The sequence below is a fragment of the Shinella yambaruensis genome (assembly GCF_022899355.1).
Classification (GTDB): Bacteria; Pseudomonadota; Alphaproteobacteria; order Rhizobiales; family Rhizobiaceae; genus Shinella; species Shinella yambaruensis.
On record NZ_JALJCK010000008.1, the window covers coordinates 56,656 to 114,326 of the forward strand.

The window sequence follows — 57,671 nt, forward strand, 5'->3', positions numbered from 1 at the left end:
GATTGCCCTCCGGCCCGAGCGGTGGAAAGGTGAGTTCCACCTCCGTGCCCCGTCCCGGTGCCGAGAGGATGCGGGCGTCGCCGCCGCTCTGGCGCACGAAGCCGTAGACCACGGCAAGGCCGAGGCCGGCGCCGCCTTCCTCGTCGCGTGTGGTGAAGTAAGGCTCGAAGGCTTTGTCGGCGGCTTCCGGCGACATGCCGATTCCCTCGTCGGCCACCGACACCACGACGCCGGCCCCGCCGCCGAGGCAGCGGATGAGGATCGTCCCGCCCGACGGCATGGCGGCTGCGGCATTGAGGCAGAGGTTGAGGATGGATTGCTCGAACAGCGCTGCATCGAGCAGCACCGCCGGCAGGCCTTCGGCAATGTCGAAGACGAGCCGGCACTTCTCGCCGACGGCGATTTCCAGCACGTCCGCCATGCCGCGCAGCAGCGCGCCGATTTCCACCGCGCCCGGATGGATCGGCTGCTGGCTGCCGATGGAGAGCATGCTGCCGGCCAGCGACCGGCCCCGGTCGGCCGCCTTGCGGATGCGGGCGAGATGCCGCTTCTGCCGGTCGTTGAAGCCGGTCTCGCGCTCCAGGAGACCGAGGCTGCCGGTGATGATGCCGATCATGTTGCCGACTTCGTGGCTCACCTGGTGCGTCATGCGCATGATGCCGTCGAGGCGCTGGATCTTGGCCGCCTCCGCCTCCTGCCGGTCGATATCGGTGACGTCGCGCGCAAGCAGCACGATGCCGCCGTCCGGCTGGCGCGACAGCGAGACCTCCGTCACCCGCCCCGCCGCGGAGCGATGGCGCAGCACGGAGCGATCCTCGAGCGCGCCCGCCTCGCTTTCGGCCGGCAGCAACATCGGGTCGATCTCGGGGATCGGGGCGACGAATTTGCGCACCGGCAGTTTGCGCGCCGAGCCCGACCAGCCGACGAGCTCGATGACGCGGCGGTTCATGGTGATCGGCTTGCCGCGCGGATCGAACAGCGCGATGCCCTCGTTCATGGTGCGGAAGGTGGAGCGGATGGTGCGCGCGGCGGCCTCGGCGGTGCGCCGCAGCCGCGAGACGCGCTCGACGCTCTCGCGGAAGGCGCGGAAGGCCTCCAGCAGCCGCACCAGCTCGGTTTCCGTGCCGTCATAGCGCGGGGCATCGACGTCCTTGCGCCCTTCCGCCAGCGCGTTCATGCCGTTCGACAGCGCGACGATGCCGCGCGAGACGCGCATGACGGAGCGGATGGAGAAGATCGCCATGACGAGCACGAGCAGCGCGGCGAAGGCGACGATGACGAGCAGGCGGCTCAGCGCATCGGAGGTCGAGACGAGATCGTCGTTGAGGCCGCGGGCGACCGCCTCGCTCTGGGTCTCCGTGGCGTGCGAGAGATCGCGCGAGACGGAATGCAGCCGCGAGACGGCGGCGCGGATGGCGAACATTTCGAGGAGGTAGCGGGTCTGCGCCTCGAAGACGCGCTCATAGGGGGCGAACTCGGCGGCGGAAAACCCGTTTGGGGCGGCGCGCACAAGGCGCGGCGCGGTTTCGGCAACATAGCGGCGGCGCAGTTCCCCGAGCTGGAACAGGCTGTCGGAATTGGAGGCCGACTGCACGATGGCGTTCAGCCGCCGGCGGAAATCGGTGTCGGCGATGCCGCTGCCCGTGGCGATCTCGCCGAGCGCGGCGGCGGCCTCGGCCTTGTGCTGCTGGGCGCTGTCCGCATCGCCCGCAAGCATCATGGTCTGCGTGCGGATCGTCTCCAGCAGCTCGACGATGCGGGTGCTGGCAAGACCCTTCACGGCCGCCGCCCCGCTTTCCGGCGCCATGGTGCGCAGCAGCGTATCGACCTGCGCGACCACCGAGCGGCTTTCGCTGGAGACCCGGTAGGGCGAGGTGGCGTTCATCAGGAAGGGGGCGCTGGAGACGAGGTCGGAAACCTGGCGCGAGACGAGCGAGGCCTTGGCGAGGCTCGAAAAGGCCTGCAGGCCGTAGCTCGCCATCTCCTCGCGTGCCCGCTGCAGGCCGTAGATGGCGATGGTCGACAGGCTGAAGACGAGCACGCAGATGAAGACGATCGCAAACGGCAGGCGGAAGGCGATCGAGGAGAGGAAGGGGCGGCTGATCACGGTGAAAGCTCGCCATCGTCTGTGTCGAGCACGTAGCCCTTGCCGCGCCGCGTCTTGATATGGCGCGGCAGGTCCGGGTTGCGCTCGATCTTGCGGCGCAGGCGCAGCACCAGCACGTCGACGTTGCGGTCGATGTAGCGGTCGCTCTCCGCGCCGAGCCGGTCGAGGATATGCGCGCGGCTGACCGGGATGTTCGGCGTCTCGGCGAGGATTTCGAGCAGGGCGAATTCGGCGCCGGTCAGCGACTTTGCGGGATCGGTGCGGCAGACGGCGCGGCGGTTCGCAAGGTCCACCGACCAGTCGCCGAGCTTCAGGGACGCCGGTTCGTGCTCGCGCTCGCTGTCCCGCTCGGGCTTCAGCGAGGGAATCGTGCGGCGCAGCACGGCCTTGATGCGCGCCGTCAGCTCGATCGGTTCGAAGGGCTTGACGACATAGTCGTCCGCCGCCGTCTCCAGCCCCAGCACGCGGTCGGCGGCGCTGCCCGCCGCCGTCACCATGACGATGCCGATATTGGTCTGCGCGCGCAGGCGCTGGGCGAACACCCTGCCGGAAATGCCGGGCAGGTTATGGTCGACGAGCACGAGATGCACGCTCTCGCGCGCCAGCACGCCCGCGGCGGCCTCCGCCGACGGCGCGGTCACCGGTATCCAGCCCTCCGCCTCCACCAGGTCGGAGATGAGCTCCGCCATGTCCGGATCGTCCTCGACGATCAGAATCCGTATCCTCTCGTTCAACACATACCTTCCTCCCGCGCCCATCATAGTGAGGCCGGGATGATTGTTCAAAGCGGCTCGCATTATGCGGCCTTGTCACATTTGTAACCTTTGTCATCTTTGGGAGGGCGGGCAGGCCGGCGCTGTAAGAACGGTAACCATTCTTCGATTGCGGTGCGCGGCGGATGTGCCATCCTGAACGTGGAGATTGGGATGCCCGCCGTTGCAGGCGGTGCGTTCCGAATGGGAGGAACATCGTGAGAGGCATCAGCGCTTTCGGCGCGGGCGCGGCCCTTTGGCTGTGTGCCGCCACGGCCGGCATGACGGCCCCCTCGCTCACCGTCCTGTGCGGTGTGGACGAGGCGTGGTGCGCCGTCATGCAGAAGGCCTACGAGGCGAAGACGGGCCTCGAGATCGCGATGACGCGCCGGAGCACCGGCGACATCCTCAACCAGATCCGCGCGGAAAAGGCAGCGCCCACCGTCGACGTCTGGTGGGGCGGCACGGGCGACACGCATCTGCAAGCCGGTTCGGAGAACCTGCTGGAACCCTACCAGCCGGCGCATGAGCGCGACATGCTGCCCTGGGCGCAGAACTTCTTCGCCATGTCCGGCGGCCGCTCGGCCGGCATCTATGCCGGGGCGCTGGGCTTCGCCTACAATGCCGACCTGCTGCGCGCGGCAAAGCTGCCGGCGCCGACCTGCTGGAAGGACCTGACGGACATCGCCTATCGCGGCCGCATCCAGAGCGGCAATCCGAACTCCTCCGGCACCGCGTTCACGACACTGGCGACGCTGGTGCAGCTTTTCGGCGAGGAGGAGGCCTTCCGCTATCTGGCCGCGCTCAACCGCAACATCGAGCGCTACACGTCATCGGGCTCCGCGCCGGTCAAGGCCGCGGCGCGCGGCGAGGTGCTGATCGGCATTTCCTTCATGCACGACGCCGTCACGCAGAAGGAGGCCGGCTCCCCGCTCGTCATCGTCGCGCCCTGCGAGGGCACGGGCTACGAGATCGGCGCCGTCAGCATCGTCAAGGGCGCGCGGCACGTGGAGGAGGCGAAGCGCTTCGTCGATTTCGCGCTGAGCCCGGAGGGTCAGGCGACGGGTGCGGCCGCCGGCCAGAACCAGGTGCCTTCGAACGCCATGGCGGGCCTGCCGCTCGCCGCCCCCGATATCTCGCTGATCAAGATGGTGGATTACGACTTCGCCACCTTCGGCTCGCCGGAAGAACGAAGTCGGCTGCTCGAGCGGTTCGACGCGGTGGTCTCCGCGACGAACTGATCGAGGCCCGGAAATAACCCCTATTCGACAATCGCGACCGAGCCGCCCGCGGGCAGCCCGAAGGCCCCGCCATGCGCGTCCGCGCCAGCATTCAAACCAAGGCAACAGGAGGATGCCCCATGAAGACCACAACCCTTTCCCTCATGCTTTTCGCCGGGACGGCGCTTGCCGCCCTGCCGGCGCAGGCGGCCGGCGAACTCAACCTCATCTGCTCGGCCGACGTCGTCATCTGCGAGCAGATGAAGGGCGATTTCGAGAAGGCGCATAGCGACATCAAGGTGAACATGGTGCGCCTGTCCTCGGGCGAGACCTATGCCAAGGTACGCGCCGAGGCCCGCAACCCGAAGACCGACATCTGGTGGGCCGGCACGGGCGACCCGCATCTCCAGGCCGCTTCGGAGAACCTGACGCTGGAATACAAGTCGCCCAAGCTCGACGAACTGAACGACTGGGCGAAGAAGCAGGCCGAAAGCGCGGGCTACAAGACGGTCGGCGTCTATGCCGGCGCGCTCGGCTGGGGCTACAACACCGAGATCTTCAAGTCGAAGGGCTTCAAGGAGCCGCTCTGCTGGGCCGATCTGCTGGCGCCGGAACTGAAGGGCGAGATCCAGATCGCCAATCCGAACTCGTCCGGCACCGCCTATACGGCGCTCGCCTCCCTCGTGCAGATCATGGGCGAGGACCCGGCCTTCGACTACCTGAAGAAGCTCAACGACAACATCTCGCAATACACCAAGTCCGGCTCGGCGCCCGTCAAGGCGGCGGCGCGCGGCGAGACGGCGCTCGGCATCGTCTTCGTGCATGACGCGGTGGCGCAGACGGCCGAAGGCTTCCCGGTCAAGTCGATCACGCCCTGCGAGGGCACCGGCTACGAGATCGGCTCCATGTCGATCATCAAGGGCGCGCGCAACCTCGACAATGCCAAGATCTGGTACGACTGGGCGCTGACCGCGGAGGTCCAGTCGCGCATGAAGGATGCGAAGTCCTTCCAGCTGCCGTCGAACAAGAACGCGGAAATCCCGAAGGAAGCGCCGCGCTTCGAGGACATCAAGCTGATCGACTACGATTTCGCGACCTATGGCGAGCCGGCCAAGCGCAAGGCGCTGCTGGAGCGCTGGGACCGCGAAGTCGGCGCGGCCGCCAACTGACGGCCCGATGGACGGCGCCCGTCTCCTCCGGGCGCCGTCTTCCCGAAACGACACACCATAGCGAGGTCGGCCATGAGACATGGCAATCGCAGGCTGGACGTGGTCCTGATCCTGGGCGCGGTCGCTTTGACCCTTCTGCCCTGGTACCGGATCGACGGCGGCTTCTACGGGTTCGGTTGGCTGGCCGGTTTCCCTCTTTCGACCGAGGTCGCGCCCGGCCTCGTGCAGATCGCCGCGCATGGCCGATGGTGGCTAGCCGGCGTCGTTCTGCTGCTTCTTCTCGCCGGCGCGGCGCGCGGCATGGCGGACCCGATGCGCCGCGGCGCCGCGCTGGCCTGGCTGGGCGCGCTCGGCGTCCTCTTCCTGTCGCTGCAGGGCCTTGCCATCGGCTTTTCCGGCTGGACGTGGACGATCAGCGAAAGCCTGTTCGGCGCGCTTTCGGACGGCCAGCCCTCGATGGGCGCCGGCGCCGTGCTGTCGGCCGTCGTCTTCGTGCTGCTCTTTTCCTTCGGCCTTGCGGAGCGCGGCGTCATGAAGGGCGATGCCTTCGTCGTCAGCGCCATCTCGCTGCTCGTCTTCCTCGTCGCCGTCTTCGTCTTCTATCCGATCGGCAGCATGTTCGCCGGCTCGGTGCAGGATTTCGACGGCTCGTTCAATCCGGACGGCTTCATCCGCAACATGCAGGATCCCGGCATCTGGAGCCTTGGCTGCGTCATCGGCGGCGGGCGCTGCGGCGTTGCCTGGCGCACCCTGTGGCTCGCCATCATGACCGGTCTCGGCTCGACGCTGCTCGGCCTCGCCTTCGCGCTGGTCGCCACCCGCACGCGTTTTCCCTACAAGAAGGGCCTGCGCCTCCTCACCATCCTGCCGATCATCACGCCGCCCTTCGTCATCGGCCTCGCGCTGACGCTGCTCTTCGGCCGCGCGGGCGTCATCACGCAGGGACTTTCCGAGCTTTTCGGCATCGAGCCCGGCCGCTGGCTCTACGGCCTCACCGGCATCTGGATCGCGCAGGTCCTGTCCTTCACGCCGATCGCCTTCCTCGTCCTGATCGGCGTCGTCGAGGGCGTCAGCCCGTCGATGGAGGAGGCCTCCACGACGCTGCGCGCCGACCGCTGGCGCACCTTCCGGCGCGTCTCGCTGCCGCTGATGAAGCCGGGCCTCGCCAATGCCTTCCTCATCGGCTTCATCGAGAGCATGGCCGATTTCGGCAATCCGCTGGTGCTCGGCGGCAGCCACGGCGTGCTCTCGACGGAGATCTTCTTCGCCGTCGTCGGCTCGCAGAACGATCCCTCGCGCGCCGCCGTGCTCGCCATGGTTCTGCTCGTCTTCACGCTCTCGGCCTTCCTTGCCCAGCGCTTCTGGCTGTCGGGCAAGAACTTCGCCACCGTCACGGGCAAGGGCGACAGCGGGGCGCATATCGCGCTGCCGCGCGGCCTGTCGATCGGCGTGCATGCCATCGTCATCCCCTGGGGCCTCTTCACGCTCGTCGTCTACGGCATGATCCTCGTCGGCGGCTTCGTGAAGACCTGGGGCCTCGACAATTCGCTGACGCTCGACCACTACGCCAAGGCCTTCTCCATCAGCTTCGACGGCAGCATCGCCTGGACGGGCGTCGCCTGGAACTCGTTCTGGACGACGATGGAGATCGCGCTGATCTCCGCGCCGCTGACGGCCATCGTCGGCCTTTTGACGGCCTATATCATCGTGCGCCAGAAGTTTACCGGCAAGAACGTGTTCGAGTTCGCGCTGATGATGAGCTTCGCCATTCCCGGCACGGTCATCGGCGTCAGCTACATCATGGCCTTCAACCTGCCGCCGCTGGAAATGACCGGCTCGGCGCTGATCCTGATCGCCTGCTTCGTGTTCCGCAACATGCCGGTTGGCGTGCGCGGCGGGATCGCGGCGATGAGCCAGCTCGACAAGAGCCTGGACGAGGCCTCGCTGACGCTGCGCGCCGGCAGCTTCCGCACCATCCGCAAGGTCATCCTGCCGCTCCTGCGGCCCGCCATCACCGCCGCGCTCGTCTATTCCTTCGTGCGCGCCATCACCTCGATCAGCGCCGTCATCTTCCTCGTCAGCGCCGAATACAACATGGCGACCTCCTATATCGTCGGCCTCGTCGAGAACGGCGAATACGGCGTGGCGATCGCCTATTCCTCCATGCTGATCGTCGTGATGATCACCGTCATCACCGGCTTCCAGCTTCTCGTGGGCGACCGGCGCCTGCGCCGTGAGAACCGCGTCGCCGGCCTTGCCCCCTCTCGTCAGGAGAAAACCGCATGATCAACCAGAAAGCCGGCTCCGTCACGTTCGAGAACGTGAAGAAGACCTTCGGCGCCTTCACCGCCATCCCCGACCTTTCGCTCACCATCGAGCCCGGCACGCTCGTCACCCTGCTCGGCCCCTCCGGCTGCGGCAAGACGACGACGCTGCGCATGCTGGCCGGGCTGGAACACCCGACGGCCGGGCGCATCCTCATCGGCGGCAAGGACGTCACCATGCTGCCGGCCAACGAGCGCGACGTCTCGATGGTCTTCCAGTCCTATGCGCTCTTTCCGCATATGAGCTCGCTCGACAATGTCGCCTACGGTCTGGAATCCTCCGGCCTCTCGCGCAGGGAGGCGCGGGAGAAGGCGGAGGAGGGGCTTTCGCTCGTCGGCCTTGCCGGCATGGGCGGGCGCCTGCCGGCCGAGCTTTCCGGCGGCCAGCAGCAGCGCGTCGCCGTCGCCCGCGCGCTGGTGCTGGAGCCGCAGGTGCTGCTGCTCGACGAGCCGCTCTCCAACCTCGACGCCCGCCTTCGCCGCCGGGTGCGCACGGAGATCCGCGAGCTCCAGCAGCGCCTCGGCTTCACCGCCGTCTATGTCACGCACGACCAGGACGAGGCGCTCGCCGTCTCCGACCGCATCATCGTCATGAAGGACGGCGAGATCGCCCAGTCGGGCGCCCCGCGCGACCTCTACGAGTTCCCGGCCTCCTCCTTCATCGCCGACTTCATGGGCGAGGCGAATGTCATCGCCTGCGAGGTCGTCGGCATCGACGGCGCCGAGGCCGATATCCGCATCGGCAGCCTTACGCACCGCGTGCCCGCCGGCCGGGCGAAACCCGGCGCCGCCAGCCTTGCCGTGCGCCCCGGCGCGGTGACGCTCGCCGAGGGCCGCGGCGAGGGGCTGGCCGGCCGCATCCTGCATTCGGCCTATCTCGGCGACCATGTCGAATACGAGGTGGAGACCGATGTCGGCACGCTCTTCATCGTCGACCATGCCGTCGACCGCATCCTGCCCGCCGCCTCTAACGCCACGCTCGGCTTCAAGAACCGCGGCATCGCCCTCATCAGCAACTAGAGCGATTCCGCTTTTCCTCGAATCGCGGAACCGCTCTATCTTTTTGTTTTTACGCAATTCCCGACGCAAAACCGCTTCGCACTTTTGCTGGAATTGCTTACCCAAGGAAATCAGTATGACGTCGCAAGAGACGGACCTCGACAGGCGCTTCGTCCTCGCCAAGGCCATCGCCCAGGAGGCGGGGGCCATGGCGCTCGATTACTTCAACCGCCGCGACAGCCTGGTGATCGAGACCAAGCGCGACCCGCAGGACGTCGTCTCCATCGCCGACCGCACCGTGGAGAAGCTGATCCGCGAGCGGGTCGCGGCGACGTTTCCCGGCGACGGCTTCCTCGGCGAGGAGTTCGGCCACACGGCGGGCAGCTCCGGCTACACCTGGGTCGTCGATCCCATCGACGGCACCGCGCCCTTCGTCAGCGGCATGCCGAACTGGTGCGTCTCTGTCGCCGTGCTGCACGGCGACGAGCCCGTCATCGGCGTCATCGGCGCGCCCTGCCACAACGAGCTCTATGCCGCCGCCGCCGGCAGGGGCGCCAAGCTCAACGGCAAGGTCCTGACGCTCGACCCCACCCGCAACGTGCGCAACGCCATGACCGGCATCGGCGCCAACAGCCATGTGACGCCGGAGGCCATGGCCGACATCGTCAGCCGGCTGCTGCAGGCCGGCGGCACCTTCATCCGCAACGGCTCCGGCGCGCTGATGCTCGCCTATGTCGCGGCCGGCCGGCTCGTCGGTTACTACGAGCCCTACATGCACGCCTGGGATTGCCTTGCCGGCTATTGCCTCGTGAAGGAGGCCGGCGGCTGGCACCACCCCTTCCCGGTGGAGGGCGAACGGCTGACCAAAGGATCGCCGGTCGTCGCCGCAGGCCCGGGCGCCCGCGCCGACCTCGAAAAGCTGGCCGGGCTTGCCTAGCCGGCCAGTTTCACACATCAATGCACGGCTGTGCAATATTGTGTTGACAAGTGCCGACCCTCAATGATTGACTGCACCCACTGACCAGCCGGGATGGGAGGAAACATTCCCGGTTTGGTCGAATTCGGTGCGGTGGCCGGCGGAAGCCGGCAGGGGAGGAAACATTGCACGGCTTTGCGAAGACGGTTGGAAAAATGTGCCGCAGCGCACAAGGCGGGCTCCATGGCCACGTCTGATGCGGCTGTAGCGCCAGCGCCCGTTGGCGGCGCGCGCTGGCGCTACCGGTTGCGGCTGGCGCTGCGCGAGCCGACGACGGTGATCGCCGTCCTGATGGCGGCGCTGTTTGCCTATCTCATCGTGGTGCCGATCCTGTCGATCCTTTCGGATGCGGCCACCGTGCAGTTCGGCGACGAGCGGCGCACGGCGGGCGAAACGGGCAGCTTCACCGCCTACTATCTCTACCGCGCCTTCGCCTCGCCCGTCGCGCACGATCTCTTCTGGGAGCCGCTCCTCAACACGCTGAAGGTGGCCTTCGGCGCCATCGCCATCTCGCTGTCGGTCGGCGGCGTGCTCGCCTGGCTGATCGCGCGCACCGACATGTTCGGCCGCCGATGGTTCGCCACCGCCCTCATCGTGCCCTACATGCTGCCGGCCTGGACCTTCGCGCTCGCCTGGACCACGCTGTTCAAGAACCGCACCGTCGGCGGCCAGCCGGGCTGGTTCGAGGCGATCGGCCTGTCGCCGCCGGACTGGCTCGCCTATGGCCAGGTGCCGATCACCATCATCCTCGCGCTGCACTATACCCCTTTCGTCATCCTGCTGTTCGGCTCGGCTCTGCGCCGCTTCGACAGCCAGCTGGAGGACAGCGCGCGCATTCTCGGCGCGCCGGGCCGGGTGGTCGCCTTGCAGATCATCCTGCCGCTGATGCGCCCCGCGCTGCTGTCGGCCGTGCTGCTCATCTTCGCCAAGTGCCTCGGCGAGTTCGGCGTGCCCTATGTGCTCGGCCTGCCGGTGAAGTTCGACGTGCTGGCGACCTCGCTCTACCGCTCCATCGGCTCGCGCCAGACCGGCGTTGCGGGCGTGCTCGCCGGCGCCATCATGCTGATCGGCGTTCTGGCCATCATGATCGACGCGCATCTCGCCCGCGAGGCGCGGCGCTTCGTCACCGTCGGCTCCAAGGGCGCGATGAACCGGCTGTCGCGGCTGAAATCCTGGCGCTGGCCGGCCAGCGGCTTTGCCGCCGCCGTCTTCATCGTCTCCGTCGGCATGCCGCTCCTGACGCTGGCCCTCTCGACGGTCATGCACCAGCCCGGCAGCTTCGCCTGGTCGAATTTCACGCTCGACTACTGGATCGGCCGGGACCTGCCGACGGTCGCCATGCGCACCGGCATCCTGCTCAGCCCCGATCTCTGGCAGGCGGCGCTGAACACGCTCTCCATCGTCGGCATCGCCTCCGTCTGCTCGGGCATCCTCGGCGTGCTCACCGGCTATGTCGTGGTGCGCACGACCATCCGGCCGCTGGCGATCTTCCTGCGGCAGGTCACCTTCATGCCTTATCTGGTGCCCGGCATCGCCTTCGCCGCCGCCTATCTCTCGCTCTTCGCCGTGCAGCGCGGGCCGATCCCCGGCCTCTACGGCACGACGCTGATCCTCATCCTCGCTTTGATGGCGGACCAGATGCCCTATGCGTCCCGCGCCGGCATCTCGGCCATGATGCAGCTCGGCAAGGACCCGGAGGAGGCGGCGCAGATCGTCGGCGCCGGCTGGTTCCGCCGCATGACGTCCATCGTCATCCCCATCCAGAAAGGCTCGCTCGTCACCGGCATCCTCCTGCCCTTCATCTCGGGCATCAAGGGGCTCAGCCTCTTCGTCATCCTCGCCGTGCCCGCCACGGACGTGCTGACGACCTTCTCGCTGCGCCTCGTCGACTACAACTACACCCAGGCCGCCAATGCCGTGGTGCTGATCATCGCCGGCCTTGCCTATGGCGGCACGGTGCTCGCCCAGCGGCTCACCCGCACCAACCTTGCCGAGGGACTTGGAAACTGATGCCCGATATCGTTCTCAGCAATGTGCAGAAATCCTACGGCGCCGGCTCGCCCAACGCGGTAAGCGACCTCGACCTCCACATCAGGGACGGCGAGTTCATGTGCCTGCTCGGCCCCTCCGGTTGCGGCAAGACGACGACGCTGCGTATGATCGCCGGGCTGGAGAACCTGACGGACGGCGAGATCCGCGTCGGCGAGAAGATCGTCGACAGCCCGGCGCGCGGCGCCTTCATCGGCCCGGAAAAGCGCGGCATGGGCCTCGTCTTCCAGTCCTATGCGCTCTGGCCGCATCTCACCATCGAGCGCAATACGGATTTCGGCCTGCGCCTGCGCAAGGTGCCGAAGGCCGAGCGCGAGGCGCGCGTGACCGAGGTCATGAAGGCGCTGGACATCGAGAAGTACCGGCACCGCTATCCCTCCCAGCTTTCCGGCGGCCAGCAGCAGCGCGTGGCGCTCGCCCGCATGCTGGCGGTCAATCCCGGCGTGCTGCTGCTCGACGAGCCGCTGTCCAACCTCGACGCGCGCCTCAGGCTCGAAATGCGCGCCGAGCTGAAGCGCATCCACGCCGCCTTCGGCACCACCATCGTCTTCGTCACGCACGACCAGTGGGAGGCGATGACGCTCGCCACCTCCATCGCCGTCATGAACGAGGGCCGGCTGCAGCAGCTCGGCACGCCCAACGACATCTACGACCGGCCGGCGAACCGCTTCGTCGCCGAATTCGTCGGCAGCCCGCCGATCAACATTCTCGAAACCGCGACCGGCCATGCGCTGGATCGCGCCGCATCGCATTGGCTCGCCGGTCGGCTCGGCGAGAGCGCGGGGGTCGGCTCGGTGGGCTTTCGGCCCGAGGCCCTGCAGATCGCGCGCTCGGAGGCTGCCGTTCCCGGCGACAGCTTCCGCCATGCGGCCGAGGTCACCGGCATCCTGCCGACCGGCGGAAGCTGGATCATCGAACTGAAGGTCGACGGCCGCGCCCTCTTCGCCACCACCACCGAATGCCCGGTGCTGAAGGGCGGCGAGCGGGTCTTCGTCCATGCCCGGCCGACGGCCATGCATGTCTTCGACGCGGCGGGCCTGAGGCTTGCCGGCGCCGACGACACGCTGGCGCGCGCCGCCTGAACCGAAACGGAAACTGAAACCCGCGCCATCCGATGGGAAGAGACGGACGGGGCGAAGCTGGAGGAGGAGAGCATGCGGAAATACGGTTTACTGGCAGGCGCTGCGCTGGCGCTATGCATGGCCGGCGGGGCGCTGGCGGAAGACTTCAACCTCGACGCGCTGATCGAGGCGGCGAAGAAGGAGCCGCCGCTGTCGGTCTATGACAGCACCGGCAAGATCGTCGACATGGTCGAGGCGTTCAACGCCAAATACGGGCTGAAGGCGGAGGGCTCGAAATCCAAGGCCACCGCGCAGCTCGAAACGATCATCCGCGAATCCCAGTCGGGCAACATCCAGACGGACGTATCCTTCATCTCCGACCCCTCGGCGGTGGTCGGCCAGCTGATGCCCGCCGGCTTCGTGGAGAACTGGGTGCCGCCGGATCTTGCCAAGGACATCTCGCCCGAGGCGCACAACCCGCTGCTCGTCGTGTCGAGCCCCAATTTCCTCGCCTACAACACCAAGCTCTACGACAAGTGCCCGATCACCAATATCTGGCAGCTCACGGAGGCGGAGTGGAAGGGCAAGTTCGCCATGCAGGACCCGCTTGGCAAGCCGTCCTACACCGACTGGTTCAACCAGATGCGCAGCCGCATCGACGACAAGATCGCCGCCGCCTACGAGAAGCAGTACGGCAAGAAGCTGGAGAGCGACCTCGGCAGCGCGACCGAGGCCTTCGTGGCGGCGCTCGCGGCCAACGGCCCGCTGCTGACGGATTCGGATTCCGCCGCCGCCGAGGCCGTCGCCGCACCCGGCCAGAGCGAGCCCTTCGTCGGCCTCGTCGCCTCGGCCAAGTTCCGCGACAATGCGGGCAAGGGCTTCTCGCTGGGTCTTTGCGCCGGGGTGGATCCGATCATCGGCTTCTCAAACCCGACGGTCGGCGTCATCGTCAAGGGCTCGGACAGCCCGAACACGGCAAAGCTCTTCGTCCACTATGCCATGACGGCCGAGGGCATCGCGCCGCAGGCCGAGGACGGCAAGCTGTCCAGCAACCGCACCGTCGGCCTGCCGGACGACGAGCCGTCGGGCATCGGCAAGCATCTCGATGCCCTGCTGAACTACGACCCGGCGACGGGCCTCGAAGACTGGGACAGCCGGCAGGACTGGCAGGATTTCTGGCGCGTCCACTACAAGCGCTGAGCGAAAGACGGGCGGGCCGTTTCCCGGCCCGCCTGCCGCCCTTGCGGCGGCAATGATGAACCGGAAACGAACAGGGCAGGAAAGACAGGGCACATGAGCATTGACGAGGGGGCGATCGATCGCCGGGAGGCCTTCCTGCACGCGCTTGTCCGCGAGGCGGCGGAGCTTGCCCGCGCCGGCTTTGCCCGGCAGACGGGCCAGGCGGTCAGCATGAAGGGCCCGCAGGACTACCTGACGGAGACCGACGGGCAGGTGGAAGACCATCTGCGCGCCCGGATCTCGGAGGCTTTCCCCGAGGACGGCTTCCTCGGCGAGGAGAGCGGCGGCGAGCCCGGCCGGCAGGCCTGGGTGGTCGATCCCATCGACGGCACGGCCAATTTCGCCCGCGCGATCCCGCATTTCTGCGTCGCAATCGCCTTCATCGCCAGGGGCGAGGTGCAGCTCGGCGCCATCGTCAACCCGGTGCTGGACGAGGTCTATTTCGCCCGCCTCGGCCGCGGGGCGCACCGCAACGGCAAGCCGATCCGCGTTTCCGCCACGAGCGACATTACCGCCACCTCCTTCGAGATGGGCTGGTCGAACCGCCGGCCGCTCGCCCGCTATATCGGCGCGCTCAACGCGCTCTTCGAGGCGGGCAGCAATGTGCGGCGCGGCGCCTGCGGGGCGCTGGGGCTCGCCTATGTTGCGGACGGGCGCAGCGACGGCTATGCGGAGCTGCACATGAATTCCTGGGATTGCCTTGCCGGCCTCCTGCTCGTGCGCGAGGCGGGCGGGGTGACGGGGCCGTTCCTGTCGCTCGGCGGGCTGACCGACGGCGCGGCGGTGCTGGCCGCCGCGCCCGGCGTCGCCGCCATCCTGTCGGAGGCGACGGGCATTCCCCTTCTGACCGGGCCGGACCTTCTGGCCGTGGCGGAAGAAGAGCATCGGAGAACCGCATGACCGACAAACCCACCCGCCACTACGATCGCCCGCCGATCAGCCGCGTCTACGAGAACCTGCCGGGCTTCGGCGTCGATCTCTTCGTCGGCGGCCGCGAGGGGGCGTCGGACGTGCCGCTACTGCGCGAGAACGGCATTTCCACCGTGCTCAACTGCGCGGTCAACCTCGACTTCAACTATGTCGCGGCGCCCGACGAGGTCTCGCATGACAGCCGCGTCGGCTACGGCCCGGCGCCCATCCGCTACTACAAGCTCGGCATCGTCGACGGCCCCGGCAATCCCGACACGATGTTCCTCGCCGGCTACTACCAGCTGCTCGGCGCCTTGCAGCAGGTCCTGCCGGAAAAGCCGAGCTATCCCATGCGCGAGCGCGGCAACGTGCTGGTCAACTGCCGGGCGGGGCGCTCCCGCTCGGTGATCCTCGCCGCGCTCTTGCTGCATTTGCAGATCCCCGGCGAATTCCCGACGCTTGGCTCCGCGGTCGACCATGTGCGGGTGAAGCGCGAGCTGCGCCCCGACGAATGGCACGAGACGCCGAAGCCCATGCTTGTCGCCGCCGCCGAGAGCGCCGCCGGCTGGGTGCGCCTCGTCGAGGCCGACCGCGTCCGCGCCGCCGCCCCCGCAAGAGCCACCGCATGATCCGCATCGCCGTCATCGCCGATCCGCATGTGCATGATTGCGCCTGGATACCGGATGGTTCCGGCCTGCCCGGCGCCATCCGCAGCTTTACTGAAACCGCCGCCTCGACGCGCGTCTTCAACGAAAGCATCCCCGCCTTCCGCGCCGCGCTGGACCGCGTCGCCGAGGCCGGCGTGAAGATCGTGCTCCTCGTCGGCGACCTCACCGACGACGGCCAGCGACCGAACATCCGCGCCGCGCTCGCCCTTGTTGAGGAGTACCGCCGGCGCCACGGCCTCCGCGTGCTGATGACCCCCGGCAACCACGATTTCTACGCCCTTGCGGGCCGGCCGCAGGACAAGAGCTTCCTCATGGCCGACGGCCGGTCGCTGCTCCTCAGAAGCGCCGATTGCCCGGAGGCGGCGACGCTCGGCACGGCGGAGGCGCTCGCCATGCTCTCCGGCCTCGGCTTCATGCCCGAGGCGGGCGACCTGCACTGGGAAAGCCCCTTCGGCACCGATCCGGCCTGGGAGGCCCGCAGCTACGAGGCGGTGAGCCCGGACGGCGGCACGCACTGCCGGATGATCGATTCCTCCTATCTCGTCGAACCGGTGGAAGGCCTCTGGGTGCTCGCCGTCGACGCCAATGTCTGCGTGCCGCGCGACGGGGCGGGCGACCTTGCCGATCCCGGAGAGTTCCACGATCCGACCGACGGCGGCTGGCGGGCCGTGCTCGCGCATCGCGCTCATCTCTTTTCCTGGATGGCGGACGTGGCGACGCGGGCGAAGGCGAAGGGCAAGCGGCTCGTCGCCTTCTCGCACTATCCGGCGCTCGATCCGCTCGGCGGCGTGTCGAGCGAGGAGGTCGCGCTGTTCGGCCCCACCGGCCTTGCCCGCCGCGCGCCGACGGCCGCGGTGGCCGACGCCTTCGCCGCGACCGGCGTTTCCCTGCATTTCTCCGGCCATCTCCATGTCAACGACACGGCGCGGCACGAGACGGGCGCGGGACGCTTCGTCAACATCGCGGTTCCCTCGCCGGTCGGCTACGGGCCGGGCCTGAAGATCGTCGACCTCTACGCTGATCGCAGCGAGATCCGCACGCTCTCTCTCCGGCAGGTGCCCGGCCACGACGCGGCCTTCGCAGCCTACCGCACCGAGGCGGCGCGGGAAGGGGCGGCGGAGCTCGCCGCGAGTTCCGCGCCCGACCACGGCACCTTCCTCAGCCGCCATCTCGTCAACCTCGTGCACGGGCGTTACCTCGCGCGCGAATGGCCGCGCGACATGGTGGAGTTCGTGCGCACGGCGACGGTCGCCGACCTTCTCGAAGCGCTCGGGCTCGCCGCCGCCGGCGCGCCGGCCTTCGGCCTCAACGAGCTCGTCGAGGACTGGTACCGGCTGCGCAAGGCGGGCGAGCTCAGCCACGCGGACATCGCATCCGACCGCCTCGCCTTCTACCGGGACCTTTGCGCAAGGGCGCCGCATATCGAGGGCGACGGCCTGCCGGCCCGCTTTTCCACGCTGCTGCGCATGATGCGCGCCTATCTCGAGCGCCCGCCGAATCGGGATTTCTCCCTCAGCCTGCCCGACCTCGTCGTCCGGGCGCTTTAGAGTTTGTCAGGAAAAGTGGGAGCCGGTTTTCCCGAAGAGACAAACGAAAACAAAGAAACCGAGAATCTGTCTGGTTCAGAATGAACCTGAAAGATTCTAGGGCCGCACGCTCTTGCGCCAGGCGACCTGCGTCGGCAGGCGCTTGGGCGGGGCGGGGTCGGCCTCGTCCTTCTCGATGATGGAGACGATATGGTCGGCGATCTCGCCGATCGGCTGGCGGAAGGTGGTGAGGTTGTAGCCGATCCAGCCGGCCTGCGGGATGTCGTCGAAGCCGACGACGCAGAGCGCCTCGGGGATGTCGAGGCGGAATTCCAGCCGCGCCACGTCCATGAAGCCGAGCGCCAGCAGGTCGGTGACGCAGAACACGCCGTCCGGCCGGCCGGAGGCGCCGAGCAGCTGGCGGGCGCCTTCCGCGCCGGTCGCGTAGCTGGTCGGCCCGGCACGGCTGACCTGCGCTTCGAGACCGAGCTCGGCGGCAGCGGCGACGAAGGATTGCTCGCGCGTCACGATGCTCGGCGTGCCCGCCGTCGAGCTGACCACGGCAAGGCGCCGGCAGCCGGCCCGGTGCAGCATGAGGCAGGCCTCGCGCGCCGCGCTCTCATTGTCCACCAGCACGATCTCCGGCCCCTCGATCGGGTCGTCGCGGTTGATGAGGATGACGCGCTGGCCGTTCTCGATGCAGGTCTCGATCAGCGAGACGGGCGGCGCGCCGGACACCACCACCGTGGCGTCGGCGCGGTAGTTCAGCGTCTGGCGCAGCGCCGCCTCGACATTGTCCGGCTGGCCGGCCGTGTTCAGCACCATGACCACCTTGCCGATCGCCTGCAGCTTGCGCGTGGTGACCTCCACCACATTGGAGTGGAAGGGCGCCTGCAGCTCCGCCACGATCATGCAGACGATGCCGGACCGGTGATGGATCAGCCCGCGCGCCAGGTGGTTGACGTGGTAGCCGAGCTTTTCCGCCGCCGCGAGCACCTTGGCGCGCGTCGCCGGCGAAACGCTGGCCCCGTCGGTGAAGGTGCGCGAGACGGCCGAGCGCGAGACGCCCGCGAGCTCGGCCACGCGAATGGCGCTGACCGAGGCCTTTTTCGGCCTGGACCTGGATGTCGTCACGTCTTCCTGCCTCCGGATGCGTTTGTGCATACTTGCGCATACTCTTCGCCCTGTGCAAAGCCGCAGCGTTATGAATTTCCCCGGAAAAGCGTGAAATCGCGGGATCGCACCGCCATTCCCACCATCGGTCCCGCGCCGGATTTCGCACGGCTGTGCAAGCAGCTCTCCGCCGACCGGCGGGCGGCAAGGGAACCCGAATCCGTCTTTCGCGTTATGGCTGCATGACGGACCTGATCGAGAACGATGGACGGCGGGAAGGGGCGCTCTGGAGCGTTGCACGCGGCCAGTCGCCGATCATCGGCACCGCCATTCACGACGGCCACCTGCTGCGCAGCGACCTTGCGGCACGCATGAAGCTCGACGCCGCCGGCCGGCTGCGCGAGGAGGACCCTTTCACCGCCGCCTTCATCGAAGATATTGGCAACCGGATCGTCGTCCACCGTTCGCGCTTCGAGGTGGACCTGAACCGGCAGCGCGAGGGCGCCGTCTATCTGCGCCCGGAACAGGCCTGGGGCCTCGACATCTGGGCCGAGCCGCCCGGCCAGGAGGCGCTGGAGACGCTGCTTGCCCAGCACGACGGCTACTATGCCATGCTGAAGGCCGTGCTTTTGGACATGGAGCGTGCGCATGGCCGCTTCGTCCTCCTCGACATGCACAGCTACAACCATCGCCGGGCCGGCCCCGACGGGCCGCCGACCGCGCAGGCGGAGGCGCCGGACATCAATATCGGCACCTTCTCCATGGACAGGGCGTTCTGGGCGCCGGTGGTCGATGCCTTCATGGCCTGTCTGCGCGAGCAGCCGTTCCCCGGCCGGCAGCTCGACGTCCGGGAAAACGTCGCCTTTGCCGGCAAGGGCGAGCAGACGCGCTTCGTGCACCAGCATTTCCCTGGCCGCGGCTGCGCCATCGCCGTGGAGTTCAAGAAGATCTTCATGGACGAGTGGACGGGCGCGCCGGACCGGGAGGCGATCGATGCCTTTCGCGCCGCCATCCGCGCCAGCCTGCCGGTGCTCGAAGGCGCTCTCCGGGCCATGCCGGGCGGGGACGGGCCATGAGCGGGCGTGCCCGCAAGGCGGCGGACCCGCTCGCCGCGGTCGCCGCCGCGCTGGAGCGCGGCCTTCCCGTCCGGCTCGACCTGCCGCGCCGCGGCCGGCTCCACCTCGATCGCCCGCTGCCGTTTCTCGCCGTGCATGTGAACCGGCGCTCGGCTCCCGCCGCCCGCGCGGCCACCATGGCCAATGCCGCCTATCTCCTGGCCGGAAACCTCTCCGACGCCGCGGCCATCGTGCGCCTCGTCGGTGAACGGATGCGCGAGGAATTCGGCGCCTTCCTCGTGCTCGATTTCGGTGAGCTTGCACGCGACCAGTTGGCCGCGGACACGCCCTATCTCGCGCCCTTCGAGATCAGCGTCTCGGCCTCGCCCGATGCGGCGGCGGAGCGTGCGCAGTCGGCCTTCGTCGGTGCGGTGGAGAAGATCGACGGCCGCTACCGCGCGCCGCGCATCGCACGGCCGACGCTTGCCGAGGACCCCCATGCGGGCCTTGCCCGGCGCCTGCCGGATATCCCGACGCTCACCGTGCGCGTCGCGCCGATCTACCGGGTGCCGACCTCGCGCGCCGTCTATCCCGAGCTGCAGGGCCGGCTGGTCGCCCACCTGGTCGATGCCGGGCTGCGTGCGGCAAGCCAGTTCGCCCGCGCCGAGACGGCGCTGGCGCCCGCCACCCACCGGGCGCTCGGCCGGCGCGTCTTCGTCGAGGCGGTGACCCGCGCCGACCGTGCCATGGACGATATCGCCGCCAGCTTCGATTTCCTGCTCGCGGTGACACCGATCAATGCCGATGCTGCCTTCGAAGCCTTCCGCGCGGCCGGCTGCGAGCGCGCGCCGACCTTTCTCTACCGCCCGCTCGCCATCGACATCGCCGCGCGCAAGAAGGCGCTGTTCTCCATTGACCTCGACCGGTTCGAGGATCCGGTGCTGGAACGGCTCTACGGCGAAAAGCAGCAGGAGCTGGACCTGCAGCTCTCCATGCTCGCCGCCCGCGAGGATGCCCGCTTCGTCGAGATGAGCCGGGCGCTCTACGGCTCCGTCGACGGCCGGCTGGCGAAGGTCGCCGGCGATATCCTGGAGGCGACCGCGAAACCCGGCCGCAAGGCCGCCCCGCAGGAGGTGGACCATCGCTATGTCGAGCGGCGGGCGCGCGCGATGATCGACCGCTACAGCGCGCAGTTCTCCGCCTTCGCGCCGAGCGTCGAGGTGCGCAACGACCTTCCGCCCGGGCTGATGGTGTCGAGCGACCGGCTGCTGATCGCCCGCACCACGACGATGGCGCGCGAGCGGGTCGAGGCGCTGCTGAGCCACGAGGTCGGCGTGCATCTCCTCACCTATTGCAACGGCTCCGGCCACGGGCTGCGGCTCTTCCGTTCCGGTCTCGCCGGCTACGAGGGGGCGCAGGAGGGGCTGGCGGTGCTGGCGGAATATCTCGTCGGCGGCATGACGACGGCCCGCCTCCGGCTGATCGCCGCGCGGGTGGTCGCCTGCGCCGCCATGCTCGACGGGGCGGGTTTCGTGGAGACCTACCGGCTGCTGGTGCGAGAGCATGGCTTTGCCCCGTCCGGCGCCTTCAACATCGCGCTTCGCCTCCACCGCGGCGGCGGGCTTGCCAAGGATGCGGTCTACCTGCGCGGCCTCCTGGAAATCCTCGCGCATCTGCGCGGCGGCGGCGATCTCGAGCCGTTCTGGCTCGGCAAGATCGCGGCCCGCCACTTCGCCGTCATGCAGGAGCTCAGCCTGCGCGGCCTGCTCAAGGCGCCGCGCCTGACGCCGCAATTCCTGACCGCCAAGGGCGCGCAGGAGCGCCTTGCCCGGCTGCGCGCCGGCCTTTCACCCCTCGATCTCATCGCCTGAGGAGGCTCTCATGCGCATCGCTTTCTTCGTCAACTCGATCGCCGACGAAACCCCGCAGTTCACCACGACGACGCTGGCGCTCGCCGCGCTCAACCGCGGCCACGAGATTTGCTACGTCACGCCCGGCGATTTCGTGCTGCGCGCGGATGACAGCCTTGCCGTGCGCGGGCTGGTGCTGCCCTCCTCGGGCTACAAGAAGCCGGAGACGCTGCACAAGGACCTGCAGGGGGAGAATACCGAGACGCGCATCTTCGACGTCGCGGAGATCGACGTCCTGTTCCTGCGCAACGACCCCTCGCTCGACGTGACGGACCGGCCCTGGGCGGCCCATGCCGGGGCGCTGTTCGGGCGGCTTGCGGCGCTGCGGGGCACCCTGGTCGTCAACGATCCGGCCGGCCTCGCCAAGGCGCAGAACAAGCTCTACCTGCAGGATTTCCCGCCCTCCGTGCGCCCGGCCACGCTGGTCTCCAAGAGCATCGAGGAGATCCGCGGCTTCATCGCCGGGGAGAAGAAAAAGGGGGCGATCATCAAGCCCTTGCAGGGTTCGGGCGGCAAGAACGTCTTCAAGGTCGCCTCGCCCGACGACCAGAACCTCAACCAGATCTTCGAGGCGGTGAGCGGCGAGGGCTATCTCATCGCCCAGAGCTTCATGCCGGAGGCGAGCGAGGGCGACGTACGCTTCTTCGTGATGAACGGCCGGCCGCTGATGCGCGACGGCAAATACGCCGCCTTCCGCCGCGTGCCGGCCAAGGGCGAGATCCGCTCCAACGTGCATGTCGGCGGCGGGCCGGTGCCGGTGGAGGTGACGCCCGCCATGCTCGCCGTCGTCGAGGCGGTACGCCCGAAGCTCGTCGAGGACGGCATGTTCCTCGTCGGCCTCGACATCGTCGGCGACAAGATCCTGGAGATCAACGTCTTCACGCCGGGCGGGCTCGGCAATCTGGCGCAGCTCTACGAGACCAACTTCTCCGACACGGTCATCGCCGCGCTGGAGGACAAGATCGCCATGCGCGCGGCCTATGGCGGCCGGCTGGACAACAGCCGGCTCGCCACGCTGTGAGCGGCGTGCCTCTCCCGTCTCAGCGCCGGGTGGCGATGCCGGCGGTGAGGATGCCGAGCAGCGTCAGGAGCGCGATGCCGAGCACGACATAGCGCGCCGCATCGACCGCCACGTCCCCGCCGGCCGCCATCAGCGTGCCGGCAAGCGCCGAGGTGACGGAGAAGGCGATGAGCTGGGTCGTGGTGATCGCCGCGGCCGCCTTGCCGCCCTCGGCCGGGTCGTGCGTGCTGCTCATGGCGGCAACGCCGAGCAGGGGCCAGGCAAGGCCGATGCCCGCGCCCGCCAGCGCCAGCACCGCGACCCAGGCGACGACCAGCCCCGTGCCGGCGCCGGCCACCTGCAACAGGCCGTAGGCGATGAGGCCCGCCGTCAGCAGCAGCGGCCCGGTGCGCACGGCGCGGCGCTGGCCGGCGGGCGACGTCACCGACACGACGAGGAGCTGCGCGATGACCCAGGCGAGCGAGAGCACCGCCCCGAGCAGGCCGCCGACCAGCGGGCTGACGCCGGCGAGCTGCTGGCTGAAGAGCGGGATGAAGGTCTCCACCATGACGCCGGCGCTGAGCGCGGCGACGGTGAGATAGACCCATTTCAGCGCATTGCCGCGCCGGTAGGTGATGCGCGGCAGGATGGTGTTGCGCGCGCGCCGCTCGACGAGCACGAAGAGGACGAGAAGCACGAGGCCGGCGCCGACGGTCGCCAGCGTCGGCCAGCCGATCGGCACGATGGCGCTGAGGCTGATGGCGACGGTGGCAAGCACCAGCGGCACGAGCGAGGCGACGGGCACGGGCGTACGGTGCTGCGAGCCGCCCATGCCGGCAAAGGCGCGCTGCGCGAGAAGGGCGAAGAGCAGCGCGACGATGGCGAGCGCCCCATAGGCCCAGCGCCAGAGGCCGAGCTCGGCGAAGATGCCGCCGAGCGCCGGCCCGAACAGCGTGCCGAGGCCCCACATGGCCGAGACGGCGCCGGTTCCCCGCGCCCAGTGCCGCTCGGGCAGCGCCGCGCGGATCACGGCATAGCCGAGCCCGGCGAGCAGCCCGCCGCCGAGCCCCTGCACCACGCGGCCGACGATGAGGAACTCCATGGTCGGGCTGGCGGCATTGCCGGCCGCGCCGAGCGCGAAGACGAGGAAGGCCAGCACATAGGCCGGCCCCGGCCCCTTCCAGTCGAGCATGCGGCTGACGAAGAGCGAGGCGACGATGGCCGAGACGACGAAGGACGTCGTCACCCAGGCATAATAGGCCTGGCCGCCGATATCGGCGACGATGGAGGGCATCAGGGCCGCGGTGAAGTAGAGGTTCATCGCATAGAGCAGCACGCCGCTCGCCAGGATGGCGACGATGACGAGATGGCGGCCGGACAGGAGGTCCGACCAGGTGTCGAGGCGTGCGCCGGGCGCAGGCGAGAGATCGGCCGCGCCGGCCGATGTCAGCGGTTCTTTCATGGGAATGCTCCGGGGGAAACGGTCAGGTGCGCGGGCGCGAGACGGCCAGCACGATAAGCGAGACGACCAGCACGATGGCGGGGGCCGTCATGTGGGCATAATCCTGGTTGATGAGGGTGGTGAGGGTCGCCGCCGCCATGACCGCCGTGCCGAGCGCGGCGCCGAGGCGGCGCGTGGCAACGGCGATCAGCAGCAGGGCGGCCGCAAGTTCAAGGGCGGCGGTGAGGTAGGGAAACCAGCCCGGATAGCCCCAGCGTTCATAGGCCGCCGCATTGTCGGCGGAGAGGAAGGCGTTGCCATAGGCGCCGAACAGGAAGAACGCCGCGAGCGGCCAGGCGAGCAGCGCGGCGAGGCGGGAGGAGAGGGACGGGGAAAGGATCGACTGGGACATGACACTCCGCTTTTCGGCAAAGCCCGCCCTTTCCAGCGGCGCGAGGCTGGACGGGGCGGTGGTTTCACCATAGATTGAGCGTTCATTCTAATTATGATCGCCGTTCCGTCAAGATAGATAGAGCGATCATTCTATTTTTGGAGACCGCATGGCACGCAAGCTTGTTCCCGAGCAGCACGAGGGAAAACGCCACGAGATCCTGGAGGCCGCGCATCGCTGCTTCCTGCGGCACGGGCTGCAGGGCGCGTCGGTCTCGATGATCTGCAAGGAGGCGGGCATCAGCCCCGGCCATCTCTACCACTATTTCCCCAGCAAGGAGGCGATCGTCGAGCAGATGGCGGACGAATACCTCGCGCGCCTGCACGGCGTCTTCGGCCGGCAGCGGGAGACGGGCGATGCCGCGACCGTGCTGCTTTCGGAGATCTGGAGCATGGAGAGCTGGGAGGACACCGCCCACTGTCGCATCCTGTTCGAGCTTTTGGCGGAAGCGGGGCGCAACGAGCGGGTGCGCGCCATCCTCGCCCGCAACACCGACGGCGTGCGCGTGCTCCTGTCGCAGGTGCTGAAGGCCGGCCAGGAACGCGGCGAGGTGGACCCGGCGCTCGACCCCGAGCACACCAGCGCCATGCTGATCGCCATCGTCGACGCCGCCCCCATGCTGCCGCTGATGGTGCCCGGCATCCGCTTCGACGAGAGCCGGGCGCTGATCACCACCATGGTCCGGCGCTTCCTGCGGCCCGAAGGCCAGGTCTGAGAGCCGCCTTGCCGCCCTAGATCCTTGTTTGCCGCATTGTCCGACGCCGAAGCGACTTTGCTTCGGCTGGAAATGCTAGCGGATCAGCGGCAGCGCGGCGAACTGGTGGTAGGGCGGCGGCGAGGAGAGTGCCCATTCCAGGGTGGCGGCCCCTTCGCCCCAGGGATTGTCGCCCGCAACGCGCTTGCGTGCGAAGGCTTCGGCGACGGCGAAGAAGAAGACGGCAAGGCCGGCGGCCGAGATGTAGGAGCCGACCGAGGAGACGAGGTTCCAGCCGGCAAAGGCATCCGGATAGTCCGCATAGCGCCGCGGCATGCCGGCGAGCCCGAGGAAATGCTGCGGGAAGAAGACGAGGTTGACGCCGACGAAGGTCAGCCAGAAATGCAGCTTCCCCAGCGTCTCGCTCATCCGGTAGCCGCTCATCTTGGGGAACCAGTAGTACCAGGCGGCGAAGATGGCGAAGGCCGCGCCGAGCGACAGCACGTAATGGAAATGCGCGATGACGTAGTAGGTGTCGTGCAGCACGCGGTCGATGCCCGGATTGGCGAGCACCACGCCGGTGACGCCGCCGATGGTGAAGAGCAGCACGAAGCCCGTCGCCCACAGCATGGGCGTGGCGAAGCGGATCGACCCGCCCCACATCGTCGCCAGCCATGAGAAGACCTTGATGCCCGTCGGCACGGCGATGACCATGGAGGCGAAGGCGAAATAGCGCTGCGAGTCCAGCGACAGGCCGACCGTGAACATGTGGTGGGCCCAGACGACGAAGCCGATGGCGCCGATCGCCACCATGGCATAGGCCATGCCGAGATAGCCGAAGATCGGCTTTCTCGAGAAGGTCGAGATGACGTGGCTGACGATGCCGAAGGCCGGCAGGATCATGATGTAGACCTCCGGATGGCCGAAGAACCAGAACAGGTGCTGGTAGAGGATCGGGTCGCCCCCGCCGGCCGGCTGGAAGAAGGTCGTGCCGAAATTGCGGTCGGTGATGAGCATGGTGACGGCGCCCGCCAGCACCGGCAGCGAGAACAGCAGCATGAAGGCGGTGACCAGCATCGCCCAGGCGAAGAGCGGCATCTTGTGCAGCGTCATGCCCGGCGCGCGCATGTTGAGGATCGTGGTGATGAAGTTGATCGCCCCGAGGATCGACGAGGCGCCGGACAGGTGGATCGACAGGATGACGAAATCCACCGCCGGCCCCGGCTGGCCGTCGCTCGAATAGGGCGGATAGAGCGTCCAGCCGCCGCCATGGCCGTTCACCCCGGCGGCGCCCGGCACGAACATCGACAGCACGAACATCGCGAGCGAGGCGACCAGCAGCCAGAACGACACGTTGTTCATGCGCGGAAAGGCCATGTCCGGCGCGCCGATCATGATCGGGATGAACCAGTTGCCGAAGCCGCCGATCAGCGCCGGCATGATGACGAAGAAGATCATCACCAGCCCGTGCGCGCTGACCACGACGTTGAAGACGCCGGGATCGGAGAAGACTTGCAGGCCAGGTGCCTGCAGCTCCATGCGCAGCGCCACCGAAAGCCCGGTGCCGAGGATGCCCGACAGCATGGAGAGGAGGAGGTAGAGCGTGCCGATGTCCTTGTGGTTGGTGGAGAACAGCCAGCGGGCGGCAAGGCCCGGCCGGTGTTCCGCTTCGCCGAGGGTGTGTTCGGACATCGCATGCGCCTTTCCTGCGTGCGGCCGGGTGCGGCGGGGGAGCCGGCACCTCTCCCCGCCTTTGTCGGTCCTGTTGCGTGAAAGGAGTGTGGGCCGGCGGGAAGAAAGAAGGCAAACGGAATTAAATGCTGTATGAAGACAAAATAATTGCACTCAATGGGGAGCCTCATGGATATCGACCGGGCGCGCACCTTCCTCGAGATCGTCCATACCGGCAGCTTCCTGAAGGCCTCCGAGCGGCTGCATATCACCCAGACGACGGTGAGCGCGCGCATCCGCACGCTGGAGGAGGCGCTGGGGCGCAGGCTTTTCGTGCGCACGCGCAACGGGGCGGCGCTGACGGCCGCCGGCCGCGAATTCGAGCGTTTCGCGCAATCCTTCGTCCAGGTCTGGGAGCGGGCGCGCCAGCAGCTCACCGTGCCGCCCGGCCGGACATCGGTCGTGGCGGTGGGCGGCGAGATGAGCCTGTGGAACCCGCTGCTGCTCGACTGGCTGGTCTGGATGAAGGGCAATTGCCCCGAAATCGCCATCCACGCCGCCGTCGGCATGCCCGACCAGCTGCTGGAACAGCTGCGCACCGGCGTGCTCGACATCGCCGTGCTCTATGCGCCGAAGCTGATGCCGGGCTTCAAGGTCGAGCTGGTGGAGGAGGAACGGCTCGTGCTGGTGCGCAGGCCGGCCGGCCCGCAGGAGAGCGTCGCGCCGGACTATGTGCATGTCGACTGGGGGCCGCGCTTTGCCGGGCAGGGCGGCTTCGGGCCGGCGGGTTTTGCCGAGCCGGCGCTGAAGGTGGATTTCGGCCCGCTCGCCCTCCACTATATCCTGCGCACCGGCGGCATGGGCTATTTCCGCAAGGGAACGGTCGCACCGCATCTGGCGGCGGGCGACCTCGAACGGGTGGAGGACGCACCCGAATTCCCCTATCCGGCCTATGCCGTCTATCCGGAGGCGGCCGGGGCCCGGCGCGACGTGGAGGAGGCCCTTCGCGGCCTCAGGCAGGTTTCTCCCTGACGCAGCGGCAGGCAGCCCGGCAGCGCGATTTTCCGCCGCCCGCAACGGGCATGCGGCGGCGGAATGTCACCCGGACAAGATTTTGTTGTTGCCGACGGCAAGAGAAGAATTTCCTGCCTATGTTAACCGGCGAATCGCCGCCAATATCGGCAGCAGACGCTGACCGCAGGAGACAAAGATGCTGATCGCGAACCCAACCCGGCGCTCGTTCTTGCAGGCCGGGGCCGCCCTTCTCGCCTCGACGGCGCTGCCGGCCATCGCCCTTGCCGAGAGCGCGCCTGCCGGCGGCCGGCTGGTGGTGGCGGCCGATTCCGAGCCGAAGAACCTCAATCCCGCGATCGTCGCCTCCAACGGCGTGTTCTTCGTCGCCAGCAAGGTTATCGAGCCGCTGGCCGAGGCCGCCTTTGCGGGCGAGGACGGACTGTCGCCGCGCCTTGCGACGAGCTGGGAAGGATCGGACGACGGCCTTTCCGTCACCTTCCGCCTGCGCGAGGGCGTGACCTGGCACGACGGCAAGCCCTTCACCTCCGCCGATGTCGCCTTTTCGGCACTTGAAGTCTGGAAGCCGCTGCAGAATCTCGGCCGCATCGTCTTCGCCCATCTCGAGGCCGTCGAAACGCCGGATGCCGCCACCGCCATCTTCCGCTTTTCCAGGCCCACGCCGCTCCAGCTCATCCGCAACGCCCTGCCGGTCGTCAGCAGCGTGATCCCGAAGCATCTCTACGAGGGCACGAATATCGCGACGAACCCGGCGAACACCCAGCTCGTCGGCACCGGACCCTTCCGCTTCGCCGAATACAAGCCGGGCGAATATTACCGCCTGACGCGCAACGAGGCCTATTGGGACAAGGAGCAGCCGAAGCTCGACGAGATCATCTTCCGCGTGCTGCCGGACCGCGCCGGGGCGGGCGCGGCGCTGGAGGCGGAGGAGATCCAGCTCGCCGCCTTCTCCGCCGTGCCGCTCGCCGATCTCGACCGCATCTCCAAGGTGCCGGGCCTTGCGGTCGTCACCAGGGGCTACGAGGCGCTGACCTACCAGCTCGTCGTGGAGATCAACCATCGCCGCAAGGAACTCGCCGACCTCAAGGTGCGCCAGGCGATCGCCCACGCCATCGACAAGACCTTCGTCGTCGACACCATCTTCCTCGGCTATGCCGAAGCCGCCACCGGCCCGGTGCCGAAGAACGCGCCGCAATTCTACGAGGCCGACGTGCCGGCCTATGCCTTCGATGTCGCCAAGGCCAATGCCCTGCTCGACGAGGCCGGCTATGCGAAGGATGCGAACGGTAGGCGCTTCACGCTGAAGCTGCGCCCCGCGCCCTATTTCAACGAGACGCGCCAGTTCGGCGACTATCTCCGCCAGGCGCTTGCCGCCATCGGCATCGATGCGGAACTGGTGAACGCGGATTCGGCCGCCCACCAGAAGGCCGTCTATACCGACCACGATTTCGACCTCGCCGTCGCCCCGCCGGTCTTCCGCGGCGATCCGGCGATCTCCACGACCATCCTGGTGCAGTCGGGCATTCCGGCCGGCGTCGGCTTCTCCAACCAGGGCGGCTATGCCAATGCCGAGCTCGACGCCGTCATCGCAAAGGCGGCCGAGACGATCGACACGGCGGCCCGCACCGCGCTCTACCGCCAGTTCCAGAAACTGGTCGCCGCCGACCTGCCGCTGATCAACGTCGCCGAATGGGGCTTCATCACGGTGGCGCGCGACAGCGTGCTCAACGTCGCCAGCAACCCGCGCTGGGCGGTGTCGAACTGGGCCGATACCGCGCTCAAGACGTGACGGCGGGGCCATGACGGGCGCTTTCGTGAACAGCTCTTATCTTCTCGGGATAAATGGCGACCGCATGGGACGCCAGCACCCCCCTCTGCCCTGCCGGGCATCTCCCCCACAGGGGGGGAGATCGAATGGAGCGCCGTCTCGCCCATCTTCCACTACGCGGTTTGAGCGAGGCTCTTGCCTCTTCCCGATCTCCCCCCTTGTGGGGGAGATGCCCGGCAGGGCAGAGGGGGGTGGTTCCCTCACCACGCCCCCCATCCGGCGCCCCCCGTGACCCGCGCCCTCCGCCTCACCACGCGCCGTGCCCTCAGCAGCATTCCCGTCCTGCTGATCGTCGTCATCCTCACCTTCCTGCTCTTGGAGACCGCAGCGGGCGATGCGGTCGATGCCTATCTGCTCTCCATCGGCGGCGGGGATGCGGCGATCGCCGAGACGCTGCGGCAGGCCTACGGGCTCGACCAGTCCATGGCGGCGCGGCTGTGGCTCTATCTCTCCGCGCTCGCCCGGCTCGATCTCGGCTGGTCCGTCGCCTTCGACCGGCCGGTGCTCGGACTGATCATCGAGCGCCTGCCGAACACGCTGCTTTTGATGGGAAGCGCCACCGCGCTCGCCTTCGCCTTCGGCTCCACGCTCGGCATCCTCGCCGGCGCGCGGCCGGGCAGCCTGCGCGACCGGCTGCTCTCCACCCTCTCGCTGGTCGTCTATGCCATACCGGGCTTCTGGCTCGGCCTGGTGCTCGCCATCGTCTTTGCCGTGCAACTGCGCTGGCTGCCCACCTCGGGCATCGAGACGATCGCCTCCGGCCGCACGGGCCTTTCCCGCGCCGCCGACATCGCGGCCCATCTCGTCCTGCCCGTCGGCACGCTGGCGCTCATCTACACCGCGCTGTTCCTGCGCGTCATGCGCGCCGGCATGGCCGGCATCTGGCGGCTGGATTTCGTGCTCTTCGCCCGTGCCAAGGGGCTTTCGCGCGTCCGCATCGTCTTGCGCCACGTGGCGCGCAATGCGCTCCTGCCGCTTATCACCATGCTCGGCCTGCAGGCAGCCGCCATGCTCGGCGGCAGCGTCGTCATCGAGAGCATCTTCGCCATTCCCGGCTTCGGGCGTCTGGCGCAGGAGGCGGTGAGCGGGCGCGATGCGGCGCTGCTCTGCGGCATCATCGTCGTGAGCGCCGTGCTGGTCATCCTCGTCAACCTTCTCGTCGACATCGTCTATGCCGCGCTCGATCCGCGCGTCGGCACCGCGGAGCGCGGCGCATGAAGCTTGTCGGCGACATGCTGCGCCGGCCGGAGGCGGCGGCCGGCCTTGCCATCCTCGTCCTGCTCGCGCTTCTCGCGCTGCTCGCGCCCGTCCTCTTTCCCGGCGATCCGCTGAAGATCGCCGGCCGGGCGCTGACGGCGCCCTTCACCGACCCCGCCTTTCCGCTCGGCACCGACCGGCTCGGCCGCGACGTCCTGGCCGGCATCGTGCATGGCGCGCGCACCTCGCTCTTCGTCGGCCTCGCCGCGGCGCTGGCGGCGCTGGCGATCGGCCTTTCGGTGGGGCTTGCGGCGGGCTTTGCCGGAGGGATTGCCGACGAGGCGCTGATGCGCGTGGTCGATGCCTTCCAGATCGTGCCGAGCTTCCTCCTGGCGCTCGCCTTCGTCAGCGTCGTCGGCGCCTCGGTGCCGGTCGTGGTGCTGGCCATCGCGCTCGGCGCCTGGGCCGATCCCGCGCGGCTCACCCGCGCCGAGGTGCTGTCCGTGCGCGGGCGGGACTATGTCGCCGCCGCGCGTATTGCCGGCATGCATCCGGTGGAGATCGCCCTGCGCGAAATCCTGCCCAATGTGCTTCCCCCCGTGCTGGCGCTCTCGGCCATCATCGTCGCCACCGCCATCCTGACGGAGGCGGCGCTCTCCTTCCTCGGCCTCGGCGATCCCAATGTCGTCACCTGGGGCTCGATGATCGCCGAGGGACGAAACGTCCTGCGCTCCTCGCCCTTCCTGTCGATCTTCCCCGGCCTCGCTTTGGTCGCCACGGTGGTCGGCGTCTACCTGCTCAGCGAGGGGCTGACCAATGCGCTTGCGGGGGAAGCGAGTGTCGAAAGGAAGAAACCACGGCGCGTCGGCAAATCCCCCCCTCTGCCCTGCCGGGCATCTCCCCCTCAAGGGGGGAGATCGGCAAGCGGCGGGAACCCTGCTCAACCGGAAGCGCCGGAGGTAGGTGAAACGGCCCTCCATCCAATCTCGCCCCTTGAGGGGGAGATGCCCGGCAGGGCAGAGGGGGGTGCCGGCGCTGAAAGCGATCGTCCTGCTCGACGGGGGCAGGAAGACTTGCTGTGCGAAACTCAAGATCTCTCCGTCACCTATCGCGACCAGGAGACACCGGCCCTGACGAACCTCGACCTTGCGATCCGCGCCGGCGAGCGGCTGGCGATCATCGGCGAGAGCGGCTCGGGCAAGAGCACCTTCGCGCGGGCGCTGGCCGGGCTCCTGCCCGAAGGGGCCGAGGTTGAGGGCACGGTGGACTGGGCGGCGGGCGCCGCGCCGCTTGCCGGCCGCGATCTCGGCTTCGTGCTGCAGGACCCCTCCGCCAGCCTCAACCCGGTGCTGACGATCGGCGAGCAGGTGGCCGAAGGCGCGCGCCGGCATCTCGGCCTCTCCTGGCCCGAGGCCCGCGCCCGCGCGCTCGACATGCTGGAGCGGGTGCGCCTTCCCGAGCCGGAAAAGCTGCTCGCCGCCTATCCGCACCAGCTCTCCGGCGGCCAGCGCCAGCGCGTGGCGATCGCCGCCGCGCTCGCCGCCCGCCCGGGCCTCGTCATCGCCGACGAGCCGACCAGCGCGCTCGACATGGTGGTGCAGGCGGAGATTGTCGCGCTGCTCGACGACCTGGTGCGCGGGGCGGGCATGACGCTCGTCTTCATCACCCACGACATCGCGCTGGCCGCCGGCTTCGCCGACCGGGTGGCGATCTTCAAGGACGGGGCGCTCGTCGAAACCGGCCCGGCGGCGGCCGTACTGGCCGCACCGCGCGAAACATATACGAAGATGCTGGTCGCCAGCCACCGCGACCTCGCCTCCCCACCGCTGGTCGGGGAGATCCGCGCATGAGCCTTCTCGTCGCGCAAAATCTTGGCAAGCGCTTTTCCTCCGGCGGCCGCACGGTGGAGGCGCTGCGCGATGTCTCCCTCAGCCTTGCGGCGGGGGAGACGCTCGGCCTTGCCGGCGCCTCGGGCAGCGGCAAGTCCACGCTGGCGCGCATCCTCACCCGGCTTATGCCGCCCGATGGCGGCAGCGTGCGCTTCGCCGGCGAGGACTGGCTCGCCCTTTCGGGCGCGGACCTGCGCCGCCGTCGCGCCCGCATGCAGATGGTGTTCCAGGACGTTTCCGGCGCCTTCAATCCGCGCGCCACCGTCGCCGACGCGCTCGACGATCCCCTGCGCATCCACGCCGTGGTGCCGAAGGGCGAGCGCCCGCGCGAGATCGCGGCCCTGCTCGAACGGGTCGGCGTGCCCGCCGCCTATGCCGGCCGCGCGGTCCGCGACCTCTCCGGCGGCCAGCGCCAGCGCGTCGCCATCGCCCGCGCCATCGCCACGCGCCCGGCGCTGATCGTGCTCGACGAGGCGGTCTCGGCGCTCGACGTCTCGGTGCGCGAACGCATCCTGCACCTGCTCGCCACGCTGCAGGAAGAGCGCGGCATCGCCTATCTCTTCGTCTCGCATGATCTTGCCGTGCTGCGCGCGCTCTCCCATCGCATCGCCGTGATGGAGGCCGGGCGCATCGTCGAATGCGGGCCGGCGGGCCGCGTCATCGCCGATCCGCAATCGCCCGCCGCCCGCGCCCTCATCCGCGCCGTGCCGCGCCTCCTACCCCAGGAAAGCAAGGAAAGCCCCGATGGCCGCTGACCGCTGGAACGCCCTGAACGATGTCCCCGATTTCCCGCCCCACCGCCTCGGCCCGCTCGCCGACCGGCTCGCCCGCATCCTGAAGACCCGCAACGACATCCTCCTCTTCCAGACGGAGGCCGTCGTGGCGCTGGAGGCGGTGGCGACCAGCATCGCCCGGCCGGGGCTGACGGCGCTCAACATCGTCACCAGCCCGTTCGGCGCCTGGTTCGGCGACTGGCTGCGGCGCGGCGGCGCGGACGTCGTCACGCTCTCGGCCGAACCCGCCCGGCCCATCGGCATCGAAAGCGTGGAGGCGGCCTTCGATGCCCATCCCGACGTGAAGGCCGTCATCCTCTGCCATGCCGAATCGGCGAACGGCGTGCTCAACCCGCTGGCGGAGATTGCCGCCGCGGCCCGTGCCCGCGGCATCGTGACGATCGTCGATGCGGTCGCCTCGGTGGGCGGGCATGCGCTCGACGTCGACGCGCTCGGCATCGATATCGCGGTGATCGGCCCGCAGAAATCGCTGGCCGGGCCGGCCGGCGTCTCGGCGCTGTCGGTCGGCCGGGCGGCCTGGGCCCTGGTTTCGGCGGCGGGCGGGCGGCGCAGCTCGACGCTTTCCCTGCTCGACCGCCGCGACTGGCTCGACAGCGGGCGCGGCGCGCTTCCCGGCACGGCGGCGCCGCTGGAATTCTTCGCTTTGGAGGCCGCGCTCGACCGCTTCGAGGCGGAGGGGGCGGACGCCGTGCTCGCCCGCCATGCCCGGGCGGCGGCGGCGTCGCGCGACGGTCTCCTGGCGCTCGGCGCCCGTCCCTGGGCGGATTTCGGCCGGGCATCCCATCTCGTCACCACCGCGGCGCTGCCCGAGGTCGTCGATCCCGAGACCTTCCTTACGGCCGCCGCGCCGCTCGACATGGAGCTGTCCGCCGGCATCGGCCCCGGCGCCGCGCGCCTGGTGCGGCTCAACCATACGGGCCGCCGCGCGCGCTTCGATAGCGTGCTCGGCAATGTGCTTGCCTATGGCATCGCCCTGCAGAAATGCGGCGCCCCGGCGGATCTTGCCGCCGCCGCCGCGGCTGTCGCCGCGCATTACGGCGCGGATTGAAGCCGTTCGAGGAAATCGGGCATCGCGTGTGCAACGGACAAAATCGCCGGCGTCCGCAGGGCATCGAATAAGGACTTGGAGGCGTGCCTCCTGCCTCCTTCTCCCCACGGGGGAGAAGGTCGCGGCAGCGGGATGAGGGGGCGGGCGCAGGCGGAAGACGGCGTGCTTACCCCCTCATCCGACCCTTCGGGCCACCTTCTCCCCGTGGGGGAGAAGGGGAAACGGCACCGTTGTGCGCCCTGGTGGCACTGGGGGTAGTGGTGTGCGCCAGGCGGGCGGTGTGCTGCTCTCGTAGCCACCCGACAAGCCTGCGCAAAAATCGGGCACGCCGCGCCGCCGGCAGAAGCAACGCGGCATTTGCATAGCTGCATTGCACAATAAATGTTTCCCATATGGTCAAAAAAATCGCATAGTGCCCCCAGTTGATGCACACGGCGGTTTTCCTCCCAGTGCCGCCGCATCAGCTGTTCCCCTCTGGAGGTTTTTGACCTTCACACTTCATGGGCCGCGGTTTCCGCTGGCCCATTTTTTTTGGCCCCTTCGCCGCTTGATTTTCCCGGCCATTCGGAGGCATCTGCGGGAAACCTTCACGCCGACACGGTGGGGATATGCAACCGGGCGCACTGAACGTACTGGTCATCGACGAGAACCGCATCCGCGCCGCCATCATCGAGGAGGGGCTGCGCGATGCCGGCTATGCCGTGACCGTGGTCGAGGAGATGCAGGGCCTTGCCCGCCGCATCGCCGAGCTCAACCCCGACGTCATCGTCATCGACCTGGAAAACCCCAACCGCGACATGCTGGAGAGCATCTTCCAGCTGACGCGCGCCATCCAGCGCCCCATCGCCATGTTCGTCGACAAGTCCGACGAGGCCTCCATCGAGGCGGCGGTGGAGGCGGGCGTCTCGGCCTATATCGTCGACGGGCTGAAGCAGGAGCGCGTGCGGCCGATCCTGAAAATGGCGATCAGCCGCTTCAACGCCTTCTCCCGCCTCAGCCGCGAACTGGAGGAGACGCGCAGCGAGCTGGAGAACCGCAAGGTGATCGACCGCGCCAAGGGCCTCCTGATGCGCTCGCGCGGGCTGTCCGAGGAGGCGGCCTATGCGCTCTTGCGCCGCACCGCGATGAACCAGAACCGCAAGATTGCCGAGATCGCCCAAAGCCTCGTCACGGCGGCGAGCCTGCTCGATCCGGGAGCGCCCGATCCGGGAGTGAAGACATGACGACGCGCCACGCCATCACCGCCGGCTTCGTGCCGCTGCTCGACAGCGCCCTCCTCGTCGCCGCGAAGGAGAAGGGCTTTGCCGCGGCGCAGTCGATCGACCTCACGCTGGTGCGCGAGCGCTCCTGGGCGAGCATCCGCGATCGCCTCGCCGTCCGCCAGTTCGACGTGGCCCATATTCTCGGCCCCATGCCGATTGCCTGCAATCTCGGCCTCTCCGCCCCGGCCCCGAAGATGATCGTGCCCATGGCGCTCGGCCTCGGCGGCAACGCCGTCACCGTCTCGGCAGCGCTCTGGCGGGCGATGGCCGAGGCGGGCGCGACGGACGATCTCGACGCGCGTCGCAACGGCGCTGCGCTGCGCCGGGTCATCGACGGGCGCAGGGGCGAGCCGCTGCGCTTCGGCGTCGTGCATCCCTATTCCGGGCATAATTACGAGCTGCGCTACTGGCTGGCGGCGAGCGGCATCGATCCGGACCGCGAGATCGACATCCTCGTCCTGCCGCCGCCGGATATGGGCGATGCGCTCGCCGAAGGGCTCATCGACGGCTATTGCGCGGGCGAACCGTGGAACACGTTCGGCGTCCTGAAACGCGGCGCGCATCTTGCCACCGTCAAGGCGGCGATCTGGAAGTCCAGCCCGGAAAAGGTGCTCGGCGTCGATGCGGGCTGGGGCGAGGCGAACCCGGAGGCGCTCGCCGCCCTGCTGGTCGCGCTGCATCACGCCGCCCTCTGGTGCGGTGATCCGCGCAACCATGCGGAACTCGCTTCGCTGCTGGCGCTGCCCGCCTATGTCGGGCGCGAACCGGAGCTCCTGCTGCCGGCCCTCACCGGCGTCCTGCCGGTCGGCGGCGGCGCGGTGCGCACGGTCGGCGATTTCTTCGTGCCGCAGGCCAAGGCGGCCACCTTCCCTTGGAAGAGCCATGCGCTGTGGTTCTACACCCAGATGGTCCGCTGGCGGCAGGTGGCGCATACCGAGGCGAACCGTCAGGTCGCCGCTGAGACCTACCGCCCGGATGTCTACCGCGCCGCGCTGAAGGCGCTCGGCATCGCCATGCCCTCGGCGAGCGCCAAGGTGGAGGGCGCGCTGACCGCGGAAACCCCCGTCGGCTCCTCCGGCGCGCTGACGCTCGGCCCCGACGGCTTCTTCGACGGCGGGCGCTTCGATCCCGACGACGTCGACGGCTATATCGCAGCGCAATCGCGCTGACGCCTATTTTATGCGCAGTGCACAAAATTTGGCGCCGCTTTGCCGATGGCCTGTGCGCATGTCGGCACGCGGTCTTTCAGGACATGAATTAAATCAATCGCTTGCCGACTTGGCACGCCGATTGCTTTTCTCTCCATAGGCCTTCGGGCCACGATATCGGCGTCCAACGACGGGCGCCACCAGCAAAGCCGCTGATCGGGTTTTTCGCGCACATGGCCTCCCTCGTGTCGCGCGAAAAGAACCTGGCCAGCGGCTTTTTGTTTTTCACCCCCAAAGATGGAGCGGCACGACCTTGTCGGGCCACGGAGACGCCATGTCAAAGATCAAGCAGCCCCTGTCCCCGCGCGAACCTGCCGTCGCGCTCTGGATGTCCACCTTCGCCTTCACCATCTGTTTCGCCGTCTGGACGATTTTCGCCATCATCGGCATCCGCATCAAGGAGGACCTCGGGCTCACCGAAGCCCAGTTCGGCCTGCTCGTCGGCACGCCCATCCTCACCGGCTCGCTGGTGCGCATCCTGCTCGGCGTCTGGACGCCGCGTTATGGCGGCCGCCTCGTCTATACGCTGACCATGCTGGCGGCGGCGCTTTCGACGCTCATGCTCTCGCACGCCGCGACCTTCCCGCAGATGCTGCTCGCCGGGCTCGGCGTCGGCCTTGCCGGCGGGTCCTTCGCGGTCGGCGTCGCCTATGTCTCGCCTTTCTTCCCGCCGGAAAAGCAGGGCACGGTGCTCGGCATCTTCGGCGCCGGCAATGTCGGCGCGGCGCTGACGAAGTTCCTCGCGCCCTTCGTGCTCGTCGCCGCCGGCTGGCAGATGGTGGCGGAAATCTGGGCGGCGGCGCTGATCCTTACCGCCTGCCTCTTCTGGTTCACAACCAGCGACGACCCGGCCTTCCGCAATCGCCGCGACGGCAAGGCGCCCAAGCGCAGCCTCATGCAGGAATTCGCGCCGCTGAGGAAGGCGCAGGTCTGGCGCTTCTCGCTCTATTATTTCTTCGCCTTCGGCGGCTTCGTGGCGCTGGCGCTCTGGCTGCCGCGCTACCTCGTCGGCGTCTACGGCTTCGATATCGCCACCGCCGGCATGGTCGCCGCCGCCTATTCCATCCCCGGCAGCATCTTTCGCGCGCTCGGGGGCATGCTCTCCGATCGCAAGGGCGCGCGCGCCGTCATGTACTGGATGTTCGGCATTTCCGCGGTCGCGACGCTCGTCCTGTCGCTGCCGTCCGGCGTCACGCCCGCCGTCTTCATCGTCACCGTCTTCGTGCTCGGCTTCGTCATGAGCCTCGGCAAGGCGGCGGTCTACAAGCACATCCCGGCCTATTACCCCGATGCCGTCGGCCCGGTCGGCGGGGTCGTCGGCATGGTCGGCGGGCTCGGCGGCTTCGTGCTGCCCATCGCCTTCGGCCTGCTGAAGGACGCGACCGGCCTGTGGTCGAGCTGCTTCCTGCTGCTCTTCGCCGTCGTCGCCGTCTCGCTCCTCTGGATGCATCTTTCCATCCGCCAGATGGAGCGCCCCTCCGTCTCCGCCGTCGCCGCGTAACGTTGAGAAAAATCCCATGACCGAGAAACTCGTCATCGTCGGCAATGGCATGGCCCCCGGGCGCATGCTGGAGCACCTCCTCGAAAAGGCCCCCGGCCGGTACGAGGTCACCATCTTCAATGCCGAGCCGCGGGTGAACTACGACCGCATCATGCTCTCGCCCGTCCTCTCCGGCGAGAAGGCGTATGAGGAGATCATCATCCACGGCGACGGCTGGTACATCAAGCACGGCATCACGCTCTACAAGGGCCACCGTATCGTCGCCATCGACCGCGACGCGAAGACCGTCACCTCCGATCACGGCGTCACGGAACGCTATGACAAGCTGGTCATCGCCACCGGCTCCGTGCCCTTCATCCTGCCCGTGCCGGGCAACGACATGCGCGGCGTCATCACCTATCGCGACCTCGACGACGTGCAGGCCATGCTGCTCGCCGCCCAGTCGCGCGAAAAGGCCGTCGTCATCGGCGGCGGCCTGCTGGGCCTCGAAGCCGCCGCCGGCCTTGCCGGCCGCGGCATGGACGTCACGGTGCTGCACGTCATGCCGACGCTGATGGACCGCCAGCTCGACCCCGCCGCCGGCTATCTCCTGCAAAGGGAGCTGGAAGGGCGCGGCATCAAGATCATCTGCAAGGCGAACACCAGGGCCATCGTCGGCAACGGCAAGGTCGAGGGCATCGCGCTGGACGACGGCCGCGTCATTCCCGCCACGCTCGTCGTCATGGCCGTCGGCATCCGGCCGAGCGTGAGCCTCGCCAAAGAGGCGGGCCTTGCCGTCAACCGCGGCATTGTCGTCGATCACGGCATGCAGACCTCGGACGGCAGCATCCTGGCGCTCGGCGAATGCGCGGAAGTGGGCGGCATGGTCTACGGCCTCGTTGCCCCGCTCTACGAGATGGCGCGCGTCGCCGCCGCGCATCTGGCCGGCGACCGCTCGGCCGCCTTCGTGCATTCCGATACGCCGACCAAGCTGAAGGTCACCGGCATCGAGCTCTTTTCGCTCGGCGATTTCGCCGATGGCGACGACCGCGAGGAAATCGTGCTGCGCGATGCCTCGGCCGGCGTCTACAAGCGGCTGGTGCTGAAGGACAACCGCATCATCGGCACGGTGCTTTACGGCGAGACCGCCGATGGCGCCTGGTTCAACGACCTGAAGAAGAAGCAGACCGACATTTCCGAGATGCGCGAGACGCTGATCTTCGGCCAGGCCTATCAGGGGGGCGCCCCGCTGGACCCTATGGCGGCCGTTGCAGCCTTGCCGGATGATGCGGAAATCTGCGGCTGCAACGGCGTCTGCAAGGGGAAGATCGTTTCGACGATCACGGAAAAGGGCCTGGCCTCGCTCGACGACGTGCGCGCCCACACCAAGGCGTCCGCCTCCTGCGGCTCCTGCACCGGCCTCGTCGAGCAGCTGATGACGCTGACGCTCGGCGACAGCTACAACCCCGCCGCCGTTCAGCCCCTGTGCGGTTGCACCGATCTCGGCCATGACGACGTGCGCCGCCTGATCAAGGCGAAGGGGCTGAAGACCATCCCCGCCGTCATGCAGGAACTGGAATGGAAGACCTCCTGCGGCTGCGCCAAATGCCGGCCGGCCCTCAACTATTACCTCGTCTGCGACTGGCCCGACGAATATGCCGACGACTACCAGTCCCGTTTCATCAACGAGCGCGTGCATGCCAACATCCAGAAGGACGGCACCTATTCCGTCGTGCCGCGCATGTGGGGCGGCGTGACGAATTCCGGCGAATTGCGCGCTATCGCCGATGTGGTGGACAAGTTCGAGATACCCTTGGTGAAGGTGACGGGCGGCCAGCGCATCGACCTGCTGGGCATCGAGAAGGAGGACCTGCCCGCCGTCTGGGCAGATCTCGGCAAGGCCGGCTTCATCTCGGGGCAGGCCTATGCCAAGGGCCTGCGCACGGTGAAGACCTGCGTCGGCTCCGACTGGTGCCGCTTCGGCACGCAGGATTCCACCGGGCTCGGCATCCGCATCGAGAAGTTCATGTGGGGCTCCTGGACGCCGGCCAAATTGAAGATGGCCGTCTCCGGCTGTCCGCGAAACTGCGCGGAGGCGACCTGCAAGGATATCGGCGTCGTCTGCGTCGATTCGGGCTTCGAGATCCATTTCGCGGGCGCGGCGGGCCTCGACATCAAGGGCACGGAGGTGCTCGGCCTCGTCAAGACCGAGGACGAGGCGCTGGAGCATATCGTGGCGCTGACGCAGATGTACCGCGAGCAGGCGCGCTATCTGGAGCGCATCTACAAATGGGCCAAGCGCATCGGCCTCGACGAAATCCGCCGCCAGATCATGGGCGACGCGGACAAGCGCAGGGCCTTCTACGACCGGTTCGTCTTCTCCCAGAAATTCGCGCAGGTCGATCCCTGGTCGGAGCGGGTCTCCGGCAAGGACAAACACGAATTCAGGCCGATGGCGACCATCGGCTACGGCGAGGCCGCGGAATGAGGAGCACGGACATGACCTGGTTTCCCATCGGCAACATCGCCGACATCCCCCTTCGCGGCGCGCGCTGCGTGAAGACGCCGGAGGGGAAGATCGCCGTCTTCCGCACGGCGGAAAACGAGGTCTTCGCCATCGAGGACCATTGCCCGCACAAGGGCGGGCCGCTCTCGCAGGGCATCGTGCACGCCAAGGCCGTCACCTGCCCGCTGCACAACTGGGTGATCTCGCTGGAGACCGGCAAGGCGCTCGGGGCGGACGAAGGGGCGGTCAGGACCATCCCGCTGCGCAACGAGGACGGGGCGCTGTTCATCGCGCTGGAACGCCTGATGGCGGCGGCGGAGTAGGTGGTGATGCAGGCAAAACTCCCCTCCTCCCACAGGTTGAAGACCTCCTCTGGACTCTTTCCCACAAAGGCAGGGCGATCGCCTATGGAGGAAAACGGTTGCCCCATCCCCTTCTCCCCCGCGGGGAGAAGGTGCCGGCAGGCGGATGAGGGGGGTGGCGAAGGCGCAGACGACCCGTCAGAGCCACCCCCTCATCCGACCCTTCGGGCCACCTTCTCCCCGCGGGGGAGAAGGGGAGAACGGCAAGGTCGAATTCCATATGCGACAACCTTCCTAACAAGGGGGCGATGCCGGCAGGCAGAGAGAGGTGCCGGGGTGCGCCGTCACCGGCCCCTGAAGGGAGCCGCCCATGCCCGTTGAAACGAAAACCACCTGCCCCTATTGCGGCGTCGGCTGCGGGGTGATCGCCGCGGTCGGCGAGGACGGCGCGGTTTCCGTCAGGGGCGATCCGGACCATCCCTCGAACTACGGCCGGCTCTGCTCGAAGGGCTCGGCGCTCGCCGAGACGATCGATCTCGACGGCCGCATCCTCCATCCCGAGATCGCCGGCCGGCAATCGACATGGGACGAGGCGCTCGACCTCGTCGCGGAGAAATTCTCCGCCGCCATCGCCGAACACGGCCCGGATTCCGTCGCCTTCTACGTCTCCGGCCAGCTCTTGACGGAGGACTACTACGTCGCCAACAAGCTGATGAAGGGTTTTGTCGGCTCGGCGAACATCGACACCAATTCGCGGCTGTGCATGTCTTCCTCCGTCGCCGGCCACCGCCGGGCCTTCGGGGCCGATACGGTGCCGGGGACCTACGAGGACCTGGAGCTTGCCGACCTGGTCGTCCTCGCCGGCTCGAACCTCGCCTGGTGCCACCCGGTGCTCTACCAGCGGCTGGCCGCGGCCAAGGCGCGGCGGCCGGGCCTGAAGGTGGTGGTCATCGATCCGCGCCGCACCATGACGGCGGATATCGCGGACCTCCATCTCGCCATCCGGCCGGATACGGATGTGGCGCTGTTCGCCGGCCTGTTCTCCCATCTCGTCAAGAACGGCGCGGTGGACCAGAATTTCATCGCGGCGCACACGATGGGCTTTTCCGAGGCGTTCGCGGCGGCGGTTTCCTTTCCGGAGGCGCTGGAGCGGACCGGCCTGCCGGCCATGCAGCTTCGCGAATTCTACCGGCTGTTCACGGCGAGCGAAAAGGTGGTGACCTGCTACAGCCAGGGCGTCAACCAGTCCTCCTCCGGTACCGACAAGGTCAACGCCATCCTCAATTGCCACCTCGCCACCGGCCGCATCGGCCGGCCGGGCATGGGGCCGTTCTCGCTGACCGGCCAGCCCAACGCCATGGGCGGGCGCGAGGTCGGCGGCCTTGCCAACATGCTGGCCGCCCATATGGAGATCGAAAGCGCGGAAGACCGCGACCGCGTGCAGCGCTTCTGGCAGGCACCGCGCATCGCCGAGAAGCCGGGGCTGAAGGCGGTCGACCTGTTCTGTGCAGTGGCGGAGGGGCGCATCAGGGCGCTGTGGATCATGGCGACCAATCCGGTCGTCTCGATGCCGGACGCCGATGCCGTCGAGGCGGCGATCAGGGCCTGTCCCTTCGTCGTCGTCTCCGACATCCTGCGCGAGACGGACACCGCCCGCCACGCCGATGTGCTCCTGCCCTCGCGCGGCTGGGGCGAGAAGGACGGCACCGTCACCAATTCCGAACGGCGCGTCTCCCGCCAGCGGGCGTTCCTCGGCGCGCCGGGCGAGGCACGGGCGGACTGGTGGCAGCTGGCCGAGGTCGGCCGGCGCATGGGCTTTGCGCGTGCGTTCGCCTATGACGGGGCGTCGGGGATCTTCGCCGAGCATGCGGCGCTCTCCGCCTTCGAGAACGGCGGCAGCCGGGATTTCGATATCGGCACCCATGCCGGCATCGGGCCGGTGGCCTATGACGCGCTTTCGCCCTTCCAGTGGCCGCAGCCGGCAGGCCGCGGGGAGGGGGAAACCCGGTTCTTCGCGAACGGCGGCTTCTATCATCCGGACGGCCGGGCGCGCTTCGTCGCCGTCATGCCCGCCGCGGCCGACCGCACCGATGCCGCCTATCCCTTCACGCTGAATACCGGCCGCATCCGTGACCAGTGGCACACCATGACGCGATCCGGCAAAAGCGCCCGCCTTTCCACCCATATCGCGGAACCCTTTGCCGAGCTTCACCCGCGCGATGCGCTGGAGATCGGCGTCGTGCCCGCCGGCCTGGTCGAGATCGAAAGCCCGCGCGGCAGCGTGGTGGTGCGCGCCCTCGTCACGGACCGGCAGGCGCGGGGCAGCCTCTTCGCGCCGATGCACTGGAACGACCAGTTCGCGGCGAAAGCCCGCGTCGACACCCTCGTGCCGCCGCTGACGGACAGGATCTCCGGCCAGCCGGCCTCGAAGAACGTCGCCGTCGCCGCCCGCCCGTTCAAGGCCGCCTCCTATGCCTTCGCCGTGTCGCGGGAAAGGCCGGAAGGGCTCGAGGCCGCCTATTGGGCGCTGGCGAAGGCCGAGGGCGGCTGGCGGCTGGAGCTTGCCTTCGATCGTCCCGAGGAGGACTGGGCCGCCTGGTGCCGGCGTGCCTTCGCCATCCCGGACGCGGTCGAACCGCTCGGTTACGCCGACCGGGAGACCGGCGAGATCCGTCTCGCCTTCTTCGACGGCCCGCGCCTGCTCGCGGCCTTCTTCCTTGCGCGCGAACCGGTGGCGGTGGCACGCAACTGGGCGATCGCGCAGCTTTCGGCCGGGCATGCGAACCTGCGCCGGCGCTTCGCCCTCGTCGCCGGCCGGCCGGGGGCGGACAGGCCGGATCCCGGCGCCACGGTCTGCGCCTGCTTCGGCGTCGGCGTCAACCAGATCGTCGCGGCCGTGCGCGGCGGATGCCACGGTGTCGAAGCGGTCGGGGCGGCGCTCAAGGCCGGCACAAATTGCGGTTCCTGCCGCGGGGAGATCCGCAGCATCGTCGACAGGTGTCTTGCCGCGGCAGCGGAATGAGGGGGAGCCGGCGGCACCGGCCCTCGCGCCGGCCCCTGCGCCGAACGAGGATCGCGCTATCCGGCGGCGGCCTTGCGGCCGAAGGACAGCAGGTCGCGCGTATAGGCCTCGGCAGGGGCGGCGATCACCGCCTCCGTCCGGCCGAATTCGATGACGTCGCCGCGGCGCATGACGAGGAGCGTGTCGGAAATGTGCGCGACGACCTTGAGGTTGTGGGTGACGAAGAGCATCGAGAGGCCGCGGCTTTCCTTGAGGTCCGCGAGCAGGTTGAGGATCTGCGCCTGCACGGAGACGTCGAGCGCCGAGGTGGGCTCGTCGAGGATGAGCAGGCCCGGTTCCAGCGCCAGCGCCCGGGCGATCGCCACGCGCTGCGCCTGGCCGCCGGAAATCTCCCGCGCGCGTCGGTCGAGGAAATCGGCGGTGAGGCCGCAATCGGCGACGAGCGCGGCGATCTTCTCGCGCAGCGCCGGGCCTTGCCGCGCGCCGGCGGCCAGCAGGGGCTCGGCGACGATCTCGGCGATGGTGAGGCGCGGGCTCAGCGACAGGAAGGGATTTTGCGAGACGACGCCGATCTTCTGGCGCGCGCCGCGCAGGGCGTCGCCCTGCAGTGCCAGCCAGTCCTGCCCGTCGAGCCGCACCGTGCCGCTTTCCACCGGCAGGAGGCGCAGGATGGCGCGCAGCAGGCTTGTCTTGCCCGAGCCGCTTTCCCCGACGATGCCGAGGGTCTCGCCCTTTTCAAGCCGGAAGCTGGCGCCGTTGACGGCCGGTTTCGGGCGCGGCGCGAAGAGGCCGGCGCGATAGCGGATGACGAGATCCCTGACGTCGAGCATCGGGGCCGGGCTCATGCCGCATCCTCCGGCAGGTGGCAGAGCCAGGTGTGGCGGTCACGGGCGCGTTCGGGCGGCGGCTCGGCGGCGCAGACGGGCATGGCCTTCGGACAGCGCGGGGCGAAGGCGCAGCCGGCGATCCTCGTCCGCGGTGGCGGGATGGAGCCCTCGATGGCGGCAAGGCGGGCGCCGTGCGGGGCGGCATCCGGCAGGGCGGCGAGCAGCGCGCGCGTATAGGGATGGCCGGGCTTCTGCAGCACGGCCTCCACCGGGCCGGTCTCGACGGAGCGGCCGGCATAGAGCACCGTCGCCCGGTCGCAGGCCTCCGCGATGACATCCATGTCGTGGGTGATCATCAGCACGGTGAGGCCGCGCTCGGCGACGAGCTTGCGCAGCAGCGCGAGGACCTGCGCGCCGACGGAGACGTCGAGCGCCGTGGTCGGCTCGTCGGCGATGAGGAAGTCGGCGCCCGTCGCCAGCGCCTGGGCGATCACCACGCGCTGCTGCATGCCGCCGGAAAGCTGGTGCGGATAGCTCTTCAATACCCTTCCAGGATCGGGCAGGCCGGTGGCGGCGAGAAGGTCGGCCGCCTCCCTGCGGCGGGCCTCGCGCGGCAGGGTGCGGTGGGCGCGGATGACGTCGTCCATCTGGCGGGCGATGGAAAGCACCGGGTTGAGCGCGGCCGCGGGGTCCTGCGCGATCATGCCGATGCGCTTGCCGCGCAGGGCCTTCGCCTGTTCGCGCAGGTCCGCGCCGTCGAAATGGAAGCGTGCGGCCTCGATGCGGGCGCCTTTCGGCGCAAGGCCGAGCGTGGCCATGCCGGTCATCGTCTTGCCGCAGCCGGATTCGCCGATGACGCCGTGGATCTCGCCGCGCTCGATCCTAAGGCTGACGGCGCGCACGGCATGCACCTCGCCCTCCGGCGTCGGGATGCGGACGCAGAGGTCGCTTATGTCAAGCAGGGGCACGGACGGTCCCTCCCTTGCGCTCGCGCAGCGCATCGCCGAGCACGCTGAAGGCGAGCGCGACAATGAAGATCGTCAGGCCGGGCATGGCCGAATACCACCAGCGCGCCGGGAAGAACTTCCGGCCGGCATCGACCATCTGGCCCCAGTCGGCCGTCGGCGGCAGAACGCCAAGGCCGAGGAAGGAGAGGGCGGCGGCGGTCAGCAGCGCCGGGCCGACGTCGAGCGCGGCCTGCACGGTCAGCGGCCGGCCGGTGGCGGGCAGGATGTGGCGGGCGATGATGCGCGGATGCGACACGCCGGCAAGCCGCGCCGCTTCCACATAGGGCTGGCCGCGCAGCACCAGCACTTCCGCGCGGGCAAGCCGGGCATACCAGGGCCACCAGGTCACGGCGACGGCGATGATGCTGTTGAGGAAACCCGGGCCGAGGGCGGCGGCCATCAGCACGGCGAGCAGCAGCGCGGGAAAGGCGAGGAAGACGTCGGTGCCGCGCATCAGCGCCTCGTCGATCCAGCCGCCGAAATAGCCCGCCGCAAGGCCGACCGGCAGGCCGATGAGCAGCGAGAAGGCGACGATCAGCACGCCGTTGGTCAGCGAGACGCGGGTGCCGTAGATGATGCGGCTCAGGATGTCGCGGCCGAGATGGTCTGTGCCGAGCCAGTAGTCCGCCGAGGGCGGCGCGAGCTTCGCCAGCACGTTCGGCGCGCCGGCGCCCTGCGCGGGATAGGGCGCGATCCACGGCGCGAAGAGGCCGACGAAGACGAAGAGGAGGACGACGGCAAGGGCGATCGTGCCGGGCCAGCCGAGGCGGTGAACGAGCTTTTTCATGAGAGCGCCACCCGCGGGTCGACCAGCGCCTGGGCGATGTCGATGAGGAGGTTCATCACGACATAACAGATCGTCACCACCATGGTGACGGCCGCGATGACCGGAAAGTCCTTGGCGAGGATCGCCTCGGAAACGTAGCGGCCGAGCCCCGGCCAGGCGAAGATGATCTCGACCAGCACCGCGCCGGTCAGCGCATAGGCGAAGGAGAGGCCGATCACCGTCAGGGCCGGACCCATGGCGTTCGGCAGCGCATGGCCGAACAGGATGCGCGGCTCGGACAGGCCGAGCGTGCGGGCGGCGACGACGTGGCGGCGCTCGAGGATCTCGATCATCGCCGAGCGCGTCAGGCGCATGGCGACGCCGGCGGGGTAGGAGGCGAGCGTCAGCGCCGGCAGGACGAGATGGGTCACCGCATTGCCGAAGGCATCGAGCCGGCCGGCAAGGAGCGCGTCGACAAGCGTGAAATTGGTGACGACGGGCAGCGGCGCGCCGATCGCGATCTCGCGCGACAGCCGGCCGGACAGCGGCAGGATGCCGAGCCATTGCGCGAAGACCAGCTGCAGGATCATGGCGAGGAAGAAGGTCGGCATGGCGACGGCGGCGATGGAGCCGAAGCTGCCGAGCCTGTCCGGCCACCTGCCCTGCCTTGCGGCCGCGAGCACGCCGAGCGGAATGCCGATAAGAAGCGCAAGGCCGGTGGAGAAGACCGCAAGCTCCAGCGTCGCCGGCAGGTAGGCCTTGAGGTCTTCGGCGATCAGCCGGCGCGACTTGTAGGAGACGCCGAAGTCGCCGGAGGCCATCGCGGCCGCGAAGGTGGCGAAGCGGGCGGGCAGGGGCGCGTCGAGGTTGAGTTCCTGGCGCGCCTTCTCGATCTGCTCGGCCGTCGGGCGCGGGCCGGCATAGAGCGCGGCCGGATCGGAGGGAACCACCTGCGCCACGATGAAGACCAGGAAGGTCACGCCGACGACGACGAAGGCGGAGAGGACCGTGCGGCGCAGGATGTAGCGGAGGAGTTCCATCAGCGGGCCGATCGCATGGCGGAGGGGAGGGTGAAAGGACTGCGGCGAGCACCCCCGCTGCCTGCCGGCATCTTCCGGGCGGACGCGTTGCGCCGGGCCGGATGCGGGGCGCGGGTGCCATGATCGGACGGGTTCGCCTGCGGCATTCTCCCCATGTCGCTGCCGCGACCTCCTCCCCGAGGGGGAGAAGGGAGCAGGCAGGACGGGTCCGCCCCATGGGCACGACCTCTCGCCGCCAAAGGAGAGGTCGCGAGGCGGGAACCCGGCTTCAACGGCACCGTCGAAGAAGGGCGGAGCGCCACCCCACCGGATCTCCTCCTTTCAGGGGGAGATGGCCGGCAGGCCAAGGAGGGGTGCGCGCGCGTCATCTGGGGGTTTCCCGTTCCGTTACCGGCTCAGTTCGTTGACGAAGGTGACATGGCCATAGGCCGGATTGTCGGTGTAGCCCTTGATGTCCGAGCGGATGATGTGGACGTTCGGCCGGTCGACCATGAAGACGGCCGCCGCTTCCTCGATCACCGTGCGCTGCGCCTCGATGAAGAGGGCTTCGGCGCGGGGGCGGTCGGTGCCGGAGAGCTTGGCCGCCTCGTCGATCTTGGCGTCCACCTCGGGGTTGGAATAGTAGCCGAGGTTGAAGTTCGGCTTTTCTTCCGTGTGGAACAGGTTGAAGAGGTAGTCGTAGGGCGTGACGAAGGTCGGCCACCAGAACATGACGAAGATATCCTGCGCGGCCTTCGGGTCCGACTTGCCGAGCTGCCATTGCGCTTCCCAGGCCATCGGCTGCAGCGTCAGCGTGATGCCGAGGGTTTCGAGGTTCGCCTTCCAGAGTTCGCCGGCTACGGCCGAAAGCGCCTGGGTGGTGGAATAGGTCATGACCAGCTCCAGCCCCGGCTCGATGCCTTCCTCCGCCAGCAGCGCCCTGGCGGCTTCCAGGTCGGTGCTGGGGATCGGCGCATCGGCGTCATGGCCCCAGATGCCGGCGGGCACGACGCCCTTGGCGCGGGTGCCGAGGCCCATCGTGCCGGCGGCGATCACGTCGTCATAGGGGAAGGCGAGCGACAGCGCCTGGCGCACCTTCACCTTGTCGAGCGGCGCACGCTTGACGTTGTAGAGGCCGAACAGCGTTTCGAAGGAGGGGTTGGAGACGACGTTGAGGTCCGGATTGGCCTTCATCGCCTCGAGGTTCTCGAAGGGAATGGAATAGGTCCAGTCGGCCTGGCCGCTCTCGATCATGTTCTGGGCGAGCGTCGTGTCCTCGATGATCTCGAAGGAGATCGTCTGGAAGGCGCCGTCCGGCACGGTGTCCCAGTAGCCTTCGACGCGGTCGAGCACCGCGCGCTGGCCAGGCTCGTAGCGCGAGATCCTGAACGGGCCGGTGCCGGCATCGTTGCCGGCGTTGAACCAGGCATTGTCCTTGTCGAAGGAGGAGGGCGCGTAGATCCAGGCGGCAAAACCGGCCGAGGCGATGAGGTCGAGCGGCTGCGGCTCGGAGAGCTGGAAGACGACCTTCAGCGGCTCGGGCGTCTCGATCGCGGTGACCGGACCCCAGATGAAGGCCGCGCCGCCGCCGATCTTCTTGGTGCGCTCGATGGAGCCCTTGACGGCCTCGGAGGTCAGCGGCGTGCCGTCGTGGAATGTCACGCCGTCGCGCAGGGTGAAGGTCCAGGTCTTGCCGTCGGCGCTCACCTCCCAGGCGGTGGCGAGCCGGGGCTCGATCTTCGCCTCCGTCTTCTCGTCGCCGGGAATGTAGCGCGTCAGGCCCTCATAGACATTGGCCAGCACCGCGCCGTCGTTGGAGAACGAGGTCGCCGGGTCGAGGTCCGGGAAGCTCGTCGGATAGGCGAGCGTGAAGATCTGGCTGGCGCCCTGCGCCATGGCGAAGTTCCAGCGCGCGGTGGCGGCGGTGGCGAGGGCGGCAAGGACGGTGGTCTTCAGGAAATTGCGGCGGTTCATGTCGGGCTCCCAATGGATGGTTTGATCGGACGATCAGGTGTCTTCTTCGTAATGCGGGACCGCGGGCGCATCGGCGGAGACGCCCATCGGCACGAAGTCGAAATCATAGCCGAAGGCCCGGGGGCCGACGGAGGCGAGCGCGATCTCGCTGCGCAGCAGCACCGGCGCGGGCATGGACAGCACGTCGATGCGCAGGCCGTAGCGCAGCTCCTCCGTGCCGATGGCGCGGCCGGTCTCCGAATCCACGATGCAGATGAGGTCCGGCACCATGGTGATGATCGTCTCGCCCTCGCGGGCGATGAGATATTCGTTCTGGATCTCGACGGTCAGCGTGCGGCCGGCATCGCCATCCAGCCCCGCCACGGTCAGCTTGCCGCGGGTGAAGCCGGCCATGACGCGGCGGCCGATATCGGTCACCTTGCCGCGCATCAGCCGCACGCCGCCGGATTGCTTCAGGATCGCCTCGACCGGGTCCGCCTTGGCGGCGCGGGCGGTGAGCACGGCGTCGCCGAGGCTCCAGGCCTGGCTCGTCGTGTGCGGCACGCCGAAGCGGCGCACGAAGTCGCCCGACATCGGCGCGGTCGTCATCAGCGCGGTGCAGCCCATGGCGATGGTGCTGGCGCGCAGCAGCTTTTCCAGCATTTTCGGCGTGGTGGCGTCGGTGACGACCAGCACGTTGCCGTCCGCATCGGCGAGCGCCGCCGGCTGCACCGGCTGGCCATGGATGAAGAAGGTCGTCATCTGCACCTCCGGGAAGGCGCGGCCCATGCCGTCGGCATCGACGACCGGCAGGTCCACCATGGCCGCCGTCAGCATCGGCGCGATGCCGTTGCCGCCGCCCACCTCGTCGCCGAGCAGCGCATCGACCTTGCGGCCCATATGGCGCTCCAGCGCGTGCAGGAGCCGCACGCCCTCGCCGCCCTCGGCGATCTTCTCGATGCCGACGGTGGGCGCGCCGATGCCGCCGATGCCGATGATCTGCGCATCCGGGTCCATGTCGGCCGGGCGCACCATGCGGATGCGTTTACCCTCCCGCAGCAGCGCCTTGGCGCGCAGCGCGCCGTGATAGGTGCTGCCGCCGCCGCCGGTGCCGAGGATGCCGCAGCCGATGGCGATGCGGTCGATATCCGCCTCGGTGAGCGTCCAGTATTTCATGCCCGCAATTCTCCAATGACTTTCGCCGCGACGCGCACGGCATTGCCGGGCAGGTAGGCGAGCGGCGTTTCCTCGATCTCGGCGAGCGTCGTCGTTTCGGCGGCCGCGCCCGCCTCGACGGCGCGCGCCCGCGCCTCCGCGACGACGGATTCGAGCGCGATCTCGCGCGTCGTGCCTTCCAGCGAGACCACGCTGTCGACCTCGCCGGACACCTGCGCGATGGCCGCGCCGATGGCGTTGGCCGAGCCGAAATGATCCGGCTTCAGCGAAACGGAGGTGCCTTCCAGCAATCCTTCGACCAGCACGGAGCCGCCGCCGACGAGGATGGCCGGGATCGGCTCGGCGCTCGGCTTCATGCGGTCGAGCACGGTCTCGATGCTGGCCTTCATCTGCGCCAGCATCTTCTGAGCGAAATCCGGCGTGATGTGGGAAAGGCGGCTGCGGTCGCCGAGGTCGGCGAGGCCGGCGGCAACCGCGATGTCCGTTGCCGTCAGCGTGTCGCCGCCAAAGCACAGCGCCCTTTGCGGCAGGCGGAAGCCGACGGAGTCGGGGCCGACGGTCGGCGCAGCGCCGGGGCGCACGATGCTACCGCCGCCGAGGCCGAAGGAATAGACGTCGGGCACGCGGAAATTGGTCGGCACGCCGCCGATCATCGCGCCCTCGCTGCGGGTGCGCGGGAAACCGGCGACGAGCATGCCGATATCCGTCGTCGTGCCGCCGATATCGATGACCGCGGCGTCGGAAAGCCCGGTGAGGAAGGCGGCGCCGCGCATGGAGTTGGTCGGGCCGGAGGCGATGGTGAAGACCGGGTAGCGTTCGGCGAAGTCCGCCGCCATCAGCGTGCCGTCGTTCTGGGTGAGATAGAGCGGGCAGGCAAGGCCGAGCGCGGCGAAGGCCGAGCGGAAGGCGCCGACCGTCTCGCGGCCGAGCGTGTGGAGGCTGGCATTGAGGATCGCCGCGTTCTCGCGCGGCAGGAGGCCGGTGCGGCCGATGCGGTGCGACAGGCTGATCGCGGCATCCGGCATTTCCTCGGCGACGATGGCGGCCGCCTCGATCTCCATGCGCGGATCGACCAGCGCGAAGACGGAACAGATCGCGATGGCGGAGATGCCCCGGGCGCGCCAGTCGCGGCAGGCCGCGCGGATGGCGAGGCCATCGAGCGGCGCGATGTCCGAGCCGTCATAGTTGAGGCCGCCGCCGACCAGCGCCGCGCCGCCCTCGACGATGGGACGCAGGGTGTCCGGCCAGTCGATCATCGGCAGCAGCGAGCGCGTCGCCGCGCCGCAGAGCCGGAGCACGCCGACCTTCTCCAGGTGCCGTCCCTCGACCACCGCATTGAGGAAATGCGTGGTACCGATCATCACGCCGTTGACCGCGCCGGCGGCGATGCCGGCCTCGGCCAGCACCGTGCGGATCGCCGCCGCGACGCCGGAGGTCACGTCCGCCGTGGTCGCGGATTTCACCGTGGCCAGAACCGTCGTGCCGGAGAGCAGCGCCGCATCCGTATTGGTTCCGCCCACATCCACCCCGATGCGCAGCATGGGTTATCCTTTCTTCTTGCCGCCGAGGTCCGTGCCGCGGCTGATCGCGGTCGTCCTCGTGCCGAATACCTTGTAGAGTCGCAGGACGACCGAACTCGTCACGCGCTTCACGCCGGGCAGCTTGCCCAGCTCCTGGTCGATGAATTCGAGAAGCGCCGCATGATCGGCGACGAAGAGCGAGGCGCTCAGATTGGCCGTGCCGCTGGTGGCGGCGAGGTAGCCGATCTCGTCATATTCGGCGAGCTGAATGGCGACCTCTTCCTGCCGGCCCGGCTCGACCTCGATCAGAAGCTCGACCTGCACGTCGCGCCCCAGCGCCACGGGATCGGGAATGGCGCCGATGACGATCATCTTGGCCTGCAGCAGGCCGGCGATGCGGTTGCGGATGGTGCGCTCGGAGACGCTGCCGATCCGGCCGGCGATCTCGGCGGCCGAAAGGCGTCCGTCCTCGCTGAGGTAGCGGATGATCTCGCGGTCCAGATCGTCGACGAGGTAGCGTTGGCTCATGCGCGGTTCCATTTCGGCCTGAATGCATCAAGTAAATTTCCGAAACGGAATTGTGTCAAGAATATTTCAGCCATATCGGGCCATTCTTTCCGAAAATATCCCGGTTTTCGGCTTCCGGATGCAGAAAATTGCCGATCCGGCAACCGGAGAAGAGTCTTTCCGGGGCTGTCCGTTGCCGAAACGGAAACGCGCGGACGCAGCCCGCCGCCTGCCCACGGCGCGGTTTCCGGGCGGCTTTGGAGGGGTCAGAGGCCGGCGGTCTTCCGCAGCGGCAGGTTTTCCTTCAGCAGCACCTCGATGCGGATGCGCTCCTGCGAGGCGAGAAGCTCGCGATGGTCGGCGCGGGCGCGCATGATGCGCAGGGCGCTGCGCACGGCATGGCCGGGGTCCTGCGCGATCACGGCGTCGATGCGCTCGTCCATCAGCGCCTGCGCGCTGAAGGGCGTGTGCTCGTGGGCGATGACGGTGAGGGGGCGGTCCCCTTGCGCGTTCCAGACGGCGGTGAGGGGGACGCGCGCCTCGGAACTCAGGACATAGACGGCGACGGTGTCGGGATTGTGCTGCAGCGTGCGCCGGATGATGAGGTCGGCGCGCTTCTCGTCCGCATAGGTCTCCAGCGAGGGCAGGCTCTCGAGATGCGGGAACTGCGCGTTGATGATGCTGTCGAAGCCGAGGCGGCGCTGGATGCTGTCGAGCGCCATCATGGTCTCGGCGACGACCATGATCTTGCCCGGCCGCGCTCCGATGAAGCGGCCGGCGATCTTGCCGGCCGTCGCGCCGGCGGCGAAGTTGTCGATGCCGACATAGTCGGCGCTCTCCAGCCGCTCCTGGCCGGAGAGGAACTGCACCACCTTGACGCCCCGCTCGACGAGGCGCAGCAGCGCGTCGCGCACCTGCGGCGATTCCGGCGCCATCACGGCGACGCCGTCCACCGCGTCGTGGTCGATGGCGGTGAGGTACTTGGCGACGTGGTGCGGGTCGCTCATCGGGATCTGCACGGCCCCGACCTCGGTGGAATCGGCGCGCAAGGCCTCCTTGGCCTCGCGCACGCGGGCGAGGAGTTCGGCAAGATACTGGTCGCCGGAGGTCGGCAGCACGAAGCGGAAGCGGTAGGTCTTGTTGCGTGCCAGCGCCACGGCGGCGGGATTGCGCACGAAGCCGATGCGCTCGATGGCCTCGGCCACCTTCCTTGCGGCCTTCGGGCTGACATTCGGCCGCTCGTTGAGCACGCGATCGACCGTCGCGAGGCTGACACCCGCGGCTTCTGCCAGGTCTTTCGCGGTGGGCCGCATTCTCCGCTCTCTTTCACGACGGCGTGATCCTGATCCGATTCCTCCAACAAAAGCAGGCGAAAAGCAAGAATTGAAGTGCGCACCTCAAAAATTGCTTGCATTGAGGTGCGCACCTCAATATGACTCGTTGCGTGGCCGGCAGGAGGAACGGCGCGTGCCACAAGAGGCGGCGCGGAGGAGGAGGGCCCGATTGCGGGCCCGCCGGAAAGCCAGTCCGCGCCATATGCCCGCACCGGGCGTTTTCAGCCTTCCGATGGGGTCGGAAGGCGAGGGAGGAGGTCCCCGCCATGACATTTCGCCATGCCACATCACTGGCCGCTTTCGCGGCCCTCTTGGCCGCCGGCGCCGCAGCCACGGGTGAAGCGAGCGCAAAGGATCTGACGCTGTGCTGGGCCGCATGGGACCCGGCGAACGCGCTCGTCGAGCTCAGCAAGGATTTCGAGGCCAAGAACGGCGTCACGATGAAATTCGAGTTCGTGCCATGGCCGAACTTCGCCGACCGCATGCTCAACGAGCTGAATTCCGGCGGCAAGCTCTGCGACCTGATGATCGGCGACAGCCAGTGGATCGGCGGCGCGGCGGAGAACGGCCAGTACGTCAAGCTCAACGATTTCTTCGACAAGGAAGGAATCAAGATGGACGACTTCATTCCCGCGACCGTCGTCGGTTACGCGGAATGGCCGAAGAACTCGCCGAACTACTGGGCGCTGCCGGCCTTCGGCGACGTCGTCGGCTGGAGCTACCGCAAGGACTGGTTCGAACGGCCCGAGCTGCAGGCGGCGTTCAAGGAGAAATACGGCCGCGACCTCGCCGTGCCGAAGACCTTTGCCGAATTGAAGGACATCGCCGAATTCTTCCAGAAGCGCGAGATCGACGGCAAGACCGTCTACGGCGCGGCGATCTATACGGAGCGCGGCTCCGAAGGCATCACCATGGGTGTGATGGACGTGCTCTACAGCTTCGGCTTCCAGTACGAGAACCCGGACAAGCCCTATGAGCTGGAAGGCTACGTGAACTCCGCCAAGGCGGTGGCGGGCCTGGAATTCTACAAGCAGCTCTACGATTGCTGCACGCCGCCCGGCCATTCCGACGCCTACATGTCCGAGGATATCGACGCCTACAAGTCGGGCCAGGTCGCGCTGCACATGAACTTCGCCTTCACCTGGCCGGGCATCCATGCCGACGCCAATGTCGGCGGCGAGAAGTCCGGCTATTTCCCGAACCCGGCAGGCCCGGACGGCGTCGCCTTCGCCCAGCTCGGCGGGCAGGGCATTTCCGTGGTCGCGGCCTCGGAAAAGCAGGAGGATGCGCTCGCCTATATCAAATGGTTCGCCCAGCCGGAAATCCAGGAAAAATGGTGGCAGATGGGCGGCTATTCGGCGCTGCGCAAGGTGGTCGAGGATCCAAGCTTCGCCACCAGCCAGCCCTATGCGCAGACCTTCCTCGATTCCATGGCGATCGTGAAGGATTTCTGGGCCGAGCCCGCCTATGCCTCGCTCTTGCAGGCGGCGCAGAAACGCTTCCACGACTATGTCGTCGCCGGCCAGGGCTCCGCGCAGGACGCGCTCGACGGCCTTGCCAAGGACTGGACGCAGGTCTTCGACGACGAAGGCAAGTACTGACGCCGCCGGGCGGCCGGGTTGAGCGCAAGCCGATGCGGCTCCCTTCTTTCCATGGAGCAGGGCCATCGCATCGGAAAGGAAACCGCTGCCAAATCCCCTTCTCCCCCGCGGGGAGAAGGTGCCGGCAGGCGGATGAGGGGGATGCCGCAAGCGCAAAGGCTCGATCCGAGCCACCCCCTCATCCGGCCCTTCGGGCCACCTTCTCCCCGCGGGGGAGAAGGGGAGAACGGCAACGTCGAACCCCAATGCGATGGCGCTGCCCCCTCGAGGAGAAGGGAAACGAGGCACCTTCTTGCGTCGCGGCCGATCGTCTTCATACTCTGCCCTGTCCCGCCGCCTCCCAGCGGGCCACGGGCGCGGCCGGAGCCGGGGATCTGCCCCGGCTCTGTCGCCGCCCAGTCAGATAGTCAGGGGAACACCCATGCTGAAATCCTCCGTGGACCGGATCGCCGAGGCGACGCCGCACGCCATTGCCAGACGCATGCACGGCCTGTCCGACCGCGCGCTCGCCTGGCTCTTCGTCGCCCCGTCGATCGTGCTCTTGCTGGCGGTCAACATCTTCCCGCTCATCTGGACGATCCGGCTGAGCTTCACCAATTTCCGCGTCAACCGGCCCAATGCCGAGGTCGATTTCGTCGGCCTGAAGAACTATGCCAGCATCCTGTCCGACCGCGACATCTGGCTGACCATGCAGGCGACGGCGCATTTCCTGATCTGGACCATCGTGCTGCAGGTCCTCATCGGCTTCTCGCTCGCCTATCTCATCAACAAGAAGTTCCGCGGCAACGATCTGTGGACGACGATCATCGTGCTGCCGATGATGCTCAGCCCGGCGGTGGTCGGCAATTTCTGGACCTTCCTCTACCAGCCGCAGATCGGCCTGTTCAACTATGCGGTCGGCTTCCTCACCGGCGCGGACCCCTCCAGCTTCTCGATGATCGGCGACGTCAAGCTCGCGCCCTGGGCGATCATCATCGTCGACACCTGGATGTGGACGCCCTTCGTCATGCTGATCTGCCTTGCGGGCCTGCGTTCCATTCCGGGGAGCATCTATGAGGCCGCCGAATGCGACCGCGCCAGCAAGTGGCGGCAGTTCTGGACGATCACCATCCCGCTCGTCCTGCCCTTCCTGATGCTCGCCGTGCTCTTTCGCGGCATCGAGAACTTCAAGATGTTCGACCTCGTCGTGCAGCTGACGGGCGGCGGCCCGGGCTCGATCACCGAGCTCACCTCGATCAACCTCAAGCGCGAGGCCTTCGAGAAGTGGCGCACCGGCTATGCCTCCGCCTATGCCGTCATCCTCTTCGTCACGGTCTTCGGCCTAGCCTCGATCTACGTCAAGGCGCTCAACAAGGTGAAACAACGATGAGCAGCTATTCCGTCACCGAGCCCTCGCCAAGGCAGAAATGGGTCGCGGGCATCCTGGTCGTCGGCTACGCGCTGATCACCATCCTGCCGCTGGTCTGGATCATCGCCACCAGCTTCAAGACCCCGTCCGACGCCATCGCCTATCCGCCGAAGACCTTCTTCACGCCGACGGTGGAAGGCTATGTCAACGTCTTCACCACGCGCACCCGGCTTTCGACCGAGCAGTTGCAGGCGCTGGGCGAGCCCACCACCTGGTACGACAAGCTGGTGCGCAAGGACGGGCTCGTCATTTCCGGCCCCTCGCGTTTTGCCGAACGTTTTACCAATTCCGTCATCATCGGCTTCGGCTCGACGGTGCTCTGCATCGTGCTCGGCACGGCGGCTGCCTATGCCTTCTCGCGCTTCAAGGTGCCGCTGAAGGACGATCTTCTCTTCTTCATCCTCTCCACGCGCATGATGCCGCCGATCGCCGTCGCCATCCCGATCTTCCTGATGTTCCGCTCGCTCGGCCTCAGCGACACCCATGCCGGCATGATCCTGCTCTATACGGCGGTCAACCTGTCGCTCTCGGTCTGGCTCTTGAAGGGCTTCATCGACGAGATCCCCGTCGAATACGAGGAGGCGGCGCTGATCGACGGCTATACCCGCTTCCAGGCGTTCTACAAGGTCGTGCTGCCGCAGGCGGCGACGG

The 57,671-nt window shown here is 68.3% G+C and carries 45 protein-coding genes and 1 pseudogene (2 of these 46 only partly in view); 31 read left to right on the plus strand and 15 right to left on the minus strand.

The annotated features are described in order from the left end of the window. Together MUU56_RS19245 and MUU56_RS19250 are read right to left on the minus strand one after the other, a co-directional pair. Positions 1-2,107 carry the 5' portion of an ATP-binding protein gene (locus MUU56_RS19245; protein WP_244768905.1) on the minus strand. Its footprint begins 11 nt before the window's first position, so the window shows 2,107 of its 2,118 coding nt (coding positions 1-2,107); its start codon is at positions 2,105-2,107; its stop codon lies beyond the left edge, outside the window. Then, positions 2,104-2,844, minus strand: coding sequence for a response regulator (locus MUU56_RS19250; protein WP_244768906.1), 741 nt, complete (start codon positions 2,842-2,844; stop codon positions 2,104-2,106). Before MUU56_RS19250 ends, MUU56_RS19245 begins: the two co-directional genes overlap by 4 nt. Positions 2,845-3,077: 233 nt before the next feature. Between MUU56_RS19250 and MUU56_RS19255 the strand changes: the two genes are divergently transcribed. From MUU56_RS19255 to MUU56_RS19305, 11 genes are all read left to right on the plus strand, one after another. Further along, positions 3,078-4,100: an ABC transporter substrate-binding protein gene (locus tag MUU56_RS19255; protein ID WP_244768907.1), complete on the plus strand. Its 1,023-nt coding sequence runs from the start codon at positions 3,078-3,080 to the stop codon at positions 4,098-4,100. A 119-nt stretch (positions 4,101-4,219) separates the two neighbouring features. Next, positions 4,220-5,248, plus strand: a complete 1,029-nt coding sequence (locus MUU56_RS19260; protein WP_244768908.1) for an ABC transporter substrate-binding protein — start codon at positions 4,220-4,222, stop codon at positions 5,246-5,248. Between the two features lie 72 nt (positions 5,249-5,320). Beyond that, positions 5,321-7,534, plus strand: a complete 2,214-nt coding sequence (locus tag MUU56_RS19265; protein ID WP_244768909.1) for an ABC transporter permease — start codon at positions 5,321-5,323, stop codon at positions 7,532-7,534. Continuing rightward, entirely contained in the window at positions 7,531-8,592 is a 1,062-nt protein-coding gene (locus MUU56_RS19270) for an ABC transporter ATP-binding protein (RefSeq protein ID WP_244768910.1), read from the plus strand. Before MUU56_RS19265 ends, MUU56_RS19270 begins: the two co-directional genes overlap by 4 nt. 115 nt (positions 8,593-8,707) lie before the next feature. Further along, entirely contained in the window at positions 8,708-9,508 is an 801-nt protein-coding gene (locus tag MUU56_RS19275; protein WP_244768911.1) for an inositol monophosphatase family protein, read from the plus strand. A 222-nt stretch (positions 9,509-9,730) separates the two neighbouring features. Next, positions 9,731-11,557: an ABC transporter permease gene (locus MUU56_RS19280; protein WP_244768912.1), complete on the plus strand. Its 1,827-nt coding sequence runs from the start codon at positions 9,731-9,733 to the stop codon at positions 11,555-11,557. Further along, positions 11,557-12,678: an ABC transporter ATP-binding protein gene (locus tag MUU56_RS19285; protein WP_244768913.1), complete on the plus strand. Its 1,122-nt coding sequence runs from the start codon at positions 11,557-11,559 to the stop codon at positions 12,676-12,678. The genes MUU56_RS19280 and MUU56_RS19285 overlap by 1 nt, the downstream gene beginning before the upstream one ends. Positions 12,679-12,750: 72 nt before the next feature. Beyond that, positions 12,751-13,857, plus strand: coding sequence for an ABC transporter substrate-binding protein (locus tag MUU56_RS19290; protein ID WP_244768914.1), 1,107 nt, complete (start codon positions 12,751-12,753; stop codon positions 13,855-13,857). Positions 13,858-13,950: 93 nt separating this feature from the next. Continuing rightward, positions 13,951-14,796 (plus strand): inositol monophosphatase family protein, encoded by an 846-nt coding sequence (locus tag MUU56_RS19295; protein WP_244768915.1) that lies wholly within the window; start codon positions 13,951-13,953, stop codon positions 14,794-14,796. Next, entirely contained in the window at positions 14,793-15,434 is a 642-nt protein-coding gene (locus MUU56_RS19300; protein ID WP_244768916.1) for a dual specificity protein phosphatase family protein, read from the plus strand. The genes MUU56_RS19295 and MUU56_RS19300 overlap by 4 nt, the downstream gene beginning before the upstream one ends. Next, positions 15,431-17,020: a metallophosphoesterase family protein gene (locus tag MUU56_RS19305; RefSeq protein ID WP_244768917.1), complete on the plus strand. Its 1,590-nt coding sequence runs from the start codon at positions 15,431-15,433 to the stop codon at positions 17,018-17,020. The genes MUU56_RS19300 and MUU56_RS19305 overlap by 4 nt, the downstream gene beginning before the upstream one ends. Positions 17,021-17,116: 96 nt before the next feature. Here MUU56_RS19305 and MUU56_RS19310 read toward each other — a convergent pair whose 3' ends face one another. Beyond that, positions 17,117-18,163, minus strand: a complete 1,047-nt coding sequence (locus MUU56_RS19310) for a LacI family DNA-binding transcriptional regulator (RefSeq protein ID WP_280531113.1) — start codon at positions 18,161-18,163, stop codon at positions 17,117-17,119. Positions 18,164-18,354: 191 nt separating this feature from the next. Between MUU56_RS19310 and MUU56_RS19315 the strand changes: the two genes are divergently transcribed. Genes MUU56_RS19315 through MUU56_RS19325 form a run of 3 tightly spaced genes read left to right on the plus strand, consistent with a single transcriptional unit; the run spans position 18,355 to position 22,098 of the window. Then, positions 18,355-19,188, plus strand: a complete 834-nt coding sequence (locus MUU56_RS19315; protein ID WP_244768919.1) for an N-formylglutamate amidohydrolase — start codon at positions 18,355-18,357, stop codon at positions 19,186-19,188. Beyond that, complete coding sequence (locus MUU56_RS19320; RefSeq protein WP_244768920.1) at positions 19,185-21,038, plus strand: flavohemoglobin expression-modulating QEGLA motif protein; 1,854 nt, start codon at positions 19,185-19,187, stop codon at positions 21,036-21,038. Before MUU56_RS19315 ends, MUU56_RS19320 begins: the two co-directional genes overlap by 4 nt. 10 nt (positions 21,039-21,048) lie before the next feature. Then, positions 21,049-22,098, plus strand: coding sequence for a glutathione synthetase (locus tag MUU56_RS19325; RefSeq protein WP_244768921.1), 1,050 nt, complete (start codon positions 21,049-21,051; stop codon positions 22,096-22,098). Between the two features lie 19 nt (positions 22,099-22,117). Here the strand turns inward: MUU56_RS19325 and MUU56_RS19330 are convergent, their stop codons facing one another. Further along, the gene (locus MUU56_RS19330) at positions 22,118-23,539 is read right to left on the minus strand and encodes an MFS transporter (RefSeq protein WP_244768922.1); all 1,422 of its coding nucleotides are present in this window, start codon (positions 23,537-23,539) and stop codon (positions 22,118-22,120) included. Between the two features lie 22 nt (positions 23,540-23,561). Next, positions 23,562-23,930, minus strand: coding sequence for a DoxX family protein (locus MUU56_RS19335; RefSeq protein WP_244768923.1), 369 nt, complete (start codon positions 23,928-23,930; stop codon positions 23,562-23,564). Positions 23,931-24,078: 148 nt separating this feature from the next. Here MUU56_RS19335 and MUU56_RS19340 point away from each other — a divergent pair, with 148 nt between their 5' ends. Beyond that, positions 24,079-24,684 (plus strand): TetR/AcrR family transcriptional regulator, encoded by a 606-nt coding sequence (locus tag MUU56_RS19340; protein WP_244768924.1) that lies wholly within the window; start codon positions 24,079-24,081, stop codon positions 24,682-24,684. Positions 24,685-24,759: 75 nt separating this feature from the next. Here the strand turns inward: MUU56_RS19340 and ctaD are convergent, their stop codons facing one another. Then, positions 24,760-26,355, minus strand: coding sequence for a cytochrome c oxidase subunit I (gene ctaD / locus MUU56_RS19345; protein WP_244768925.1), 1,596 nt, complete (start codon positions 26,353-26,355; stop codon positions 24,760-24,762). Between the two features lie 168 nt (positions 26,356-26,523). Here ctaD and MUU56_RS19350 point away from each other — a divergent pair, with 168 nt between their 5' ends. From MUU56_RS19350 to MUU56_RS19410, 13 genes and pseudogenes are all read left to right on the plus strand, one after another. Further along, positions 26,524-27,366 carry a LysR family transcriptional regulator gene (locus MUU56_RS19350; protein WP_244768926.1) on the plus strand — a complete coding sequence of 281 codons (843 nt, stop codon included), beginning with the start codon at positions 26,524-26,526 and terminating at the stop codon, positions 27,364-27,366. 178 nt (positions 27,367-27,544) lie between these two features. Further along, complete coding sequence (locus tag MUU56_RS19355; RefSeq protein ID WP_244768927.1) at positions 27,545-29,155, plus strand: ABC transporter substrate-binding protein; 1,611 nt, start codon at positions 27,545-27,547, stop codon at positions 29,153-29,155. A 267-nt stretch (positions 29,156-29,422) separates the two neighbouring features. Next, on the plus strand, positions 29,423-30,412 hold the full coding sequence (locus tag MUU56_RS19360; RefSeq protein WP_244768928.1) for an ABC transporter permease: 990 nt from the start codon (positions 29,423-29,425) through the stop codon (positions 30,410-30,412). Beyond that, positions 30,409-31,215: pseudogene (locus MUU56_RS19365) on the plus strand (ABC transporter permease); the annotation flags it as partial. The gene MUU56_RS19360 and the pseudogene MUU56_RS19365, both read left to right, overlap by 4 nt. 180 nt (positions 31,216-31,395) lie before the next feature. Next, on the plus strand, positions 31,396-32,241 hold the full coding sequence (locus tag MUU56_RS19370) for an ABC transporter ATP-binding protein (protein WP_317633325.1): 846 nt from the start codon (positions 31,396-31,398) through the stop codon (positions 32,239-32,241). Further along, entirely contained in the window at positions 32,238-33,035 is a 798-nt protein-coding gene (locus MUU56_RS19375; RefSeq protein WP_244768929.1) for an ABC transporter ATP-binding protein, read from the plus strand. Before MUU56_RS19370 ends, MUU56_RS19375 begins: the two co-directional genes overlap by 4 nt. Further along, positions 33,025-34,122 (plus strand): aminotransferase class V-fold PLP-dependent enzyme, encoded by a 1,098-nt coding sequence (locus MUU56_RS19380; protein ID WP_244768930.1) that lies wholly within the window; start codon positions 33,025-33,027, stop codon positions 34,120-34,122. The genes MUU56_RS19375 and MUU56_RS19380 overlap by 11 nt, the downstream gene beginning before the upstream one ends. 608 nt (positions 34,123-34,730) lie before the next feature. Beyond that, positions 34,731-35,345 (plus strand): ANTAR domain-containing response regulator, encoded by a 615-nt coding sequence (locus MUU56_RS19385; RefSeq protein WP_133034663.1) that lies wholly within the window; start codon positions 34,731-34,733, stop codon positions 35,343-35,345. Next, positions 35,342-36,553 (plus strand): CmpA/NrtA family ABC transporter substrate-binding protein, encoded by a 1,212-nt coding sequence (locus MUU56_RS19390; protein ID WP_244768931.1) that lies wholly within the window; start codon positions 35,342-35,344, stop codon positions 36,551-36,553. Before MUU56_RS19385 ends, MUU56_RS19390 begins: the two co-directional genes overlap by 4 nt. Before the next feature lie 313 nt (positions 36,554-36,866). Further along, positions 36,867-38,093: an MFS transporter gene (locus tag MUU56_RS19395; protein ID WP_244768932.1), complete on the plus strand. Its 1,227-nt coding sequence runs from the start codon at positions 36,867-36,869 to the stop codon at positions 38,091-38,093. Positions 38,094-38,109: 16 nt separating this feature from the next. Further along, on the plus strand, positions 38,110-40,560 hold the full coding sequence (gene nirB / locus MUU56_RS19400) for a nitrite reductase large subunit NirB (RefSeq protein ID WP_244768933.1): 2,451 nt from the start codon (positions 38,110-38,112) through the stop codon (positions 40,558-40,560). 11 nt (positions 40,561-40,571) lie between these two features. After that, positions 40,572-40,901, plus strand: a complete 330-nt coding sequence (gene nirD, locus MUU56_RS19405) for a nitrite reductase small subunit NirD (protein WP_244768934.1) — start codon at positions 40,572-40,574, stop codon at positions 40,899-40,901. Positions 40,902-41,250: 349 nt separating this feature from the next. Further along, positions 41,251-43,902: a nitrate reductase gene (locus MUU56_RS19410; RefSeq protein WP_244768935.1), complete on the plus strand. Its 2,652-nt coding sequence runs from the start codon at positions 41,251-41,253 to the stop codon at positions 43,900-43,902. A 56-nt stretch (positions 43,903-43,958) separates the two neighbouring features. Here MUU56_RS19410 and MUU56_RS19415 read toward each other — a convergent pair whose 3' ends face one another. From MUU56_RS19415 to MUU56_RS19455, 9 genes are all read right to left on the minus strand, one after another. Beyond that, positions 43,959-44,747, minus strand: coding sequence for an ABC transporter ATP-binding protein (locus MUU56_RS19415; protein WP_244768936.1), 789 nt, complete (start codon positions 44,745-44,747; stop codon positions 43,959-43,961). Continuing rightward, a complete protein-coding gene (locus MUU56_RS19420; RefSeq protein WP_244768937.1) occupies positions 44,744-45,697 on the minus strand; it encodes an ABC transporter ATP-binding protein in 954 nt (317 codons plus the stop codon). Before MUU56_RS19420 ends, MUU56_RS19415 begins: the two co-directional genes overlap by 4 nt. After that, the gene (locus MUU56_RS19425; RefSeq protein WP_244768938.1) at positions 45,684-46,523 is read right to left on the minus strand and encodes an ABC transporter permease; all 840 of its coding nucleotides are present in this window, start codon (positions 46,521-46,523) and stop codon (positions 45,684-45,686) included. The genes MUU56_RS19420 and MUU56_RS19425 overlap by 14 nt, the downstream gene beginning before the upstream one ends. Continuing rightward, a complete protein-coding gene (locus MUU56_RS19430; RefSeq protein ID WP_244768939.1) occupies positions 46,520-47,542 on the minus strand; it encodes an ABC transporter permease in 1,023 nt (340 codons plus the stop codon). Before MUU56_RS19430 ends, MUU56_RS19425 begins: the two co-directional genes overlap by 4 nt. 387 nt (positions 47,543-47,929) lie before the next feature. Beyond that, entirely contained in the window at positions 47,930-49,495 is a 1,566-nt protein-coding gene (locus tag MUU56_RS19435; RefSeq protein WP_244768940.1) for an ABC transporter substrate-binding protein, read from the minus strand. 33 nt (positions 49,496-49,528) lie between these two features. Further along, on the minus strand, positions 49,529-50,650 hold the full coding sequence (locus MUU56_RS19440) for a DUF917 domain-containing protein (protein WP_244768941.1): 1,122 nt from the start codon (positions 50,648-50,650) through the stop codon (positions 49,529-49,531). Continuing rightward, positions 50,647-52,191, minus strand: coding sequence for a hydantoinase/oxoprolinase family protein (locus MUU56_RS19445; protein WP_244768942.1), 1,545 nt, complete (start codon positions 52,189-52,191; stop codon positions 50,647-50,649). Before MUU56_RS19445 ends, MUU56_RS19440 begins: the two co-directional genes overlap by 4 nt. A gap of 3 nt (positions 52,192-52,194) precedes the next feature. Continuing rightward, positions 52,195-52,698 carry an Lrp/AsnC family transcriptional regulator gene (locus tag MUU56_RS19450; RefSeq protein WP_244768943.1) on the minus strand — a complete coding sequence of 168 codons (504 nt, stop codon included), beginning with the start codon at positions 52,696-52,698 and terminating at the stop codon, positions 52,195-52,197. Between the two features lie 245 nt (positions 52,699-52,943). Continuing rightward, on the minus strand, positions 52,944-53,990 hold the full coding sequence (locus MUU56_RS19455) for a LacI family DNA-binding transcriptional regulator (protein WP_244768944.1): 1,047 nt from the start codon (positions 53,988-53,990) through the stop codon (positions 52,944-52,946). Between the two features lie 287 nt (positions 53,991-54,277). Between MUU56_RS19455 and MUU56_RS19460 the strand changes: the two genes are divergently transcribed. The 3 genes from MUU56_RS19460 to MUU56_RS19470 form a co-directional block, all read left to right on the plus strand. Beyond that, positions 54,278-55,612 (plus strand): ABC transporter substrate-binding protein, encoded by a 1,335-nt coding sequence (locus tag MUU56_RS19460; protein ID WP_244768945.1) that lies wholly within the window; start codon positions 54,278-54,280, stop codon positions 55,610-55,612. 421 nt (positions 55,613-56,033) lie between these two features. Next, positions 56,034-56,981 (plus strand): carbohydrate ABC transporter permease, encoded by a 948-nt coding sequence (locus MUU56_RS19465; RefSeq protein ID WP_244768946.1) that lies wholly within the window; start codon positions 56,034-56,036, stop codon positions 56,979-56,981. Next, on the plus strand, positions 56,978-57,671 hold the 5' portion of the coding sequence (locus tag MUU56_RS19470; RefSeq protein WP_244768947.1) for a carbohydrate ABC transporter permease. Its footprint extends 248 nt past the window's final position; 694 of the gene's 942 nt are visible here — the first part of the coding sequence; it begins with the start codon at positions 56,978-56,980; its stop codon lies off the right edge, out of view. The genes MUU56_RS19465 and MUU56_RS19470 overlap by 4 nt, the downstream gene beginning before the upstream one ends.

What these genes read in the sequence shown, in the direction of transcription:
- MUU56_RS19260 (WP_244768908.1), top strand. Translation starts at nt 4,220, where the DNA reads ATGAAGACCACAACCCTTTCCCTCATGCTTTTCGCCGGGACGGCGCTT.
- MUU56_RS19265 (WP_244768909.1), top strand. Translation starts at nt 5,321, where the DNA reads ATGAGACATGGCAATCGCAGGCTGGACGTGGTCCTGATCCTGGGCGCG.
- MUU56_RS19270 (WP_244768910.1), top strand. Translation starts at nt 7,531, where the DNA reads ATGATCAACCAGAAAGCCGGCTCCGTCACGTTCGAGAACGTGAAGAAG.
- MUU56_RS19275 (WP_244768911.1), top strand. Translation starts at nt 8,708, where the DNA reads ATGACGTCGCAAGAGACGGACCTCGACAGGCGCTTCGTCCTCGCCAAG.
- MUU56_RS19280 (WP_244768912.1), top strand. Translation starts at nt 9,731, where the DNA reads ATGGCCACGTCTGATGCGGCTGTAGCGCCAGCGCCCGTTGGCGGCGCG.
- MUU56_RS19285 (WP_244768913.1), top strand. Translation starts at nt 11,557, where the DNA reads ATGCCCGATATCGTTCTCAGCAATGTGCAGAAATCCTACGGCGCCGGC.
- MUU56_RS19290 (WP_244768914.1), top strand. Translation starts at nt 12,751, where the DNA reads ATGCGGAAATACGGTTTACTGGCAGGCGCTGCGCTGGCGCTATGCATG.
- MUU56_RS19295 (WP_244768915.1), top strand. Translation starts at nt 13,951, where the DNA reads ATGAGCATTGACGAGGGGGCGATCGATCGCCGGGAGGCCTTCCTGCAC.
- MUU56_RS19300 (WP_244768916.1), top strand. Translation starts at nt 14,793, where the DNA reads ATGACCGACAAACCCACCCGCCACTACGATCGCCCGCCGATCAGCCGC.
- MUU56_RS19305 (WP_244768917.1), top strand. Translation starts at nt 15,431, where the DNA reads ATGATCCGCATCGCCGTCATCGCCGATCCGCATGTGCATGATTGCGCC.
- MUU56_RS19310 (WP_280531113.1), bottom strand. Translation starts at nt 18,163, where the DNA reads ATGCACAAACGCATCCGGAGGCAGGAAGACGTGACGACATCCAGGTCC.
- MUU56_RS19315 (WP_244768919.1), top strand. Translation starts at nt 18,355, where the DNA reads ATGACGGACCTGATCGAGAACGATGGACGGCGGGAAGGGGCGCTCTGG.
- MUU56_RS19320 (WP_244768920.1), top strand. Translation starts at nt 19,185, where the DNA reads ATGAGCGGGCGTGCCCGCAAGGCGGCGGACCCGCTCGCCGCGGTCGCC.
- MUU56_RS19325 (WP_244768921.1), top strand. Translation starts at nt 21,049, where the DNA reads ATGCGCATCGCTTTCTTCGTCAACTCGATCGCCGACGAAACCCCGCAG.
- MUU56_RS19330 (WP_244768922.1), bottom strand. Translation starts at nt 23,539, where the DNA reads ATGAAAGAACCGCTGACATCGGCCGGCGCGGCCGATCTCTCGCCTGCG.
- MUU56_RS19335 (WP_244768923.1), bottom strand. Translation starts at nt 23,930, where the DNA reads ATGTCCCAGTCGATCCTTTCCCCGTCCCTCTCCTCCCGCCTCGCCGCG.
- MUU56_RS19340 (WP_244768924.1), top strand. Translation starts at nt 24,079, where the DNA reads ATGGCACGCAAGCTTGTTCCCGAGCAGCACGAGGGAAAACGCCACGAG.
- ctaD (WP_244768925.1), bottom strand. Translation starts at nt 26,355, where the DNA reads ATGTCCGAACACACCCTCGGCGAAGCGGAACACCGGCCGGGCCTTGCC.
- MUU56_RS19350 (WP_244768926.1), top strand. Translation starts at nt 26,524, where the DNA reads ATGGATATCGACCGGGCGCGCACCTTCCTCGAGATCGTCCATACCGGC.
- MUU56_RS19355 (WP_244768927.1), top strand. Translation starts at nt 27,545, where the DNA reads ATGCTGATCGCGAACCCAACCCGGCGCTCGTTCTTGCAGGCCGGGGCC.
- MUU56_RS19370 (WP_317633325.1), top strand. Translation starts at nt 31,396, where the DNA reads ATGCCCGGCAGGGCAGAGGGGGGTGCCGGCGCTGAAAGCGATCGTCCT.
- MUU56_RS19375 (WP_244768929.1), top strand. Translation starts at nt 32,238, where the DNA reads ATGAGCCTTCTCGTCGCGCAAAATCTTGGCAAGCGCTTTTCCTCCGGC.
- MUU56_RS19380 (WP_244768930.1), top strand. Translation starts at nt 33,025, where the DNA reads ATGGCCGCTGACCGCTGGAACGCCCTGAACGATGTCCCCGATTTCCCG.
- MUU56_RS19385 (WP_133034663.1), top strand. Translation starts at nt 34,731, where the DNA reads ATGCAACCGGGCGCACTGAACGTACTGGTCATCGACGAGAACCGCATC.
- MUU56_RS19390 (WP_244768931.1), top strand. Translation starts at nt 35,342, where the DNA reads ATGACGACGCGCCACGCCATCACCGCCGGCTTCGTGCCGCTGCTCGAC.
- MUU56_RS19395 (WP_244768932.1), top strand. Translation starts at nt 36,867, where the DNA reads ATGTCAAAGATCAAGCAGCCCCTGTCCCCGCGCGAACCTGCCGTCGCG.
- nirB (WP_244768933.1), top strand. Translation starts at nt 38,110, where the DNA reads ATGACCGAGAAACTCGTCATCGTCGGCAATGGCATGGCCCCCGGGCGC.
- nirD (WP_244768934.1), top strand. Translation starts at nt 40,572, where the DNA reads ATGACCTGGTTTCCCATCGGCAACATCGCCGACATCCCCCTTCGCGGC.
- MUU56_RS19410 (WP_244768935.1), top strand. Translation starts at nt 41,251, where the DNA reads ATGCCCGTTGAAACGAAAACCACCTGCCCCTATTGCGGCGTCGGCTGC.
- MUU56_RS19415 (WP_244768936.1), bottom strand. Translation starts at nt 44,747, where the DNA reads ATGAGCCCGGCCCCGATGCTCGACGTCAGGGATCTCGTCATCCGCTAT.
- MUU56_RS19425 (WP_244768938.1), bottom strand. Translation starts at nt 46,523, where the DNA reads ATGAAAAAGCTCGTTCACCGCCTCGGCTGGCCCGGCACGATCGCCCTT.
- MUU56_RS19430 (WP_244768939.1), bottom strand. Translation starts at nt 47,542, where the DNA reads ATGGAACTCCTCCGCTACATCCTGCGCCGCACGGTCCTCTCCGCCTTC.
- MUU56_RS19435 (WP_244768940.1), bottom strand. Translation starts at nt 49,495, where the DNA reads ATGAACCGCCGCAATTTCCTGAAGACCACCGTCCTTGCCGCCCTCGCC.
- MUU56_RS19440 (WP_244768941.1), bottom strand. Translation starts at nt 50,650, where the DNA reads ATGAAATACTGGACGCTCACCGAGGCGGATATCGACCGCATCGCCATC.
- MUU56_RS19445 (WP_244768942.1), bottom strand. Translation starts at nt 52,191, where the DNA reads ATGCTGCGCATCGGGGTGGATGTGGGCGGAACCAATACGGATGCGGCG.
- MUU56_RS19450 (WP_244768943.1), bottom strand. Translation starts at nt 52,698, where the DNA reads ATGAGCCAACGCTACCTCGTCGACGATCTGGACCGCGAGATCATCCGC.
- MUU56_RS19455 (WP_244768944.1), bottom strand. Translation starts at nt 53,990, where the DNA reads ATGCGGCCCACCGCGAAAGACCTGGCAGAAGCCGCGGGTGTCAGCCTC.
- MUU56_RS19460 (WP_244768945.1), top strand. Translation starts at nt 54,278, where the DNA reads ATGACATTTCGCCATGCCACATCACTGGCCGCTTTCGCGGCCCTCTTG.
- MUU56_RS19465 (WP_244768946.1), top strand. Translation starts at nt 56,034, where the DNA reads ATGCTGAAATCCTCCGTGGACCGGATCGCCGAGGCGACGCCGCACGCC.